Below are 55,192 nucleotides of genomic sequence, written 5' to 3'. Positions count from 1 at the left end.
AGCCGGATCCGACCGCGAGATCTTCTCCGGATTCAGTCCGAGTAGCCAGGCCATCACCCCGGCGTCAACCACATGCACCTTGGGCTGGCGCGCCACCCGGGAGCCCAAGGTCGTCCCCCAGGCAGGCAGGCGTTGAATCAGAAACACTGCCTCGAGGAGCCGCACGTAGTTCTCGGCGCTGCTCTTCTCCATCCCTAGCGCCTGCGCAGTCGCCGCGATGTTCAGTACCTGTCCCGAGCGCGCGGCGAGCTGATTCAACAGGCGAGGCAGCATCTCGCGCTGACGGACGCGACTGAGCTCGATCACGTCACGTTCGATCACGAGATCGAGATAATTGCTGTACCACCGCGAGCGCGATCTCCCGGGCGGCCGCCGCAACGCGACGGGCATGCCGCCGGACGTCACCCGCCGGGCGTACTCGTCTCGGCTCGTCGTCGAGCGGTCCGGCAAGGTCTCGGACCCGCGGCCGGCGAGTAGCCGATGCACAAACGGCTCCGCGCCGCTGCCATCAATCTCCATCTGAGCAAGCGGCAGAACATCGATGATGTCGACGCGCCCCGTCAACGACTGACCTGCCTGCGGCAGGGTCGAGTAGCGCGTCGATCCGGCGAGAACGAAGCGCCCTGGACTGAGATCTCGGTTGAGCTCGGCCTTGATCGCATCGAGGAGCTCCGGGACGTGCTGGAACTCGTCGATGAAGACCGGACCGGGTCCTTCCACGAACCGGCCCGGGTCACTTCGGACCGCAGCCCGAGTGGCCGGATCGTCGCAGTCGATCACTGCTTTGTTGAACCTCCGCGCGCACTCGTTGAGGAGAGTGCTCTTGCCGACCGTTCGCGGCCCGTTCAGGACGACCGTCGGCTCCTCACTCAGCCTGTCGACGAGTACGGCCGCCAAGCGGCGCTCAGCCAGACCCGTAAGCGCGCCATCCATAGCGCAACCATGCCCTACTTCCGCATTCCAACCAAATTTCTTCCGCATCTGCACGTCTGTTCTTCCGCATTCCCACCCAACTTGCCTTCGCCTTCAGCTCCACTTGACTTCTCGTTCTACGTTTTACTATTCTATCTCCTGTCAGTAGACGACCGGCCGGAGGCAGCATGACAACGATCACCGACGTGCCCATCGATGCCTACAACAAGGTGCATCTCCTCGCGATCGCCTGGGGCGTCACCGACGGCGTAGCAGTCGCCCGCCTGGTGGAGCACTTCGCCAAGACGCCCGGCTCCACCAAAGCCGATGCCGAACCACAGGTCGACGAGGTGGCGATCTACGCAATCTATGAAGGCACCAAGGTCGAAGCGGTCTACAACCGCAAGACGAAGTCCGTGACGATCATCAGCGGCAAACTCAAGGACAAGACGTACTCAACCCCGAGTGGCGCCGCAGTTGCAGTGGTCGCGGCCTACAACCCGACGGTTAACCCGAACCGCAATGGATGGTCGTTCTGGGTGCTTGCCGACAACGGCGAGATCTTGCAGACCATTCGGTGATCGCGCGTCGCAGTGGTCGTGCGTGTAGCCCCTCAAGCGCCTCAGGGATTCCCGGGCGGCGTGGGCAACACGCACGGCAACAAGGCCGACTTCGACTCCCTCTTCCACGACGTGACGACGAAGCTCCTCGAGCGCCTGCCGGACGAGGTGACGTTCTACCCGGGCCACGGCAAGAATTCCACGATCGCCGCCAGCGCCCGTCACTGCCGGAGTGGCGCGAACGCGGCTGGTGAGGCTATCTCCAGAGCATGTCGAGGGGCATGACATGCGTTCCGTTGCCGTGGGTGTAGGGCAACGCGCCCATGCACAAGACGAGTCCTGCGATCAAGCGGTCGCCGAGCCAGGCACGAAGCGCCCGCATCCCGCGCAGGTCCTCGTCATGGACGCGTGTTCCGGACTTGATTTCGAAGGCATCGGCGGCCGGGGTGCGGAAATGGCCGACGGCGACTGGCGCATCCCCCGACTGGCTGTATCCGTCAGCGCCAGGTCGGCCTGAACGGTTTTGACGACCGCGGAGCCCAGCAACCGCCCAACCGAAGACGACCCCTCCGGAGGCTGACGCACGTATCGCGGATGCCGACTCGACGATCAGCACCAATGCGGCCAGAAGACCACAAACCGAGCGGCCAGATGACCACAGGTGTGACGGCCGAATGACCACAGATGTGCCGGCTAGGTGCCCACTGATCACATGGGCATCTGCCCGATCACCGCTCGCACTGGTGCACTGCGGCCACGACTTCGACGTAGCCATCAAGGTAACCGCGCCGGGCTCCATCTCTTGATCCGGAATTCGGGCTTGCATGAACAGCATGAAATTGACCGCTCGGCTGATTCCGCTCGCGGAATCGCTGGTAAATGCGATCTAAATCTGCGGCCCTGTGACCCGAGGTTCACAACGGTGCCACTGGCGACCGGAATGTATGACCCGAAGTAGCCAACCATCGGTTATGATCTATTATCGGATCGCCAGGTTGTCTCCTAGGTTTTCGCAACGTGCCTTCATCGGATCACGAAATACTCATTGAGCTGTTCCGGGGCAGACCGACGCTGGCCGCCGAGCTCCTGAACGGCCCCCTGCACGGTGCCGTGCCGGACTTCCGGGTCGCCCGGCTGACCTCCAGCGAGTTCACGGACGTAACCCCGACGGAGTACCGGGCAGACGCGGTCGTCACGCTGGACGGCGCCGACGGACCGGTCCTCGCCGTTGTGGTCGAGGTGCAGCTGCGGGTCGATGCGCGGAAGCGGCGCAGCTGGCCGGTGTACATCACGACCCTGCACGCACGGCTCGGCTGCCCGGTCGCGCTGCTGGTGATGTGCCCCGACCAAGCCGTCGCCGACCGGTGTGCGGCCCCGATCGCGATCGGGCCGCCCGGCTCCGTGCTGACGCCCGTGGCGCTCGGCCCCGACCAGGTTCCCGTCGTCACCGACCTCGACACGGCCAAGCGCGCCCCCGAGCTCGCGGTGCTGTCAGCACTGGCGCACGGAGGCCGCCCGGACCCCACACCGGTGTTCGAAGCCCTGCTCACCGCGCTCGACGTAATCGATCCAGTCCATGCCAACCTGTACACTGACCTGGTATTCAAGGACCTGCCGGAGGCAGCCCGGGAATGCCTGGAGGAGCTCATGACCACCACGAGTCACCGCTACCAGAGCGACTTCGCCCGCCGCTACTTCGACGAGGGTGAGGCCAGCGGCGAGGCCCGCGGCCTGGCGGCCGGCGAGGCACGGGGCCTAGCCGTAGGCCAGGCCCGCGGCCTGGCCACCTCGGTTCTGGCGATCCTCAGCGACCGGGGCATCGACATTCCGGACGACATCCGTGCTCGAATCGCTGACTGCACCGACCTCGACAAGCTCAACGCCTGGCTCCACCGCGCCATCAAGGCCGACACGATCCAGGACCTCGACGACTAACCGCTCAGAACGGCAACGTCGCCGCCGGCCGTCGGCCGGCGGCGATGTCATCTGAGATCCTCACAGTTGCGGCGAGACAAGCGAAGAAGCCCCTTCGCCTCCGACCCGCCGCTACTTCGGGGGCGGACGCCAAGCGTCCAGGCGGCGTACGGGCTGGCCATGAACGCTACAAACTGGCCATGAACGCTACAAAGTCGACCTTGCGACCGCGAAACGGTGGTGGGCGCGAACCGCCACGACTGTCGACGCCACCGGTCGGCCTTCCGCACGTCGACCACGGTGGCGAGATTAGGCACACCGACTCGAAATGCCCACCGGGGCCAGGCCAGGTGGCCTCAGCGACCGGATGAGCTAGGCGCGGTCGCGGTCGCGCAGACGACGATTCGGTCGTCGGTCGGCCCGCCACGATTAGCGCGTGTCCCACGCCGGGGCAACATGGTTCACAATGCGTAACCCATGATTGGCAGATCGTGAGAGTCATGGTGAAGCACGCGGGATGGCCAGGGCGGTGCTTACCGTCCTCGACGCTCGGGAGGTCGAGATCCTCGACGAGATCCGCGCCAACATCGCCGACTGCACCGATCTTGACCAGCTCGGCATCTGGATCCGTCGAGCGGCCACCGTCGACAAGATCCAAGACCTGGACGATCCAGGCCACAGGTGAAGCGGGTTTCCGGTTCCACCGAGCTGGGCACCGCCGACTGAGGCCTGGGCAGGCGGCGCGGACCTCCTCGGACTCCCAGACCTCCAGGCTCGCGACGTCCATCGGAGACTGTCCACACAGGACGTACCGATGCGGAGTCATGGCGGCCGGGTAGCAGGGCCAGGCAGCAGTGGTGAGGCTCGACGGGGTCGTGCGGCCGTTGCGAAGACGCGGCTCACCGCCGGGGCGGCGCCCCTTCGACCAGCCGTTGCAGCAGGCGACAAAATGGGGCCACGTCCCCGGTATCACCCGGCGCGAGCAGTCGCGGTCGACACGCCGGGGAACCGGGGACGTGGCCGAAGGGTCAGTCGGTGCCGGACTCCAGAGCCGCGTGGTCGAGCAGCTCGGCGTCCTCCTGCACGGCGCCCCGCGCGGTGATCGCGGCGGCGCCGCCGGCCGGCATGGCGCCGAGCAGGTCGGCGGACGGGGTCTGGTTGGCGCCGAGCAGCATCGGGTGGGGGCTGCCGATCACGTTGAGCGTGACGTACTGCTCCAGCTTCGCCCGCGAGTCGGCGATGTCGAGGTTGCGCATGGTCAGCTGGCCGATGCGGTCGACCGGGCCGAACGCGGCGTCCTCGGTGCGCTCCATGGACAGCTTGTCCGGGTGGTACGACAGGGCCGGGCCCTGGGTGTCCAGGATCGAGTAGTCCTCGCCGCGGCGCAGGCGGATCGTCACCTCGCCCGTGACGGCCGTGCCGACCCAGCGCTGCAGGGCCTCACGCAGCATCAGGGCCTGCGGGTCGAGCCAGCGCCCCTCGTACAGCAGGCGGCCGAGCTTACGGCCCTCGTTGTGATACGCGGCGACCGTGTCCTCGTTGTGAATCGCGTTGACCAGGCGCTCGTACGCCATGTGCAGCAGCGCCATGCCCGGCGCCTCGTAGATGCCGCGGCTCTTGGCCTCGATGATGCGGTTCTCGATCTGGTCGGACATGCCCAGCCCGTGCCGGCCGCCGATGGCGTTGGCCTCCAGCACCAGGTCGACGGCGGTCGCGAACTCCTTGCCGTTGATGGTGACCGGGCGGCCCTGCGCGAAGCCGATCGTGACGTCCTCGGCCGGGATCTCCACGGCCGGGTCCCAGAAGCGCACGCCCATGATCGGGTCGACGATCTCGACGCCCGCGTCGAGGTGCTCCAGCGACTTGGCCTCGTGGGTGGCGCCCCAGATGTTCGCGTCGGTGGAATACGCCTTCTCGGTGCTGTCGCGGTAGGGCAGCCCATGGGCGAGCAGCCACTCCGACATCTCCTTGCGCCCGCCGAGCTCGCCGACGAACTCGGCGTCCAGCCACGGCTTGTAGATGCGCAGCGACGGGTTGGCGAGCAGGCCGTAGCGGTAGAACCGCTCGATGTCGTTGCCCTTGAAGGTGGAGCCGTCGCCCCAGATCTGCACGTCGTCCTCGAGCATCGCGCGCACCAGCAGGGTGCCGGCCACGGCGCGGCCGAGCGGCGTGGTGTTGAAATACGCGCGGCCGCCGGAGCGGATGTGGAACGCCCCGCAGGCCAGGGCCGCGAGGCCCTCCTCGACGAGGCTCGCCCGGCAGTCGACCAGGCGGGCGACCTCGGCGCCATACGCCGTGGCGCGCCCCGGAACCGAGGCGATGTCGGGCTCGTCGTACTGACCGATGTCGGCGGTGTAGGTGCACGGGATGGCGCCTTTTTCGCGCATCCACGCGACCGCCACCGAGGTGTCGAGGCCGCCGGAGAAGGCGATCCCGACGCGTTCGCCGACGGGCAGGGAGTTCAGGACCTTGGACACGCATGAAGCATATACGAGGTAGTGCATAATCATGCAATCCCGTGGTGGACGACACTCTGGGACTGCCAGGCCCCGCGACGAAGAGGGGCGCGCCGCGCGCCCCTCTTCTCGTCATCCGGTCGGGCTGCCGGGGCCGCCGACCCCCGTAATGCCGCCGATCCCGGAACCGCCACCGGTCCCCCCACCGACCGGACCGTACCTGCCGTACTCGCCCCGAAGCATTCCGCTGATCCGGGCGGTACCTCCGGCCGATCGTGGGCCATTCATGCCGTGAAGTACCGGCGATTCCGGGTGTGCCGGCCGTCGCGGGGCCTACGGTGTACGAACCGGGGCCGGTCGCGGTAGTGCGAGACTGCTGCTCATGACGACGCTGGGTACCGTGTTTCTGCCGCAGCTGCCGCCCGAGCGACTGCGCGACATCGTGCGCGCCGCCGACGAGGCCGGGCTCGAGGAGCTGTGGCTGTGGGAGGACTGCTTCCTGGAGGGCGGGCTGACCACCGCGGCCGCGGCCCTCGCGTGGTCGTCGCGGCTGCGGGTGGGCGTCGGGCTGCTGCCGGTGCCGCTGCGCAACGTGGCGCTGAGCGCGATGGAGATCTCGACGCTCTTGCGGATGTTCCCCGGCCGGGCGGTCATCGCCGCCGGGCACGGGGTGCAGGACTGGATGGGGCAGGTCGGGGCGCGGGCCGCGTCGCCGCTGACCCTGCTGCGGGAGTACACGGAGGCGCTGCGGGCGCTGCTGCGCGGCGAGCGGGTGTCCACCCAGGGGCGCTACGTGCGCCTCGACGACGTGGCCCTGGACTGGCCCCCGCCGGGTCCGGCGCCGATCCTGCTCGGCGCGACGGGCGACAAGACCCTTCGCCTGTCCGGCGAGGTCTCCGACGGCACGGTGCTCACCGGCGGCACGGATCCGGCGACGGTACGCCGGGCGCGTGGCCTGATCGACCAGGGGCGCTCGGCGGCCGGGCGGACCGGCGCGCACCCGGTCGTCGTCTACCTGCACGCGGCCACGGGCCCGGACGCGGCGGAGCGGATGGCGGCCGAGCGCGCCCGCTGGGGGCACACCGACCCCCACCTCGACATATCGGTGGCCGGTGACGAGCACGCGTTCGCCGAGGCGGTGACGCGCTGGGCCGAGGCCGGCGCGGACAGCGTGATCCTGCAGCCCACGCCCGACGACCCGGACCCGGAGGGCTTCGTACGGTTCGTCGCCGAGCGCGTCCGCCCGCTGGTGAAGTGACCGGCATGCCCGATCCCTCGGACTTCTCCGATAATCCGGCCGTCGCCGGGGTGGCGGCGAGCGGCATTGCCTTCCGGGTGGTCGAGCACGGCCCGGTGCGCAGCCTGGCCGAGGCGGCCGCGGCGCGCGGCGTGGCGGTGCCCGACGTGGTCAAGACCATCGTGGTCCGGCTGAGCGAGGGCGACTACCGTTTCGTGCTCGTGCCCGGCGACCGGGTGATCTCCTGGCCGAAGCTGCGAGCCCTGCTCGGCGTCACACGCATGTCGATGCCGGACGCGGCCACCGCGAAGGAGGCGACCGGCTTCGAGCGCGGCACGATCACTCCGTTCGGGTCGTCGACGGCGTGGCCGGTGATCGCCGACGAGCGGATCCTGGGCCGCGAGATCTCGCTCGGCGGCGGCCGGCACGGCGTCGCCCTGGCCGTGCCGGCGGACGCCGCCATCACGGCGCTGGACGCGACGGTCGCCGACGTTTCCGAGCCCGAGCCACCGTCGTCGAAGGGCTGATCGATTTATCCGATATCTGCCGGGTCGCTCGCCAGGCGGAAGTCGGCGAAGTCGAAGCCCGGCGCCACCACGCAGCTGACGAGGACCGGTTCGTCGCCGGCCGGGGCGGCGGCCTGCCATACGCCGCCGGGGACGAGTCCCTGCGGGCGCTGGCCGGCGGTCACATCGGCGCCCAGCAGGAACTGCGGACCCGGGCCGGGACGGTCGCCGGAGCCGCCGAGGCGCAGCGCGAGCGGGCCGCCGGAGTGCCAGAACCACAGCTCGTCGGAGCGCACCACGTGCCACGCGGACTCCTCGCCGGGGTGCAGCAGGAAGTAGATCGCGGTGGCGGCGCTGCGCGGGCCCGCGTAGCCGTCGGGGGCGAACGTCACAGGGGAACGCCAGGTCTCGCGGTACCAGCCGCCCTCGGGGTGCGGCTGCATGTCGAGCTGCTCGGCAAGGTGCGGTCTCATGGGGGTACCGTAACCGGCCCAACGCGCCGTCCCGCTCCTGTCACATGGCCGTGCGGGCTACCATCCCTCAATGCGACGACGGTTCGGGGTCATGCTGGTGGTGGCCGCGCTCGCGCTGGCGGCCTGCGGCGAGGAGCGCCTGCCGGCCGATCCCGGCGATCACCTGCCGAGCCCGGTCGACTCCGCGACCTCGGGGGCGGCGGACGCCTCGGGCGAACCGGGCGGAGAGGGCGGCATCGGCTCGGCGCCGTCGTCCTCGTCCTCGGGCGGCACGACCAAGGGCCAGTCGTACACGAACGGCAACCCCAACGGGCACGCCGCCGTGCCGCAGGAGGCGCAGGCGGTGGACACCTCGAATCCGACCTGGATCGTCGGCGACGGCAGCCCGGCCGGGTGCACCTCGGAGAAGTTCGTCGCGGCCGTCGCCGCGGGCGGGATCATCACGTTCGACTGCGGGCCGGACCCGGTGACGATCGTGGTGAAGGAGACCGCGAAGGTACGCAACCGGTCACCCAGAGTGGTCATCGACGGTGGCGGAAAGGTCACGCTCAGCGGCGAGGGGAAGCGCCGGATTCTGTACCAGAACACCTGCGACAAGGCACAGGAGTGGTCGACCAGCCACTGCCAGGACCAGGAGACCCCCGCGCTGACGGTGCAGAACATCGCGTTCACCGACGGCAACGCGACCGGCGACAAGACCGAGGGCGGTGGCGGTGGCGCGATCTTCGTGCGGGGCGGCCGGTTCAAGGCGGTCAACGCGCGGTTCGTGCGCAACCGCTGCGACGACACGGGCCCGGACGTGGGCGGCGCCGCGATCCGGGTGCTCAGCCAGTACCACAACCAGCCCGTCTACATCGTCGGCAGCACCTTCGGCGGCGCCTCCGGCCAGGGCGGCGTGTGCTCCAACGGCGGCGCGCTGAGCAGCATCCAGGTGTCGTGGGTGGTGCTCAACAGCGTGTTCTCGTACAACTCAGCGATCGGCAAAGGCGCCAACCCGGCGCGGTCGGGCACTGCGGGCGGCGGCAGCGGCGGCGCGATCTACTGCGACGGCGACGACTTCACCGTCCGCCTCGCGGGCACGCTGATCGAGCAGAACAAGGCGAACGAGGGCGGCGGCGCGGTGTTCTTCGTGAGCAACAACCGCACCGGCACCATGTCGATCGAGGGCTCGACGCTGCGCAAGAACCCGAGCGCCGGCTTCGAGACGGACGGCTTCCCCGGCATCTTCTTCCTGGGCGCGAAGCCGCCGTCCGTCTCCTCCTCAACCCTGACGAAATAAGACGCCCCGAACCGCAACCACTGCGCGAAGCGCCCGCAATAGTGCGAGCGAAGCGAGCATGGGGGGTGTGGGGTGGGAACCCCCACCGATGCTCGAGCGAAGCGAGAGCCAGGCTAGCTTTCTGCTTAGCTTTCAGCTCCTCAGGCAGGCGCAGAACGGGTGGCCGGCCGGGTCGAGCAGGACCGTGTACCGGTCCCCGCCCGGCTGGAACTCCGGCTTCGTGGCGCCGAGCTTGAGCGCGCGGGCCTCGGCGTCGGCCAGGTCGTCGACGTAGAAGTCGAGGTGGAACTGCTTCGGTGTGGGGCCCTCGGGCCAGGTCGGCGCCTCGTACGCGGGCACCTGCCCGAAGCCGATGGACGTGCTGCCGTCGCTGATCATCGCGTATTCGTCCTGGCTGTGGGTGACCTCCCAGCCAAGGACCTCGCTGTAGAAGCCGGCGAGCACGGGCGGCTCGGCGCAGTCGATGTTCACCATGATGAGGCTCGCGAATCCGGTCATGGCGCCATCTTCGCGCGCATTCCTGCCACCTCATGTCAGGAATGCCGGCCGAATCGTCCCGCCCGGACCGCCGCGTTCGAGCCCGGCGGTCAGGAGGCCGTCGGCGCGGACCAGTTGCGGCGAATGGCGACCATACGCAGTGCGAACGTGAGGGTGGCGGCCAGCGCGATGCCCAGCGGGCGCTGCAGGTGGATCGCGTCCAGGGTGGCGACCAAGGCGCAGCCCACCAGGCCCGCCACGGCGTAGATCTCGCGGCGCAGCACGGTCGGGATCTCGCCGGTGAGCAGGTCGCGGACCAGGCCGCCGCCGATCCCGGTGATCATGCCGATGATGCAGGCGCCGATCGGGGGCACACCGGCGTCGAGCGCCTTCAGCGTGCCGGTGACCACGAACAGGCCGAGGCCTGCGGCGTCCAGGACGAGCACCGTCCAGCGCAACCGGTTGACGGCGGGGTGCAGCCAGAACGTCGCGGCCGCGGTGAGGACGGCCACGACGGAGTACCGCCAGTCGACGAACGCGAACGGCTGGACGTTGACGAAGAGGTCACGCATGATCCCGCCGCCGAGCGCGGCGATGAAGCCGACGAAGATCACGCCGAAGAGGTCGAGGCGCTTGGCCACCGCGGCGGTCGCGCCCGAGGCGGCGAAGACGGTGATGCCGACGAGGTCGGCGACGAGCAGCGGGCCGAACGGTGCCATCGGGATCATGTATACCGGCTGCCCGGGACGGCTTGCCGGGCGGGCGCCGCCGGTCGCGGTGGCGCCCGCCCGTCTCGTCATGGCCGGGTTCAGAGTGGCCGGGGTCAGCGTGGCCGGGGGTCAGCGTGGGCTGAACTAAATGTTGTTGATGATCGACATTGAGGTCTCGTGCTGCATCGCCAGCATGTCGGAGATGGCGCCGGCGTCCGTGTAGCCGCCGCCACCGGCCCCTGCGGAGGAGATGTCGCCGTCGAGGTTGCCGCCGGAGCCGTCGTAGTCGGCGGTGCCGTAGTCGTCGGAGCCGTAGTCAGGGTCCGTGAGGTCGGTGGTGACGCCGGTGTTGATGTCGTACATCTGCTCGTAGACGCCGTCGCCGTTGCTGTCGAGGGCGACGATGTCGGCGTGGCCGTCGTGGTCGATGTCGCCGACGAGCACGTTGCTGCCGTCGTCGAGGGTGTAGATCGCCGCCTGGTCCTGCACCCCGTCGCCGTCGAGGTCGGTGCTGAAGGGCGTGTAGTCGTCGCTCATATCGGGCTGTGCTCCAAATCGCTGTCGGGTCGTCGCTGTCGGCCGCCCGCGGTGGTTCGCGGCCCGGAAATGACGGTATTGGGCCGCCAGCCGCGTTCACTCCCCCATTGCTGCCAAGCCGACTGCGAAAGCGACGCGCGTCACGGGCCCGCGTTCGCGGCGCGGGCGGGGTGGCGGTCGCGGGCCGCCGGAGCTCTCGAAGGAGCGCCCCATGCTGCTCCCGTGCGACGTTCAGGCAGCTCACAGGGTTTGGCGCTAACGTTCCGGGATGGACGAGTTCGAGGCGCGCAGGGTCGTCGACGCACTCCGTGAGCGCGGCGTGCCGGCGCACCTGGAGATGGCGAAGGCCGGGCTGTCGGAGTTCGGCGTGCGGGTGGCACTGTTCGACGGGCGGGTCGCCGTCTGGGACACCGACGGCACCGCGGGGCTCGAAGCGCAGGTGATGCGGGACGGGATCCTCGTCGGGTTCGTGCCGATGATCGAGGGGTCGGAGCAGTTCACCGAGGCGCAGGTCGTGGACGCGATCGCGCGGACGGACTACGACCGGCCGATCGCCCGGCAGCGGGCCACGGCGCCCCCGGCCGCACCGGCGCTGCCGCAGGAGGGCGGCTTCTTCCGCCGCTTCCGGGATGGCTTCCGCGGCGGCTACCGCTGACGGCGCCACCCGGCACATGACGGGGCCGGCGTCGCGGATCAGCCGTCGTGGACCTCGCCGCGCTGAATCTCGGCGAAGGCGCTCTCCAGGTACACCGAAAGGCTCCGGGTCTGCAGCAGGTCCGCGATGAGCAGCGGGGCGTGGGCCGCCAGCGCGCGCGGCGTGACGGGCGCCTCCTCGTCCTCCTCGTGGATGCCGAGCGCGCCCACCAGCAGCAGCACCATGACTTGCGGGTCGACGTCCTGCCAGGCACCGGCGGCGCGCACCGCGTGCTCGAGCGCGGCCCGGACGTCGTCGCCGTCCAGGCCGTCCGGGTGGAGCTCCTCCAGCAGGGCCCGCACGACGGCGCCGAGGACGCGGCCGGTCCGCTCCGGGTCGAGGGCGGCGAGGCGCTCGACGGCGTCCGGGTAGGCCTCCGCGTCGCGGGCGCGGGCGGCCTCGACGGCCTCGGCCGAGGCGACGGCGATCGCGCGGGCGGCGGGCGGCAGGTGGCGCCAGGTGGTGGAGGTCACCCATGCACCCTACGGCCGGCCGCTTCGACCAGCGTGTTTCGGCCGATGGTGGCGCAGCCCACACCGGCGGCTGTCACATCGCGGCCGCGGCTGCCCGTCGTGACCGTATGACTCACACCGCACAGCGCACCAGCATCAGTCAGATCAGCCCGGCCGCCTACCAGGCCGTGTCGGGGATGGAGAAGTACGTCCGCGCGAACGTCGACGGGCACCTGCTGCACCTGATCAAGCTGCGCGCGTCGATGCTCAACGGGTGCGCGTTCTGCGTCGACATGCACAGCACCGAGAGCCTCGCCGACGGGATGGACGGCCGCAAGCTGTTCGCGGTGTCGGCGTGGCGGGAGGCGCCGTTCTTCGACGAGCGGGAGCGGGCGGCGCTCGAGCTGACCGACGTGGTCACCCGGCTGGGCGAGCGAGGGGTGCCGGACGAGGTCTGGGACGCGGCGGTCGAGCACTACGGCGAGGAAGGGGTCGTGAACCTGCTCATGGCGATTGCGACCATCAACGTGTGGAACCGGATCGCCGTCTCGACGCGGACGCAGCCGCCGTCGGCATGACCGTCACCTCCGCCCGCAGCACTCAGGCGCACCAGGATTTTCAGGCGCACCGGGCGATGCTGTACGGGCTGGCGTACCGGATGCTGGGCAGCGTCCACGACGCCGACGACGTGCTGCAGGAGGCGTACCTGCGGTGGACGGCGGCGGACCGCTCCGGCGTGGCCGAGCCGCGCCGCTACCTCACGCGGGTGGTGGCGCGGCTCGCCGTGGACGCGCTGCGGGACCGGCAGGCGCGGCGCGAGGAGTACGTCGGCACCTGGCTGCCCGAGCCGGTGTCGACGGAGCCGTCGCCGTTCGGCGCGGTGGACACCTCCGACCTGTCGATCGCCGTACTGCACCTGATGGAGCGGCTCACCCCGCCCCAGCGGGCCGTGTACGTGCTGCACACGGCGTTCGGCCTGCCCTACGCCGAGATCGCCGGCACGCTGGAGCGCTCCCCCGGCGACTGCCGGCAGCTGCACCACCGGGCGAGCGAGGCCCTGGCCGGGCGGGCCCGCTTCAGCACCGACCCGGCGGAGCTGGCCCGGCTGATCGACGGCTTCGTGGCGGCGGCCCGGCTCGGCGACGTGGAGCGGCTGGAGCGGCTGTTGCACCACGACGTGGTGGCGTGGAGCGACGGCGGCGGCCGGGCGCGGGCGGCCCGCAACCCGGTCCGGGGCCGGGCGAAGGTGGTCCGGTTCTTCACCGCGATCCTGGGCCGGCCGTTCACCGCCGCGCCCGTGCACCTCAACGGCGCCCCGGCGCTGCTGGTGGAGGGCCGCAACCGGTACACCCTGGCGGTCTCGGCGGCCGGCGGTCGCATCGCGGGGATCTTCCTGGTGGCCAACCCGGACAAGCTGGCGACCCTCGACGGACGGTGACCGGGGCATCATCGGGTGGGCGGGTCACACCCTGATGACGGTGGCGCGGGAGCGGCGCAGCAGCAGGACCGTGACGAGAGGCCAGACCGCTTGGGCGCCGGCCGCGAGCCGCTCGGCCAGGCCGACCAGGACGCCGGTGCCGACTGCGGCGGCGAAGCCGAGCAGGAGCGCCGCCAGGACGAGCGTGGCGGGCACCATGACGGAGACCGGGGGCCGGGCGGTTCTGCCGCCGGCGTGGCGCCACAGGGCCGGCCACAGCGCCAGGCAGACGAACGCGACCGTGGCCGCGCTCTGGTGCGCGCCGGAGGCGCCGGAGGCCGGAAGCGGGAACGCGGCGGCGAGGATGGTGGCGGCGCCGCCGGCGCCGAGCATGACCCGGGCGGGCGTGGCGAAGGGCCGCAGCCCGCGGGCGGTGGCGAGGTGGCACACACCGACGCCGAGCAGGGCGAGGGTCATCACCCAGCGGTGGGCGGCGCCGTATCCGGCCAGGGCGCTGATCGTGTCGCGCAGCGAGTCGTAGCCCTCGTGCTGGACGGACGGCCCGGGCTGCAGCGCGGCGGCCAGCGTCCAGCCCCCGATCAGCAGCACGGGCGCGGCGGAGGAGGACCAGAGCGCATACCTCGCGACGACATCGGGGCGCATCCGACGAGTATGCCCGCCGGTATGCCCCCATGGGGTCCGCCCGCCGCCTGGCGAGCGCGCGGCTCGGATCGCGCACCGCTCAATCGCGCGCTACGGTGACGGGCATGGACTCGACCCTGGTGAACCGGGTCTGGTATCTCGCCGCCCGGCCGACCGGATTCCCGTCGGAGACCGACTTCGAGCTCCGGGAGGAGCCGGCCGCACAGCCGGGACCGGGCCAGGTGCTGGTCCGCAACGACGTCATGTCCGTCGACCCGGCGATGCGCGGCCGGATGAACGACGTGCCCTCCTACGTGCCGCCGTTCCAGCTCGGCGCGGCGCTGGACGGTGGCGCCGTCGGCACCGTCGTGGCCTCGCAGAGCCCGGCCGTGAAGGCCGGCGACACCGTTCTGCATGGCCTCGGGTGGCGGGAGTACGCGCTGCTGGACGCCGAGCGGGTGCGGGTCGTGGACACCGCGGCGGCGCCGGCCTCGGCATATCTGGGGGTGCTCGGCATGCCGGGGCTCACCGCGTATGCCGGGCTGCTCGACGTCGCCCGGATGCGCCCGGACGAGACGGTGTTCGTCTCCGGTGCGGCCGGCGCCGTGGGCGGCCTGGCGGGGCAGATCGCCCGGCTGCGCGGCGCCCGGCTGGTCATCGGGTCGGCCGGGTCGCCGGAGAAGGTGCGGTATCTCACCGAGGAGCTCGGCTTCGACGCCGCCTTCAACTACCGCGACGCGGACATCCGCGGCCAGCTCACGCGGCTCGCGCCCGACGGCATCGACGTCTACTTCGACAACGTGGGCGGCGAGCAGCTGGAGGCGGCGCTGTTCCGGATGAACGTGCACGGGCGGATCGCGGTGTGCGGGGCGATCTCGCAGTACAACACCCCGGACTCCACCGGTATCCGCAACCTGAGCCTGCTCATCAGCAAGCGGCTAACCATGCAGGGCTTCCTGGTCCTGGACCACGGGGCGCGGCGGGAGGCGTTCACCGAGGAGATGACCGGCTGGCTGCGGGAGGGCCGGATGCGGGTCACGGAGACGTTCGCCGACGGCATCGGCAACGCGGTGGAGGCGTTCCTGGGCATGCTGCGCGGCGCGAACCTGGGCAAGATGATCGTCCGGCTTACCGACGTCGTGTAGCGAGCGCCGATCCGCGGGTCAGCCGACCGGCAGGTGCAGCTGGAAGGCGACCTCGGTGTAGCGGATCGTCGGGGGTGCCAGCGCCTGCAGCTGCCGCTCCAGGACGACCTGCAGCTCGCGGGGCGGTGCCTCCGGGCGGGCCATGATGCGCACCGCGACGGGGCGATTCGGGGCCAGGCGGAACTCCACCATGAGCTCCTCCGTGTGGTGGCGCACGCCGGCGAAGAGCCGCTCGACGACGCGGCGGGTGCGGTCGAGGAAGTCGCTGAGCTCGGCCGGGGTGGTGGCCTGGCGCAACTGCTCCTCGCTGGTGAGCAGCACGATGCGGCCGCGGCCGGGGTCCTGGGCGCCGCCCTGCGCCGGGCGGGCGGTGCCGCGCAGGTCGCCGGCGGCCATCGTGGTGGCCGCCGGCACACCGTTGATCAGGTCCGGCGGCAGGGCGTTGACGGCGTCCGGGCCGGGCTCGGGCGGGGCCGCGGCGCCGCCGGCGGCGTCGGCGACCCGGAACGCGAGCGCGCGCACGGCGCCGCCGGGCAGGCCGATCTCCACGGGGCGGCCGCCCTCGACGGCCTGCAGCAGGCGGGCGTACATGGCGCCGGTCAGCAGTACCGCGAAACCGTCCTCGACCTGGCGGGCGGTCGGCGCCTGGCGGTCCGCGCCGGTGCCCGGCGGGCCCGCCGCGCCGCGCACGATGAGCAGGAAGTTGCAGGCGAGCCGGGTGGCCCGCTCGCCGCCCGGGGCGACGATCGCGGCGGGGCCGGACTGGCCGGGCGCCCACACGTAGGTCTTCGGGGTGCCGGCGAGCCCCGGCAGGTACGCGCACACGTCGGGCGCCTCCCGCATCGCGTCCCGCAGCGACGGCAGTTCCTCGGCGGGCACCGACAGCTCGAGCCGATCGCCGTCGTGGACGACGCTCAGGAACGGCAGGTTGTAGGCGGGCGCCCGGGACAGCATGGTGGCCTCGCGGAACTCGGCGTCGTCGAGGACCGGGGCGCGGCCGGGCCGGAACCACCACGGGTGCGGGTAGTAGCGCTCCTGCGCGCCGAGCAGCGCGAGGACCCGGGCGTGGCCGTAGCGCTGCACGACGGCCGTCTCGCCGCCCAGCAGCGGCAGGGCGATCAGCGGCGGGCGCGGCAGCTGGACCGTGGACGGCAGGGCGGCGGGCGGGTCGGCGTAGACGAAGCCGGTGACGCGCTCGTCGACGTCGACGCCGGGGCGGCCGAAGACGCTCACGTCGCCGGCGTCGACGAGGCGGCCTTCGGCGGCGAAGCGGTGCACGGTGCGGGCCATGGTGAGCGGGAACCCGGGCGCGGGTGCTCCGGTGCGGGCGACGGCGAAGACCATCTCGCGCTGGCCGTGCCGCTCAAGTCCTTCGGTGGTGTACAGCAGTGCGGGCAGCATGCCGCCGGCCGTGCGGATGCCACCCTCGTCGATGGCGACCGACAGCTCGCCGGGGATGAGGATCTCCCGGCCTACGGGTAAAGCAGAGCCCACGGGGCGATCCTAGGGTGTGGCCGGCCTGACCCTTGCCCCGCTCGATCATCGGTGGGGGGCGCCACTCCACACCCCGTGCTCGACCCCATGCTCGCTTCGCTCGCCCTACCGGGGCCGCGGCCGTTGTGACCCTGGCGTTACGGAGCGCGGGGAGCGACGATGTGGTCTATGCGTGTTGGTGTGATGCGGATGACGTCGGAGCCGCCGGCCGGGTACGTCGCCTTCGTCACCCAGCATCTGGAGCCGCTGCGGCGCGACTCGGTGCGGGTCGTGGGGGGCGAGGAGGACGCCGACCAGATCTACGTCGACGTGCTCACGGACGTGGCGACCCGCTGGCCGTGGCTGGAGTGGCGGCGCACCTGGCTCGGGCAGGCGCGGGCCGCCGACGACTTCCTCGGGCGGGTGTTCCGGCGGCGGTCGGAGCGCTTCTGGCTCGGCGAGCGCGACGACGATGAGCGGGACGACGACGACCTGCAGATCACCGTCACGGCGGAGCGGGACGAGGAGCCGCCGACGCGGCGGATCTACGTGAGCACGGCGGTGCGGCTGGCGCCGATGGTGGTGCCGCGGCGGGTCCGGGCCGGCCGGTTCGTGGCCGGGCCGGCGGCGGAGGCGACGATCGCGTGGTGGCACGCATACGAGAACATCCGGCGGCGCCGGCTCGTCTACGGCGGGTTCGTGTTCATCGTGCTGCTGATGGTGCTGGCGCAGTACGTCGCGCCGTCGGCCGACCTCTAGAACCAACATGTAGGCACGGCACGTGTAGCCATGCTACTCGTGAAACGCCGGAAAAGTTCCCGAAGGTGTTCAACGCCGCTTTCGGGCGCATCGGCGCGCGTGCCCGCCGGCGCCGGCGATAGAACAGCAGGCAGGTACACCACGCAGGCAATAGGGGGCGTTTCGTGGAAACCCTGCTGTCACCGTCCGTCACCTACCTCGCCGAGGCCGCGACGCCCGGCGACTTCGCCGCCGCCCGGGTCCAGATGGCACTGTCGCTCGGCTGGCACATCATCATCGCCAGCTTCGGCGTCGCCATGCCGGCCATCACGCTGTTCATGGAATGGCGCGGCCACCGCACGGGCGACGTGCACTACCGGCTCCTCGCCCGCCGCTGGGCCCGCGCGATGGGCGTGCTGTTCGCCGTCGGCGCCGTCTCCGGCACCATCCTCAGCTTCGAGATGGGGCTGCTGTGGCCCGGCCTGATGGGCACCTACGGCCAGGTCATCGGGCTGCCGTTCACCCTGGAGGGATTCGCGTTCTTCATCGAGGCCGTCTTCCTCGGCATCTACCTGTACGGCTGGGACCGCCTCCCCGCCCGCGCGCACATGTGGTCCGCGGTGCCGGTCCTGATCGCCGGGATCGTCGGGACGTTCTGCGTGGTCAGCGCCAACGCCTGGATGAACCAGCCGAGGGGCTTCGACCTCGTCGACGGCAGGATCACCGGCGTCGACCCGCTCGGCGCCATGTTCAACCCGGCCACCGGACCGCAGTCGGTGCACATGATGGTCGCCGCGTTCATGGTCACCGGCTTCTGCATGGCCTCCGTCTACGCGGTCGGCATGCTGCGCGGGCGCACCGACCGGTACCACCGCCTCGGCTTCCTCGTGCCGTTCACCGTCGCCGCCGTCATGGCACCCGTCCAGGTCGGCGTCGGCGACTGGGCCGCCCATCACGTCGCGACCCACCAGCCGGTCAAGCTCGCCGCCATGGAGGGCCTCTACGAGACACAGCGCGGCGCGCCGCTGCACCTCGGCGGCGTGGCCATCGACGGCGAGCTGCGCTACGCCATCGAGATCCCCAACGCGCTGTCGCTGCTGGCGCACTGGGACCCCAACGCCGAGATCGCCGGGCTCAACACCGTCCCCGCCGACGAGCGGCCGCCGGTCAACGTCGTGCACTGGTCGTTCCAGCTCATGGTCGGCGCCGGATTCGCGATGCTCGCCGTCGCCGCCGCGTTCGCGTTCATCTGGCGATGGCGGCGAGGCTGGCTCACCAACCGCTGGTTCCTGCGCGCCGCGGCGCTGTGCGGCCCGGCCGCCGTCCTCGCCCTCGAGGCCGGCTGGACCACCACCGAGGTCGGGCGCCAGCCGTGGGTCGTCTACGGCGTCCTGCGCACCCACGACGCCGTCAACACCGCACCCGGGCTGCGGACCGGGCTCGTCGTGGTGCTCATCGTGTACACGCTGCTCACCGTGGCCACCGTGTACGTGCTGCGCCGGCTCGCCCGGGACAAACCGGTGCCGGTCGCGCCGCAGGAGTCCGACGTCGAGACCTTCCCGGTGCCGTGATGACCTCCGCCGACGCGCTCCTCGGCGTGCTCTTCGCCGCCGTCACCGCATACGCCCTCTTCGGCGGCGCCGACTTCGGCGCCGGGTTCTGGGACCTCTTCGCCGGCGACGCCCGCACCGGCATGCGCCAGCGCAAGCTCATCGAGCACGCGATCGGGCCCGTGTGGGAGGCCAACCACGTGTGGCTCATCTTCGCGGTGGTGCTGCTGTGGACCGGCTTCCCGGCCGTGTTCGCCGGCGTCTCCGCGACCATGTACATCCCGCTGACCTGCGCGGCGCTGGGCATCATCGGCCGCGGCGCCGGGTTCGCCTTCCGCAAGACCAGCGACACCCTCGGCCGGCAGCGGATCTTCGGCGCCCTGTTCGCGTTCTCCTCCGTGGTCACGCCGTTCTTCTTCGGCGCCGTCGCCGGGGGCATCGCGTCCGGCCGGGTGCCGCCGTGGACCGCCGGCCGCGGAGACCTGCTCACCTCGTGGTGGAACCCGACCTCGGTGGCGACCGGGGCGCTCGCCGTGGCCGTGTGCGCCTACCTGGCCGCAGTGTTCCTGATCTTCGACGCGCGGCGCGAGGACCCGGATCTCGTACCGCGGCTGCGGCGCCGGGCGCTGTGGGCGGGGGCGGGCACCGGGGTGCTCGCGGCCGCCGGGCTCGTCGTCGTCGAGCTCGACGCCGGCTGGCTCGCCGACCGGCTGTGGCGGCCGGTGCCGGCGGCGCTCGTCGTCGTGTCGGCGCTGGCCGGGCTCGCCTCGATCGGGCTGCTCGCCGCCGGCCGGTACGCGGCGGTGCGGGTCACCGGAGGGCTCGCCGTCGCCACGGTGCTGTGGGGGTGGGCGGCGGCGCAGTACCCGTACCTGCTGCCGCCCGCGACCACGGTCTCCGGCGTGGCGGCGACCCCGGCCGTGATGCGTGCCACGCTGTGGGCCGTCCTCGCCGGTGCCGCGATCCTGGCGCCGTCGCTGTGGTGGCTGTTCCGCCTGTTTCAGATGCCTTTGCGCGATCCGTCCGACCGGACGACAGGCGGCGATCGTTGACGAATGCTGCTAGTGTCCGCCGAAGCATGGGTGAAATCCGGAGGCTGGGGCGCTGGGGCGCGGCGGTGGCGACCGTCGCGGCGGTCGGCGTGGGCTCGTTCGCCGGGATCGCTCTGGTGGCCACGCCCGCGTGGGCCGCCGACACGCTCGAGATCAAGGTCGACGGCAACGTCCAGGGCAAGGTCGGCGACAAGGTCCCGATCCGCTTCGTGGTGAAGAACGGGACGAAGGAGCCGGTCGCCGGCCTGACCGTCACCGTGCAGGCGCCCTCCAACGCGATCATCGACCCGGCCGACAACCAGAACTGCACCGTCGGCGCCGGTGGTCGCGCCGCCAGCTGCCACTCCAACGGCACGATCGCCCCCGACAAGACTGTCTCCGGGCAGATCGTGCTCACCGCGAAAACCGCGGGGCAGGGCAAGGGGCAGATGCGGGTCGAGAAGGGCAACGCCGACAACTTCACGCTGCGGACCACCGGCGGGCCGACGCCGAGCAGATCATCGACCAGGAGCTCGAACGCGGCGAGCCCGGCGGCCAACGAGTCCCCGTCCCTGTCCAACGAGACCATGGCGCCGCCGGAGGCCGGCAACGGGGTGGCCGTCCAGCCGACCACCGCCCCGGCGACCAACCGGGCGAGCGACAGCGACGGGAAGTCGGCCGGGTTCTGGATCGGCATCGTGGCCATCGTCGGCGCCGTGCTCGGGCTCGTCGGCAGCCTCTTCTACTTCCGGCGCAAGGACCGCCGGGACCCCGACACCGGCATGCACCCCGTGGTGACAGCCCCGGCCGGATTCCCGCCCAGCGTCCCTGGACAGCCGACCACGTATGGGTCGCCGGTCGCGGCCCCGCAGGTGGCTGACCCGGGCGGGTTCGGGCCACCGCCGTCCGGGCCGACGCAGGTGATCACCCCCGGCTTCGGCGGGCAACCGTCCGGGCCGACGCAGGTCATCGATCCGAACGGGCCGGGGCAGTCGCCGGGCGGCGGCGACCAGACCGTCATCTTCAAACGGCCCGAGCAGTACTGAGCCGGCTCCTCCCGTCCCGCTCCACCCCTGCGCTCCCGTCGTGATTCAGGACGGGAGCGCGTCCATCGCGCGGTAGATGCGCACGTCCGACACCGGGTAGGCGGTGCCGAGCGCCTGCGCGAACAGGCCCACCCGCAGCTCCTCGATCATCCAGCGGATCTCGCGCAGCTGCGGCGACATCGTCATCGTCGCCGCCAGCTGGTCGTACTCCCGCTGCACCTCCTGCACCGTCAGCATCCGATCCCGGTCCCGGGCCGTATCCGTGGGGACCTTCTCCAGGCGCCGCTCGATGCCGCGCAGGTACCGCTCCAGGTCCGGCAGGCGCTGCCAGCCCGTGTCGGTGACGAATCCGCGGTACACCAGGCGGCTCAGCTGCCCGCGCATGTCCGTCAGCGCCGGCAGCAGCAGCGGGTTCTTCGTCCGGGCCAGGCGCTGCTCCACATCGTGGGCGGCCGCCAGGATCTTCCGCACGCTGCCGACCACGTCCAGGGTCAGGTCCACCAGGTCCGCGCGGACCTTGTCCCGCAGCGCCACGAACCCGGCCTCGTCCCACGCCGGGCCGCCCGCGTCCGTCATCAGCTGGTCCACGGCGCACGCCGCGCAGTCGTCCAGCAGGTCCACGGCGTTGCGGTGCGGGTTGCGGCTCAGCGCCAGCTTCGCCTCGTTCGTCAGCCGGCCCTGCACGAAACGGGCCGGCGGTGGCAGCGTGAGCAGCAGCAGGCGGCGGGTGCCCGCCCACATCTCCAGCTGCTGGCGGACCGGCAGGTCGAACGCCTGCACCGCCACGGACGTGCCCTCGTCGACCAGCGCCGGGTACACGGTGAGGGTGTGGCCGGCGACGGTGCGCGACAGGGTGCGGGGCAGGGTGGCGAACTCCCAGCTCGTCGCGCCCTTGCGGGTCACGTCCACGGCCGCCTCCGCGACCGTCTCGCGCACCTTCGGGGCCAGCTGCTCCCGCAGCCGGGACAGGCTCTTGCCCTCGCCGAGCACCTTGCCGGCGTCGTCGACGACCCGGAACGTCATCCTCAGATGCTCCGGCACCCGCGACCAGTCCCACTCCTCGCGCGGCACCGACACGCCGGTCATCCGGCGCAGGTGCAGCTCCAGCGCGTCGAGCAGGTCGCCGTCGCGGGCCGGCATCGACGCCAGCGCGTCGCGCGCGGTGTCCGGGGCCGGCACGAAGTTGCGCCGCAGCGCCTTCGGCAGCGACTTGATCAGCGCGGTGACGAGATCCTCGCGCAGCCCGGGCACCTGCCACACGAAGTCGGCGTCGCGGGCCGTGCCCAGCAGGGGCAGGCCGATGTGCACCGTCACGCCGTCGGCGTCCGTGCCCGGCTCGAACTGGTACGTCAGCGCGAAGCGGCGGCCGTCCTGCTCCCAGGCGTCCGGATACTGCTCCTGGCGTACCGCATCCGCGGAGGCGTTGACGAGCATCGCCGGGTCGAACGTCAGCAGGTCCGGCTGCTCGCGGCGGGTCCGCTTCCACCAGCTGTCGAAGTGCCGGCCCGACACCACCTCCGGGGCGATCCGGCCGTCGTAGAACTCGAACAGCGTCTCGTCGTCGACGAGCAGGTCCCGGCGGCGGGCCCGGTTCTCCAGCTCCTCGACCTCGTCGAGCAGGCGCCGGTTCTCGGCGAAGAACGCGTGCGAGGTCTCCCAGTCGCCCTCCACCAGCGCGTGGCGGATGAACAGCTCGCGGGACAGCACCGGGTCGACCCGGCCGTAGTTGACCTTCCGGGCCGTCACGATCGGCACCCCGTACAGCGTCACCTTTTCCGAGGCCATCACCGCGGCCTGCTTGCGCTCCCAGTGCGGCTCGCTGTACTGCCGCTTCACCAGGTGCTGCGCCAGCGGCTCGATCCACTCCGGCTCGATGCGCGCCGCGACCCGCGCCCACAGCCGCGAGGTCTCCACCAGCTCCGCCGCCATCACCCAGCGCGGCGTCTTGCGGAACAGCGCCGAGCCCGGGAACACCGCGAACCGCGCGTTGCGCGCCCCCAGGTACTCGTTCTTCTCCGCGTCCTTCAGTCCGATGTGCGACAGCAGGCCCGCCAGCAGCGACACGTGGATCGCGTACGGCGCCGCCGGCTCCTCGTTCGGCGTCACGTCCATCGACTTCAGGACCTGCCGCAGCTGGCTGTAGATGTCCTGCCACTCGCGGACCCGCAGGTAGTTGAGGAACTCGGCCCGGCACAGCTTGCGGAACTGGTTGCTGGACAGCTCCTTCTGCTTCTCCTGCAGGTAGTTCCACAGGTTCAGGTATCCGGTGAAGTCCGAGTCCTTGTCGGCGAACCGCGCGTGCAGCTGCTGCGCCTGGGCCTGCTGGTCCGCCGGGCGCTCCCGCGGGTCCTGGATCGACAGCGCCGCCGTGATCACCATCACCTCGCGGACGCAGCCGTTGCGCTCGGCCTCCAGCACCATCCGCGCCAGCCGCGGGTCGACCGGCAGCTGCGCCAGGCGCCGGCCCAGGCCCGTCAGGGTTGGCCCTGGCTCGAGCGCGCCCAGCTCCTCCAGCAGCTGCACGCCGGCCGACACGTTGCGCCGGTCCGGCGGGTCGATGAACGGGAACGCGGCCAGGTCCCCCAGGCCGAGCGAGATCATCTGCAGGATCACCGACGCCAGGTTGGTGCGCAGGATCTCCGGATCGGTGAACTCCGGCCGGGCCGCGAAGTCCTCCTCGCTGTACAGCCGGATGCACACGCCGTCGGAGGTGCGCCCGCAGCGGCCCTTGCGCTGGTTCGCCGACGCCTGGGACACGGGCTCGATCGGCAGCCGCTGCACCTTCAGCCGGTGGCTGTACCGCGAGATCCGCGCCGTGCCCGGGTCGACGACGTACTTGATCCCCGGCACGGTCAGCGACGTCTCGGCCACGTTCGTCGCCAGCACGATCCGCCGGCCCGAGTGCGGTTGGAACACGCGGTGCTGCTCCGCGAACGACAGCCGTGCGAACAGCGGCAGGATCTCCGTGTTGGGCAGGTCCAGCCGGGTCAGCGCGTCCGCCGCGTCGCGGATCTCCCGCTCGCCGCTGAGGAACACCAGCACGTCGCCCGGCCCCTCGGCCTGCAGCTCCAGCACCGCGTTGCAGATCGCGTCGAACTGGTCGACCTCTTCGGCGCCCTCGTCCGCCGACTCGATCGGCCGATACCGCACCTCCACCGGATACGTGCGGCCCGACACCTCCACGATCGGGGCGTCACCGAAGTGCCGCGAGAACCGCTCCGGGTCGATCGTCGCCGAAGTGATGATCAGCTTCAGGTCGGGACGCCGCGGCAGCAGCTGTTTGAGATACCCGAGAATGAAGTCGATGTTGAGGCTGCGCTCGTGCGCCTCGTCGATGATCAGGGTGTCGTACTGCCGCAGCAGCCGATCCTGCTGGATCTCCGCCAGCAGGATGCCGTCCGTCATCACCTTGACCATCGTCTGATCGCCGGACTGGTCCGAGAAGCGCACCTTGAACCCGACCGTCGCGCCCAGCTCCGTGCCCAGCTCCTCGGCCACCCGCTCGGCGACCGTCCGCGCCGCGATCCGCCGCGGCTGCGTGTGCCCGATCTGGCCCGTCACGCCCCGGCCCAGCTCCAGGCAGATCTTCGGCAGCTGCGTCGTCTTGCCCGAGCCGGTCTCCCCCGCCACGATCACCACCTGGTGGTCGCGGATCTTCGCCAGGATCTCGTCCTTGCGCTGGCTGACCGGCAGCTGCTCGGGATAGCTGACCCGCGGCACGGCCGCCCGGCGGGCGGCGACCCGCCGCTCGGCCCGCTCCACGTCGGCCCGGATCGCCTCCGCGATCCCCTGCGCGTTGCGGGACCGCTTCGCACCGTCGATGCGCCGCCGCAGCCGATGCTGATCCTGCGGCATGAGCCCGGAAAGGCGCGCGCGCAGCTCACTCAGGCTGGTCGGCTGGGATACCTCAGACATGACGCTCGCAAGGATAGGCACACGTCGCCGCGATTGCCCGATGATTTTCCCCGGCCGCCTGGCGGGCGGTGCGGCGGACCGTCACAGCTGCCACTAACGTCACACCCATGCCCACCCAGTCGGTGCTGCCAACGGCGCACACCGCGCCCGCCCGGCCCCGGCCGCCGACCGCGCTCGTGCTCGCCACCCCGGACGAGGACGACCTGCGCGACGACGCGACGTACAAGGCACTCGGCTTCTACGACCTCGACCTCGCGGGGCGCACCGCCAAGGGCGCCGAGTTCGTCCAGTGCCGGTTCAAGCGCGCCGACCTCACCGGTACCGCCCTCGCCGGATCCATCCTCACCGACTGCCTCATCGAGGACACGAGCCTCGCCGAGGTCCGCGCCGACCAGTCGGTCATGCACCGCGTCACCGTCCGCGACTCGTGGCTGACCGGGCTGCAGTGGCTCGACGGGACCCTGCACGACGTCACCGTCCGCGACTGCCGGGCCGAGCGCAGCATCTTCCGGGGTGCGCACCTGCACGCCGTCACATTCACCGGCACCGACCTGACGGAGGCGGACTTCACCGGCGCCGACCTGTCCGGGGCGGCGTTCATCGACTGCGACCTCAGCGGCGCCCGGTTCGACTTCGCCATCTCCGCCGGGGCCCGCCTCGAGGGCTGCACGCTCGACGGCATCGGCGGCGCGGCCGGGCTGGCCGGGGCCACGATCGCCACCGACGACCCGGTCGGCCTGTCACGCGTCCTGGCCGTCGCGCTGGACATCACGCTCGAGAACGCCTGACCGCTCCTTCTCCCGTCCGTGCTCCCATCCGTGGCCCCCAACCGGGGCCTAACGGGGCCTAACGGGGCCTAACGGGGCCAGCCGAGCCCCGGGGCGACCCGGCTGCCCGCCCGCCGGGCCGTGACCTCGATCTCGATCCGCATCCGGGGATCCGACAGCCCGCACACCTGCATCGTCGCCGCCGGACGCACCCCGTCCATCCAGCGCCGCAGCACCGGCCAGCACGGCTCGAAGTCCGCCGCGTCCGGCAGCAGATACCGGACCCGGACCACGTCGGCGACCGAGGCGCCCGCCTCCCGCAGCGCCGCGTCGATGTTCCGCCAGCACTGCTCCGCCTGTTCGACGACGTCCGCCGAGATCGTCATCGCGGCGTAGTCGAACCCCGTAGTCCCCGACACGTGCACCCAGTCGCCGTCCACGACCGCCCGGGAATATCCGATCTCCTGCTCGAACGTGGAACCACTGGAAATCAACCGCCGCTCGCCCATGGCTCGAACGCTAGACGACGGCCGCCGCGCCCGCCCTGGCATGCTTGTCGGCATGGCGTCGACGGTGCACCGGAGCGGGCCGCCGCGCGTGCGGCCGAGCCGGGAGGACCTCCTCGCCGCCGCCGGCCGGTTGCTGCCCGACGTGATCGCGCCCGGGCTCGACGTCCTGCTGTGCGGCATCAACCCCGGTCTGTGGTCGGCGGCCACCGGGCACCACTTCGCCCGGCCCGGCAACCGGTTCTGGCCCGCGCTGCATCTCGGCGGGTTCACACCCCGGCAGCTGCGCCCCGACGAGCAGGATCTCCTTCCCGGGCATGGGCTCGGCATCACCAACCTGGCCGCCCGCGCCACGGCCCGCGCCGACGAGCTCACCCGCGAGGAGCTCACCGCCGGCGGCGCGATCCTGCGCGCCAAGGTCGCCCGCTACGCGCCGCGGTGGCTCGCCGTCCTCGGCGTGACGGCGTTCCGCACAGCATTCGGCGTGCAACACGCGAAGGTGGGTCCGCAGGACGCCGCGCTGCTCGGTCCCGGCACCGGGGCGACGCGAGTGTGGATCCTGCCCAACCCGAGCGGCCTCAACGCCCACTACCAGCTCGACCAGCTCGCCGAAGCATTCGCCCGGCTACGCGAGGCCGCGCGCCCCGCCTGACGGGGCTCTCGATCAGCCGGGCAGCTGCCCCGGCGGGCCCTCGTATCGGGCCGCCCGCTCGCGCAGCAGCTGGCCGAACAGGCCGCTGGGCCGGCCGCAGTCGGCGCACATGAAGTTGTCGTCCAGTCGCGGGCCGCCGCAGTGGTCGCAGGTGCCGCGATCGCGTGGGTCCTGGTATGCCCGCAACGCCTCGACGAGTGCCTTCACCACGGGTGCTCGTAGCGCTACCGCACGCTCGCCGACCCTGACCTCGACGACGGCCGCTCGCGGCGCGGTGTCGAACACGTCGATGCGCTCGGCGAACTCCCGCAGCGCGGCGGCGACCTCGTCCGACGGTGACAATGCCATCCCTGGACCATACCGACCGGGCTCTAGAGCGGCACGAGCTCCACCTGGTGCAGGGCCCGGCCGTGGTCGCCCACGGTCTGCCTGGTCAGGAAGCGGCGGGCGGCCAGGAGTGGGGCCACGCCCGGCACCGTGTCCGTCGAGGGGGTCAGGGCGGCGTCCGGGGCCGGGCGTGGCGGCAAGGTTGATCACTCCTCGGTGCTGATCGGCGTGCTGCCACACCGATGCGGCACATCAGGTGCCGCAGAACCCAGCCTCGTGCAGCCAAACCGGCGCGACATGTGCCGCGCGTCCCGTGCAGGCTGGGACCAAAGCCCCGCGACAGTGGTACTGCCGGGATGCGTGATCTAGTTGGGCAGCATTTCGGGCCCGAAGACCTCGTAGGCGATCCGTTCGCCCGGCACGCCCCGGCGCAACAGGCCGGCGCGCACGTGGTTCATGAACGGCAGCGGCCCGCACAGGTGCACGTCGGCGTCGGCCGGCACGGGGATGAGCGCGGGATCGACCCGGCCGGTGTCGACGCGGGTGGCCAGCGTCGCCAGCGCCGCGTCCGGGGCACCGTGCTCGTACCACAGGTGCATCCGCAGCCCCGGCAGGGCGCGGCGAAGCTCGGGCAGGTGCCGGCGCAGGGCATGGGTGTCACCGGTCCGGTCGGCGTGCACCAGCACGACCGGGCGTCCGGCGTCGCGCCGGGCCAGGTGGTGCAGCGCCGACATCGCCGGCGTGATGCCGATGCCCGCGCTGACCAGCACCAGCGGGCCGTCGCCGGGCACGCTGCTGACGTCACCGAACGGCGGGCTCAGGCGCAGCAGGTCACCCACGGCGACCCGCTCGTGCAGGAAGCTCGACACGGCCCCGTCGGGGCTGCCGGCCTGTCCGCGCACCCGCTTGACGGTGATCTGCCACGTGGGCAGCCCCGGCGCCCCGGACAGGCTGTACTGGCGGATCTGCCGGCCCGCGCCGTCGCCGAGGTCGACGGCGACCGAGACGTACTGCCCCGGGACGAACTCACCGGCCGGCGCGCCGTCGGCGGGTACGACCGTGAAGGAGACGACGTCGTCGGTCTCGACGGTGCGCTCGACGACGCGCCAGGCGCGCCAGACCGCGGCGGGCTCGTCCAGACCGGCGGCGTGGTACAGCCGGGCCTCGCGGGCGACCAGCTCGCAGGCGAACAGCCAGTAGACCTCGTCCCAGGCACGGGCCACCTCGTCGGTGACCGCGTCGCCGAGCACCTGCCCGACGGCGGCCATCAGGTGCCGGCCGACGATCGGATACTGCGCTGGCGCGATGCCCAGCGACGCGTGCTTGTGGGCGATGCGCTCAACGACCGGCCCCCACGGCACCGTGTCCTCGCCGAGCAGGTGCCCGGCGTAGGCCACGACGGCCGCGGCCAGGGCCTGGCGCTGCCGGCCGGTGGCCTGGTTGCCCCGGTTGAACAGGTCCAGCAGGTCGGGGTGGGCGGCGAACATCCGCGAGTAGAAGGCGCCGGTGATCGCTTCGCCGTGCTCGCGCACGACCGGCAGGGTCGCACGGACGACAGTGGCGGACGAGGGGCTGAGCATGATGCTCCTTGTCTTTGCTGGGAGGGGTTCGTCGCTGGGAGGGGTTGGTTGCTGGGCGGCGGCCGAAGGATCAGCCGCCGGTGAACAGGGGCGTGCTGAGGTACCGTTCACCGCCGTCGGGCAGCACGACCACCACGGTGTGGCCGGCCGGGTGCGCCACGGTCGTGGCGGCGTGCAGGGCGGCGCCGCTGGAGACGCCGGCGAGCAGCCCTTCAGTGCGCGCCAGCCGCCGGGCGGCCGCGCGGGCCTGCTCGACGTCGACGCGCACGATCTCGTCGTAGACGCCCGGGTCGAGCACCTCGGGCACGAACCCGGCGCCGATGCCCTGGATCCCGTGCGGGCCGGGCGTCCCGCCGGACAGCACGGGGGACTCGGCGGGCTCGACGGCGATGACCCGCAGCGCCGGGTTCTTCTCCTTGAGGACCTGACCGACGCCGGTGATGGTGCCGCCGGTGCCGACGCCCGCGACGAGCACGTCGACGTCTCCGCCGGTGTCGTCCCAGATCTCCAGGGCGGTGCTACGGCGGTGCGCCTCGGGATTGGCCGGGTTGTCGAACTGCCGCGGCACGAAGGCGCCCCGTTCGCCGGCGATCTCCAGGGCTCGGCGGACTGCCCCGGCCATCCCCTCCGCAGCGGGTGTGAGCACGAGGTCCGCCCCGTACGCGGCCAGCAGGGCACGGCGCTCGACGCTCATGCTCTCCGGCATCGTCAGCGTCAGCCGGTAGCCGCGTGCGGCGGTGACCAGGGCCAGGCCGATGCCCGTGTTGCCGCTGGTCGCCTCCACGATGGCGGCGCCGGGCGCGAGCTCGCCGCTGCGTTCGGCGGCGTCGATCATGGCGGCGGCGATGCGGTCCTTGACGCTGCCGCCGGGGTTCATGGACTCCAGCTTCGCCAGCAGCCGCACCGGCAGGCCGGGCGCGAAGCGGGACAACCGGACCATGGGTGTGCGGCCGATCAGGTCGGTGGCGTCGTGGTGAATCACGTCAGCGCTCCTGGACGTGTGCCGGCGTGACGCCGGCGAGGGACGGGATATGGGACACGGGCACGGCGACCGGCGCCCGCAGCCGGGCCCCGGCGGGTACGTCGGCCACCACCAAACAGTGCGCACCCACCTCGGCGTCGTCGCCGACGTGGACCGGGCCGAGGACGGTGGCACCGACGCCGAGAACGACCCGGTTTCCCACGGTGGGGTGGCGCCGGGTGGCCTTGCCGTCGCGCCACCAGCCGCGACCGCCGAGGGTGACACGGTGGTACATGGTCACGTCGTCGCCGATGCGCGCGGTCTCGCCGATGACCACGCCGGCGCCGTGGTCGATGAACAGCCGCCTGCCGATGACGGCGCCGGGGTGTATCTCGACGCCGGTCACCAGCCTGGCCAGTTGCGACAGCGCACGCGGCAGGAACGGCAGTCCGGCGCGGTGCAGGCGATGGGCCACCCGATGGCACCACAGCGCCCACAGCCCGGGGTAGAGCAGGACCTCGACGACCCGCGCGCCGTACAGGGCGGGGTCGCGCCGGCACGCGGCACGAAGGTCTTCCAGCACCTCGTTCCTCCACAGGAGACACCTACGGGAGCAAGGGAATGACGGCGCGGGGCGGTCATCACGGCGGGAACGGTACGGCCGCCAAAAGCGGCCGGACAGGGTCAAAAGACCCTGCCGCGAGGGGAACCGGCGGTGACATAAGACCCCTCCATGGTTTAAAGGTCGTTTGGCGTTATAACGTTATCCACCATGGAAACATCGCGGACAGGTCCCACCGGGGAGACGAACGACACCCCCGCCACCGGGCGCTGGGCTCGGTGAGCCGGGTGACGATCATGCGGCTGGTCCGCGACGCGGCCGGCGGGCTCACCGCCGCCGACGTGGCCGCCACCACTGGGCAGCACCTGTCCACCACCCGCGCCCACCTGGACCGGCTGGTCGAGGCCGGGCTGCTGGTGAAGGCCCGGCCCAGCGGCGGCGCGCCGGGCCGCCCGGCCTGGCGCTACCGGGCCGGCGGCGCCGATCCTGCCCCCGCGCCGTACCGGGCGCTGGCGACGGCCCTGCTCGAGCACCTGGCCCCATCCGCGGCGACATCCGCCAGGCGGCCGCCCGCGTGAGACGGGACTGGGGGCGGCAACTGGCCGCGGCCGCCCCACCGCACGCCGACCCGGTCGACGCCGTCACCACGGTGCTGCGCGGCCTAGGCTTCGACCCGAGCCGGCACAGCGAGCCGGCCGGCGACGCCGGCGCCGAGGTGCATCTGCGCACCTGCCCCTTCCTGGACCTGGTCGCACAGAACCCGGACGCGATGTGCGGCCTGCACGCCGGTGTGGTGCGCGGCGTGCTGGAGCCCTTCGGCACCCCCGACGCGTGCGTCGTACGCCTGTCCCCGGCCCGCCGCCGCGACTAGAGAGCGATCACGCGGCGTCCGGACCGCACCCGGGCCGCCGCGCTGAACCGCCCGGGTCACGCTGCCGGCGCGCCGCTCCCGGACGAGGCGGCCCGCAGCTGGGCGAGCACCAGCGGATCGATCGCCCCGTCCACGAGCCGCTCCTCGAGGTTCTCCACGCCGGCCCAGCCGGCCAGGCCGGTGTGGCCGAGGGCGGCCAGCCGGTCGCGGACCTCGTCGGCGAGCGCCCCCTCCAGGGGCAGCAGCGTGGCCGGGTCGGGCTTGCCGAGGTACAACTCCCAGAGGCCGATGAGGCCCCCCATCCGGGTCACCGGATCCGGGTCGTCGTCGACGCGCAGGTCGACCTCGACGTCGCTCAGCCCGCCGTAGCCGGCGCCGCGGCGCACGACGAACAGGGCGGCGCTCTGCCGGCCGCGGCTGTCGCCACCGGCGGCGTCCCCGGCGGCGAGGGCGGCGTGCAGCCGCCGGGCCAGCGGCAGGCCGGGGGCGGCGAGCCAGGCCCGCTCCATCTCGGCGACGACGGCGGGGCCGGCGAGGATGTTGCCCTGGATGGCGTACCCGTCGCCGGCGACGCCGCCGGCCCAGGCGAAGCACTCGTCGCCGGTGTAGGTGGCGCCGTCTCCGGCCGGGCCGACGACGCCGAGCTGGCGGGTGGCGCGGCCGGGGTCGGCGGCGGTGAGTCCGGCGACCACGTCGGCGGCGGCGGTGCCGGTGCGCAGCATGGCGAGGCCCTGGGCGCGGTAGGCGAGGTTCGCGAACGCCTGGGTGGCGAGGGCGCCGACATCGGCCTCGGCGGCCGGGACGGCGGCACCGACGGCGAGGAACTTGCTGGCGACGGCGACACCGATGGACTGGCCGTCAGCGGAGCGCCCGACGATCGAGAACGTCATGGCCCCACCGTAGTGCGATGCTTCAGTCCGGAAGCAGTCCCGGTGGCTGGGACAAGCAGACGAACGGGCCGCGTACGCCGGCGCTGAAGCGTTCGGCGGCGCGCAGGGCGATCTCGACGCGCCGCTGCGGGGCCATGCGGGACTGGGCGGTGGCGAAGAGGGCGCCGAGGGCGATCTCGTCGCCGACCCCGACGGCGGCATACCCGTCGGCGGCCTCGGCGACCTGGTAGTCGTCGTGGACGGTGAAGAGCCGGCCCTTGACGCCGACGAGGAACGTGCCACCCTCCTCGCGCTCGCTGTCGCGGCGAGCCCAGCCGCCGGCCTTGAGGCACTCGCGGACGGCGTCGATGAACCGGGTGGCCATGAAGCGGTCGATGTCGCCGACGGGCTTCGGGGGTTTGAGCGAGTACCGGATGAGCTGCCCCATCCGGAACGACGTGGTGAAGCCGAACAGATACCCGTTGTTGTGGAAGACCTTGGTGTCGGCCCGGACGGTGAGGCTCCACCCCGACGCGCCAGCACTGTCGCCGCCGATGTACACGGTGCCCTGATGCACGAGTCCCACGATGGCGGTCACCGCCCGTCACCGCCGCGGGCGTATCGAGCGAGGCCGCCGAGCATGAGGTCGATGGCGAACGCGAACCGCTCGTCGCCGCTGCCCTCGACCATGCTGGACGCCATGGCGACGAGGTTGGGGAACTCGTCGGCGGGCAGGTTGGCGAGGTAGTCGCGCACCTGCGCGAAGTAGGGCTCGGCGTCGGCCTCGGTGCGCCGGCCGTGCTCGGCGTGGATCGCGGCCTCGACGGCGTCGGCGACGATGACGAGCGACAGCTGGTCCAAGCTCCAGGCAGCGATGCGGTCGGGGATGCCGGCGCCGCGCAGGACGGCGAGCATCGCCTCGGTGTACCGCAGCGAGTTGGGGCCCACGGGGATGTTGGCCCGGGCGACCTTGACGAGGTCGCGGTGAGAGCAGAAGACCGCGCGGCTGGCGTAGCAGCTGCGCTTGACCTCGGCGACCCAGTCGGGCGCGGCCGGTGACGGCAGCGGGACCTCGCCGATGACCCGGTCGAGCAGCTGCTCGAGCAGCTCCTCCTTGTTGGCGAAATACGCGTAGAGCGACGCCGCGCCGGTGCCGAGCTCCTGCGCGACGCGCCGCATGCTGAGCGCGTCGAGGCCGTCCCGGTCGACAAGGCGCAGGGCCGTGCTCAGCACCGCCTCCGCGCTCAGGGGCTGGCGGGCGGCCGGTGGCTTCTTCGGCGCCCGCCATGGTGGGGCGGGGATCGCGGCTGCGGACACCGGGCAATATTACTTGACACGAACAGTGTTCGAAACTAAAACAGTGTTCGTGATTAACGAACACCGTTCGCATCCCGATCCCTACCGCTGGAAATGGGCCGTCCTCGCCGTCGTGCTGGCCGCCGAGGTGATGGACCTCCTCGACGCCACGATCATCACCATCGCCGGCCCGTCCATCCGCGCCGATCTCGGCGGCGGCACCGGGTTTCTGCAGTGGCTCGCCGCCGGCTACACCCTCGCGTTCGCCATCGGCCTCGTCACCGGTGGCCGCCTCGGCGACATCTTCGGCCGCCGCCGCATGTTCATGGCCGGGGCCGCCGGGTTCACCCTCATGTCGCTGCTGTGCGCGCTCGCCCCCGGCCCGGCCTGGCTGGTCGCGTTCCGCGTGCTGCAGGGCCTGACCGGCGCCGTGCTCATCCCGCAGGGTCTAGGCCTGATCAAGGCGGCGTTCCCGCCCGAGCGGATCGGCGCGGCGTTCGGCGCGTTCGGCCCCGTCATGGGCCTGTCCGCGGTCTGCGGGCCGATCCTCGCCGGACTGCTCGTCGGCGCCGACCTGTTCGGCACCGGCTGGCGGATGATCTTCCTGATCAACCTGCCGGTGGGGCTGGCCGCGCTCGCCGGAGCCGCGCTGGTGCTCCCCCGCGCCGCCACCGAGCGCGATCCCGCGCTGCGCCTGGACCTGCCCGGCACCGCACTGCTTGGCGCGGCGCTGCTCCTGCTCGTCTTCCCCCTCGTGCAGGGGCGCGAGCTCGGCTGGCCCTGGTGGTGCTGGGCGGCGATGATCGCGTCCCTGCCGGCCTTCGCGATGTTCCAGCGCTACGAGCGCCGCCGCGTGCGGGCCGGGCACAGCCCGCTGGTGGAGCCGTCCCTGCTGGCCAAGCGCCGCTTCAACGCGGGTCTCCTGGTCGGGCTGATCTTCTTCGCCGGGCTCATGGGCCTGACCCTCATCCTCAGCGTGTACCTCCAGCTCGGCCTCGGCTACTCCCCGCTGCGCGCCGGCCTCGCCCAGTCGCCGTGGGCGTTCGGCACCGCAGCGGGCGCCGTCGCCGCGCAGGCCCTCGGCGCCCGGTTCGGCGGCCGGCGGCTACTCGTCGGCGGTACCGCGGTCGTCGGCCTCGGCGCCGCCGCGCTGCTGGCCACCCTCGCCGCCACCGGCGGGACCGGGCTCGCCACGCCGTGGCCCCTGGTGCCCGCCCTGTTCGTCCTGGGTGCCGGCATGGGCGCGTCGATGGCGCCGTACTTCGACATCGTCCTCGCCGCCGTCGACGAGCACGAGGTCGGCTCCGCGTCCGGCACCCTCACCGCCGCGCAGCAGATCGGCGGCGCGGTCGGCGTCGCCGTGCTCGGCACCGCGTTCTTCTCCTGGCTCGGTGCTGGCGGCGGGTTCACCGGCTCGCTGGAGCGCGTGCTGTGGCTCGAGCTCGGCCTGCTCGCCCTCGCCGGGGGACTCGCGTTCCTGCTGCCGGCCCGGGCCCGGGAGGAGCCGGAGCCGGCGCGCGGGACGCCCGGGGCCAGTGGGGCGCCCGCGGCCACAGTTGCGGGTTAGGTCCTGGCCCGGGCGGGGAATCAGGCAGGTACGGCCGAGAGGAGAAGCCATGACGTACACCCTGAACGACCGCCCGGCCGCACCGCCGCGCGTAGAGAACCCGGTCGCCGGCCCCGCGACGCCGGTCGGCGACCGGTCCACGGCAGAGCTCGTCAGGCTCGCCGCCGAGCAGATGTCCACGCTGGTGCGCGACGAGTTGAAGCTTGCCCAGATCGAGCTCACCCAGAAGGGCAAGCGGGCCGGCGTCGGGGCCGGCATGTTCGGCGGCGCCGGCGTCGTCGCGTTCTACGGCGTCGGCGCGCTGCTGGCGGCCGCCGTCATCGGCCTGGCCGCGGCCGTGCCGGCGTGGCTGTCGGCCCTGATCATCGGCGCGGTACTGCTGGTCATCGCCGGCGTGCTGGCGCTGCTCGGACGCGGCCAGATGCGAAAGGCGGGATCGCCGATGCCGCAGGGCGCGGTCGCCGGCGTCCGCGCCGACATCGACGTCATCGCCGCCTCGGTCAAGCACGGGGGGCAACGATGACCGCAGCCGAGCCCAGATACGACCGCTCCGGCCGCGGCGGCGACCGGTACAGCCACAACGGGCACAACGCGGCCGCCGACGCGGCCGCGCTGCGCGAGGAGATCGCCCGGACCCGCGCCGGCCTCGGCGCGACCGTCGAGGCACTCGCCGCGAAGGCGGACGTGAAGGCCCGCGCTCAGGAGGCGATGCACTCCTCGGTCACGGCCGCGAGGCTGCGCATGCGCGAGGGCGTCGAGCAGGTGGCGGTCAACGCCGCCTACGCGGGCCGCGAGCTGCGCACCAACCCGCGGCGCAGCGTCGAGACGGGGCTGCGCCGGATGGTCCGCTCGGCGCGGGACCGCCCGGCGCCGTGGGTCGTCGGCTCCGCGCTGCTGATCCTGGCCGCGCTCATCCGTTACCGCAACCCACGGCCGTGACGCCACCCGACGGATGGAGCCCAGGTGAGCAAGCTGCTGTACAAGCCGTTGAGCATCGCGTCCGGCATCGCCGGCGGGGTGGCGGCGGGCTTCGTGTTCAAGCAGGTTTGGAAGCGCCTGGCCGGCGAGGAGGACGCGCCCGAGCCGACGTCGGGCGAGTACGGCTGGGCCGAGGTCCTTGCCGCCGCCGCGCTCCAGGGCGCGATCTTCGCGGTGGTGAAGGCGGCCATCGACCGCGGCGGCGCCGCCGGCGTGCGCCGGCTCACCGGCAACTGGCCGGCCTGACGCGCCCGGGCGGGACGACGCGCCGTGGGCGCGTCGCGCCGCGAACGCGGTGCGGGCCAGGGTTCGAACCGGCGCGAACCGGCTCGAACCCTGGCCTGACACAAAGCGCTCTCGTCATCCGCGCAGCCGTGTCAGCGCGGTGGTCCGGTCACCGCAGCAGGGCCTGCGCACGGTCGCGCACCTCGGCGTACACCTTGCGGATCCCCTCGGCGGGGACGGCGGTGACCTCGGCCGCGGACACCGGCCACGCCGGCGCCTCGGCCGTGCCGCGCAGCGCCCACGCCGCCTGACGGGCCGCGCCGAGCGCCACGTACTCCCCCGGCTCCGGCACGCTCACCGGCACCCCGAGCAGCGCCGGCGCGATCGCCCGGACCGCCGCCGAGGCCGCGGCGCCGCCGATGAGCAGCACCCGCTGCACCGGCACGCCGACCGCGCGGACCGCGTCGAGGCCGTCGGCCAGGCCGCACAGCGTGCCCTCGTACGCGGCGCGGGCCAGGTTCGCCGGCCCGGCGTTGGCGCGGGTGAGGCCGTTGAGCAGACCGCGGGCGGCGGGCAGGTTGGGGGTGCGCTCGCCGTCGAGATAGGGCAGCAGCGTCAGCCCGCCCGCGCCCGGCTCCGCCGACAGCGCCAGTTCGTCCAGCTTGGACAGCGGCACGCCGAGCAGGTCCGCGGCCGCGGTGAGCACCCGGGCCGCGTTCAGCGTCGCGACCAGCGGCAGGTGCCGGCCGCTGGCGTCGGCGAATCCGGCGACCGTGCCGCCGGGGTCGGCCACCGGCGTCGCACAGACCCCGAACACGGTGCCGGACGTGCCCAGCGACACCACCACGTCTCCGGGGCGCAGGCCGAGGCCGAGCGCCGCGGCCATGTTGTCGCCGGTGCCGGGGGCGAGCAGCGCGCCGCCATCGGTCTCGCCGACGACCTCGGCCGGCCCGGCGACGCGGGGCAGCGCGAGGTCCCGCCCGAACGCCAGGCGCACCAGGTCGGTGCGATACCGCCCGGTCGACGGCGACCAGTACCCGGTCCCGGAGGCGTCGCCACGGTCCGTGGTCGGCTCCGCACCGCCGCCGGCCCGCAGCCGGTGCGTGATCCAGTCGTGCGGCAGCATGACGGCCGCCGCGCGGGCCGCGACGTCCGGCTCGTTGCGGGCCACCCAGCGCAGCTTCGTGACGGTGAAGCTCGCCACCGGCACCAGCCCGACGGCCTCGGCCCAGCCGGCGGCGCCGCCGGGCAGCTCGCCGATCAGGTCCTCGGCGGCGCCGGCGGAGCGGGTGTCGTTCCACAGCAGCGCGTCGCGGACGACCTCGCCGGCCTCGTCGACCAGGACCATCCCGTGCTGCTGCCCGCCGACGCCGATGGCGGCGACCCCGTCGAGCAGCCCACCGGCGGTCGCCTCCTGCAACGCGCGCCACCAGTGCTCGGGCGCGACCTCGGTCCCGTCCGGGTGCCCGGCCCGGCCCTCCCGCAGGACCGCGCCGGTGTCCGCGTCACACACGAGCACCTTCGTCGACTGGGTGGACGTGTCCACCCCGGCGACAAGGGTCATGCCGAAACCTCCGCCCAGCTGAACCTAGGATGACCGGCCCCTACGCCGCGCTCCGGGCCGGTCATGAGCGCACCCCGAGCAGGTGCTCCATCGCCAGCTGGTCGAGGACCTCGAAGGCGCCGCCGCGCGCGGCGAGCTTGTCCACGTCGAACTCCTCGGCCCGCAGCGAGTCGATCGTCTCGCCCTCGGCCAGCGTCGGCTCGTAGAGCTCCTCGACCCGGGCCGCCGCCAGCGCCGCGGCCACCTCGGGGTCGGCGCGGAACGCGCGCACCCGCTCGCGCAGGATCAGGTAGTTGCGCATGCAGGCGCGGGCCGTCTCCCACACCCCGTCGTAGTCCTCGGTGCGCGGCGGCTTGTAGTCGAAGTGGCGGTAGCCGGTGTACCCACCGTTCTCGAGCACGTCGACGGTCCAGAACGCGCCGCGGAGGTTTCCGGCGCCGAAGCGCAGGTCCTGGTCGAAGCGCGGCCCGTGCTGGCCGTTGAGGTCGATGTGGAACAGCTTGCCGTGCCACAGGGCCTGGGCGATGCCGTGGGCGAAGTTCAGCCCCGCCATCTCCTCGTGGCCGACCTCCGGGTTGAGCCCCACCCGCGCGGGCTCCTCGAGCGTCGCGATGAGCGCGAGGGCGTGGCCGATGGTGGGCAGCAGGATGTCGCCACGGGGCTCGTTGGGCTTGGGTTCAAGCGCGAACCGGATGTCGTACCCCTGGTCGCGCACGTAGGCGCACAGCAGGTTGAGCCCTTCGCGGTAGCGGTCCAGCGCCGCGGCGACGTCCTTCGCCCCGCCGGACTCGGCCCCCTCGCGCCCACCCCACAGCACATACGTCTCGGCCCCGAGCTCGGCGGCGAGGTCGATGTTGCGCAACACCTTCTTCAGCGCGAAGCGCCGGACCGCGCGGTCGTTCGAGGTAAACCCGCCGTCCTTGAAGATGGGGTGGCTGAACAGGTTGGTGGTGACCATCTCCACCCGCAGGCCCGTGTCCCGCAGCGCCTCCTTGAAGCGCCCGATGAGCTTGTCGCGAGTCGCGTCGTCGCTGCCGAACGGGAACAGGTCGTCATCGTGGAACGTCACCGCGGCGGCGCCGAGGTCCGACAGCCGGTGCACGGCCTCGACCGAGTCCAGCGGCGCGCGCGTCGGCCCGCCGAACACATCCTGGGCCTGCCAGCCGACGGTCCACAGCCCGAAGGAGAACTTGTCCTCGCGGCTGGGCTGGTAATCGTTCATGAGCTACCTCTTCGCGGGCGGGAATTGGCGGATGTGGGCCCCAGGCTACGCCGCGAGCCGGGGTTAGTTCAAGAAAAGAACTAACCCCGAGCCGGACCGACCCGCCGCCCGTGCCCGCCCGGCGGAACAGAGCGTTGCGTTCTGGAGGGAGCCCTGCGTTCGGAGGTCAGGCCCGGAAGACCACGCGGTAGTACGTCTCCGAGTGCTGCAAGGCGAGCAGCACCGCGCCGCGGACCTCGGCGTCCGGGCCCAGGACCGAGGCGCGGATCTCCACGCCCCGCAGCGCGGGCGCCAGGGCGTGCCGGGCCGCGGCGGCGCGCAGCGGGTCGAGCAGCAGGTCACCGATCGCGGCGAGGCCGCCACCGACCACGACGAGCGCCGGGTTGTACGCGTTGATCAGCCACGACGCGGCCAGGCCGAGGTGCTCACCGACCGTGGCGATGACCCGCCCGGCCACGGCGTCGCCGGCCTGCGCGGCCGCCGCCACGTCGCGCGCGTCGAACCCGTCCACCTCCGCCAGCGCCGACGCCTCCCCCTCCGCCAGCGCGCGCCGCGCGGCCCGCACGATCGCCGGCCCCGACGCCACCGTCTCCAGGCAGCCGACGTTGCCGCAGTTGCACGGCTCGTCGATGCCCGGCACCGCGTTGTGCCCGATCTCCCCGGCGGTGCCGCCGACGCCGTGGAACACCCGGCCGTCGGAGAGGATCCCGGCGGACAGGCCGGTGCCGGCGTACAGCAGCGCCAGGTCCCCCACCCGCCCCCCGGCCCCCTCAAGGTTTTCCGCGACGGCCGCGGCCTGCCCGGCGTTGTGGACGTAGACGGGTGCGCCGAGCTCGGCGGCGAGGATGTCGCGGACCGATACGTCGCGCCAGCCCAGGTTGGGCGCCAACAGGCACACGCCGGTGTGGAAGTCGGTGAGCCCCGGCAGCACGGCGCCGACCGCGGCGATCTTTGCACCCGGCAGCCCGGCCCCGGCGATCGCGGCGCGCACCTCGCTCGCCACGAGCCGTAACACCACCCCGGGATCGGCGGGCGCGAGTCCGTCCCGGAACGCGCCCGCCGGCTCACCCACCAGCCCGGCACCCGGCCCGGCCCCATCCGGCCCGACCCTGTCCAGAGCGGCGTCACTCACCCCCGCCAGACCCGGAGCAGCCCCATCCAGCCCGCCCTCGTCCAGAGCGACACCACCCGGACCCGCCCCACGCGAAGCGGCATCACGCACACCCGCCAGACCCGCAGCAGCCCCATCCAGCCCGCCCTCGTCCAGAGCGACACCACCACCACCCGGCCCGACCTCAGCCGGAGCAACACCACTCGGACTCGCTGAACCGGACCCGGCTCCACCCGGAGCGACCTCGCCAGGCCCGACCCCGTCCGAAGCGACACCACCCGGACCCGCAGAACCCGGCCCGAACCCACCCGGAGCGGCCCAACCCGGCGTAGCCCCAGCCGGAGCGGCCTCACCTGGACCGGCGTCGACCGGCCGGGGCGCCGCGGCGCTCGGCGGATCGGCGGCGATCACGGGGGGTGCGGCGGCGGTCGGGGTCGCGCCGGGGCGCGGGGTCGGGAACTCGCGGCGGACGATCTCCTCGCCGGCGGCGTCGCCGATCGCGATCGCGGTGCGGCGGGCGCCGATGTGCACGCCCACCACCAGCTGGGAGCGTGCGTTGAACTCCAGCAGGATCGGGGGGCGCCCGCCGCTGACGGCGGTGGAGCCGGGGCCGATCTCGCGGACCAGGCCGTCGGCGATGAGCTCGTCGACGATCGCGGACACCGTGGGCTTGGCCAGGGTCGTCGATCGTGCGATGCTCGCCCGCGAGACCGGACCGCCCTCCTTGACCAGGGCAAGCACCAGTGAGCGGTTAACCTCCCGCATCACGTTATGGTCGGCACCACGGCGTGGCTCATCGGATCGCATAATCCGACAACGCTACCCCGGGGATCGCCCGCGAGCGGGCACCCTACATTGGTATAGGAAAAACCTGTACCACAAACCCGGCCGGAAAGGCAGTCTTTCGATGCACATCTCGGCGCGCGGGGATTACGCGGTGCGGGCCTCCCTTGGGCTCGCCGCCGCCTATCCGGCGGTGGTCTCGGCCGCCGGCCTCGCCGACGAACAGGACATGCCCCGTAAATTCCTCGAGGCGGTGCTCGGCGACCTGCGCCGGGCCGGCCTGGTCCGGGGGCAGCGGGGCGTCGACGGGGGGTACGTGCTCACCCGCCAACCGTCAGAGATCATGGTCGGCGACGTGCTACGCGCCGTCGACGGGCCGCTCGCGGAGGTCCGCGGGGTGCGGCCAGAGGAGGCGTTGTACTCCGGGACCGCCGAGCACCTGCAGCAGCTGTGGGTCGCCGTGCGGGCCGCGGTGCGCAACGTGCTCGACGAGGTCAGCCTCGCCGACGTGGTGCGCGGGCGGATGCCGGCCCACGTGCGCCGGCTGACCACCCCGCCGGCGGCCTGGCAACCCCGATAGCCCGGTAGCCCCGACAACCCAATAGCCCCACGGCCCGGCCGCCCTGGCGACACGGCGGACACGGGCGCAGACCAGATCGACGCCGCGGGCGCCGGTCTGGGCGAACCGTGCCCAGGAACGCGGGGCCGCGACCTACGCTCGGGTCATGCCGAAAGCGCACGACCCGTATCTGCAGGCCGCCGAGGGCTTCCTGCGCAGCATTCGCGCCGAGCTGGACATGGCCGACGATCTCGAGATGGACCGGACGCTGCGGGTGACGCAGACCTATGCGCTGGTGAGCATCGCCCGGTCGCTCAACGAGTTGGTCGAGCACGGCGCCGGCGGCACGGCGGCGCCGATGATGGTCGCCTCGCTGCCCAACTGACGTCGGCGCCGGGTGGGCCGGCTCCCGCGTGGGCAGCGGCGCCGGTCAGGGCGCGTCGGCGGCGGTGAAGGAGTCGCCGATGCGCGCCACGTACTCGGCGGCGGCGGTGCCGGCGTTGGCCAGCTCCGACTCCACCACGGCCAGGCCGGGCAGCACGGGCACGGCGCCGAGCTCGGTGAGCAGCTCCTGCAGGTAACGCTCGGTCGCATCGGCCTGGGGACGGACGCCGGCGGTGACGACCGTGACGGCGGCGACATCGCGCAGGCCGTCGGCGGGCAGCTGGTCGAGCAGGACCTTCAGGACGCCGGTGTACGTCCCCTTGTACGTCGGGGTCGCCACCACCAGCAGGCTCGCACGGCGCAGCCGGCCGATCGCGTCGAGGACCACGCCGTCGCCGGGCTGCAGCAGGCGGGTGCCGAGGGCCGCGACGTCGATGGTGTGCGGTACCGGCTGGGACAGCCGCTCGGCGAGCGCGGCGCCGACCTCCTCGGCCAGGTGCAACGTGCGCGAGTGAGGGCGTGGATTCCCGGAGAGCACGACGATCATGCGCCGATCCTATCTCCTATTAACCCGATCGAAAATAGCGAGTACTGCTCTTGGCACCGCGGACCCGGTGTCTCGCGGGAGGGACGGTCCGCGAGTGAAGCGGACCCGAGTCCCGGAAATGCGAAGGCCCCTCAGACCCAGGCGCGCGGGTCGGCGACCAGATTGCGCACCCGCTCCGGCAGCTCGCCCGTCACCACGTCCTCGATCGTGACCGTCTCCAGGATCAGCCGCTCGTTGGCGCGCAGCGCGATCCACACGTCTTGCAGGGCCGACGCGGCGCCGTGGTAGCCGAGCTCCTCGGGGCGCTGGCCGCGGACGTTGGCGAGGGGGCCGTCGATCACGCGGATGATCTCCGCCAGGGAGATGTCACCGGCCGGGCGGGCCAGGCGGTAGCCGCCCTCAGGGCCACGCTGCGCCACGACGATGCCGCCTCGGCGCAGCTGCAGCAGGATGCTCTCCAGGAACTTCGGCGGGATCTCCTGGGCCGAGGCGAGGCGATCCGCGGTCACCAGCCTGCCGTCCGCGGAGGTGGCCGCCAGCTCGCTCACCGCACGCAGCGCGTAGTCAACTCGGGCTGAAAGGCGCATGCTCTCATCCTCCCACGCGCCGCAACAGGCCTTCCTGCACGGCCGTCGCGATGTGACGTCCGTCGAGGCTGAACATGCGGCCGGTGGCCAGGCCGCGCGCGCCGGACGCGGATGGGCTCACGCAGTCATAGAGGAACCACTCGTCGGCGCGGAACGGGCGGTGGAACCACATCGCGTGGTCGAGGCTCGCACCGACGAAGCCGCCGGGTCCCCAGACGGCGCCGTGCGCGGACAGGACCGAGTCGAGCAGCGTCATGTCGGAGGCGAACGTGAGCACGCAGGTGTGCAGGACCGGGTCGTCAGGCAGCTTGCCGTCCAAGCGCATCCAGACCCGCTGGCGGGCCTCGGCCGGGCGGTCACCCGGGCGGACCCAGCCGGGCTCGCCGACGTAGCGCATGTCGATCGGGCGCGGGACGACCGCCCAGATGCCGGCCCGCTCCTCGTACTTCGCCATACGCTCCGCCATTGTCGGCAACTCGTCAGGCGGGGGCACGTCCGCGGGGGCGGGCTCGTGGTGGTCCAGGCCCTCCTCGTGGCGGTGGAACGAGGCGGACATGAAGAAGATCACCTTGCCGTGCTGCTCGGCGACGGAGCGGCGCACCGAGAACGACCGGCCGTCGCGGATGTTCTCCACGGTGTACGTGATCGGCACGCTCGGATCGCCCGGGCGCACGAAGTAGCCGTGCAGCGAGTGGACCCGCCGCTGCGGGTCGACGGTGCGCCCGGCGGCGACCAGCGCCTGGCCGGCCACCTGCCCGCCATAGACACGCTGGGGGCCGACCGGCGGGCTGATGCCCAGGAACCGGTCGTCCCCCAGTGCCTCAAGATCCAGGAGCCGGACGAGGTCGTCCACCGCGGCCTGCCCGCCAACCAGTTCGGTCACACGGACAATCTACGCAAGGGCCGACCCACCGGGTCCACTCAGTCGTGTGACAGTGCTCCCAGCTGGTGCACCCGCAGCGTGTTCGTCGAGCCCGGGGTGCCGGGCGGCGAGCCGGCGACGATGACCACGTCGTCGCCGGGCGCGAGCCACGGCAGCCCGACGAGGATCATGTCGACCTGCTTGAACATCTCGTCCGTGTGCGCCACGAACGGCACGTCGAAGGTCTGCACGCCCCAGCTGAGGGTGAGCTGGTTGCGGACTCCTGGCTCCGGGGTGAACGCCAGCAGCGGCAGTTCGCAGTGCAGCCGGGCGAGGCGGCGCACCGTGTCGCCCGTCTGGGAGAACGCGACCAGCGCCTTCGCGCCGATGTTGCGCGCGATGTTGGAAGCCGCCGAGGTGAGCGCACCGCCCTTGGTGCGCGGGTCGTGCTGCAGCCGGGGCACGGACAGCGAGCCGGCCTCGGTGGTCGCGACGATGCGAGCCATCGTGGAGACGGTCAGGATGGGGTACTTCCCGACGCTAGTCTCCCCGGAGAGCATGACGGCGTCGGCGCCGTCGAGCACCGCGTTGGCCACGTCGGAGGCCTCGGCCCGGGTCGGCCGCGCGTTCTCGATCATCGAGTCGAGCATCTGGGTCGCGACGATGACCGGCTTGGCCTGCTCGCGGCACAGCTGCACGGCGCGCTTCTGCACCAGCGGCACCTGCTCGAGCGGCATCTCCACGCCGAGGTCACCGCGCGCGACCATGACGCCGTCGAACGCGTTGACGATGGCTTCGAGGGAGGCGACCGCCTCGGGCTTCTCGACCTTGGCGATGACCGGGCGACGGATGCCCTCCTCCGCCATGATCTCGTGGACGAGCTTGATGTCCTCGGGCGAGCGCACGAAGGACAGCGCGATCCAGTCCGCGCCGAGGCGCAGCGCGAAGCGCAGGTCCTCGGCGTCCTTCTCAGACAGTGCCGGCACGCTCACGGCCACGTTCGGCAGCGAGACGCCCTTGTTGTTGGAGACCGGGCCGCCCTCGGTGACGAGGACGGAGATGTCGTTGCCGTTGACGGCGATCACCTCGACGGCGACCTTGCCGTCGTCGATGAGCAGTCGGTCGCCGGGCTTGACCTCTTGCGGAAGCTTCTTGTACGTGCACGAGACCCGGTCGGCAGTGCCGAGAATGTCGTCACTGGTGATGACGACGGTGTCCCCATTCCGCCACTCGTGCGGTCCGTCTGCGAAGCGGCCGAGACGGATCTTGGGACCCTGGAGGTCTGCGAGAATTCCAACGGGGCGGCCGGCGGCGATGGCGGCCTCCCGAACGAGGTTGTACACCGAGGCATGATCCTCGTGGCTACCGTGGCTGAAGTTGAGCCGCGCGACGTCCATCCCGGCGTCGACTAGGCCACGGAGCCGCTCGGCCGACGATGTGGCCGGGCCGAGCGTACAGACGATTTTGGCGCGTCGAGTCACATCTCGAGGCTAGCCCCTTCGCCACCGCGCGTTTCGGCTGCCCCGGTCACAAGCCATCAGTTGAGACGCCGTCCACTGGGGGTTTCCCCGATACTGGTCCGATGGCCACCATCCCCCAATGGCGCTGGCCCATGCGCGCCCGCGACACCCGCGAGACGCACCGGGTGGCGACCCCGCTCGAGCTGCTGTTCGACCTGTGCTTCGTGGTCGCCATCGCAGTTCGCCTCGGCGTACGACACCGATGACGTCCCCTATCGGCTGACGGCCCTACTGCAGATCGCCGGGGTCCTGGCACTGGCGGCCGGCATGCCCGGCGCGTTCGAGGAGCGGCTCGGAATCGTCACGCTCGGTTACGCGATCATGCGGATCGCGCTCGCCGCACAGTGGCTGCGTGCCGCGCGCGCGAGCACCGAGGGCCGGCGCACCGCGCTGCGCATGGCCGCCGGCGTCACCGCGTGCATGAGCGGGACCGGTCCACGCCGTGGCACCCGCACCACATCGCCGAGCGGTACGGCCTGCTGTTCATCATCGTGCTCGGCGAGATCATCCTGTCGACCACCGTGGCGGTGCAGGGCGGCTTCGACACGGCCCGGCTGTGGTGGGTGATCGTGTTCGCATTCTGGTGGCTGTACTTCGAGGAGCCAGCTGGTCTACTTGTCGGCCTTCGTCGTGGGTGTGTGCGGCGTTCACGGGCCCGGCGCTGCCGATCGTGGCGGGCGTGCTGGCCACACTGGTCGCGGCCCGGATCATCACTCGCGCCCGGTGAACGCCTCCGCGCGGGCCCGGCCGTCGACGCTGTGGCTGAACACCCGCGAGTCCCCGTCGGTGGTGACGGTCTGACCGGTGAGCGTCGCGTGCAGCGGCATCGCCGAGTTCATCTCGGCCCGCATGCGCGGCAGCGCCGACGGGTGCGCGTCGCGCAGCCAGGTCACGAGGTGCTCGCGCACGAAGCAGCGCAGGTCCCACAGCTTCGGCGCGTCCGGGGCGCTGACCAAGGCCCGCAGCCGCATCGCGTGGCCGGTGGCCTCGACCACCTGCAGCACCGACACCCGCCCGTCCCACAGGTCCGTCGACTCCAGCGCCCGGCGCAGTTCCTCGCGCATCTCCGGCACCGGCAGCCACCAGTCCACGTCGAACATGACCGCGCCGAGCAGCGCCGACTCGGTGCGGGTCCAGTTCTCGAACGGCTTCTCGGTGAAGTACGAGGTCGGCAGGATCAGCCGCCGGTCGTCCCACACGTGCACGACCACGTGCGACAGGGTGATCTCCTGTATCCGCCCCCACTCGTTCTCGACGATGACCACGTCGCCGAGGCGTACCGCGTCGGAGAAGGCCAGCTGCAGCCCCGCGAACATGTTGCGCAGCACGCTCTGCGCCGCGAGACCGGCGATGATGCCCGCGAACCCGGCACTGGCGAGCACGCTCGTGCCCACGAGCCGCGCCTGGGGGATCGTCATGAGCATCACCGCGCCGGCCAGCACCGCCACGACCGCCACCGTGACCCGCCGCAACATCACCACCTGCGTGTGCACGCGCCGGGCCGTACGGTTGTCCGGAACGTCGGTGCGGACCCGCGACAGCGCGGTGTCCTCGACCACCACGAGCAGCGACACCAGCAGCCAGGCGGCCGCCGCGATGATGACCAGCTGATCGGCGTGCAGGAACGCGTGCCGCCAGGGCGCCCCGTCGGCGGTGGCGCGCACCGCGAAGTACACCGCGCAGAGCACGACGACCCATTGCATCGGCCGGTGGATCCGGTTGGCGAGCTCGCAGAAGAACTTCGACTGCCGCCCGACCCGCAGGATCACCTTGTGCAGGACTTGCACCGCGAGCAGCCCCAGCAATGCGGCCCCGAGCGCAACCCCCAGCGGCGCGAGCGTGTCAACGACCGTGTTCCCCATTCTGCGCGCCTTACCCGCCAGGGGTGATCGCCACACACTAACCTGGAGGTGATCAATCTCGCGGCAGCCGCCACCGCCACACCGCGATCACCAGCCCCCCGACGAGCACCACCACCCCACCGACGAGCAAGGCGACCCTGACCGCCCCACCATCCCCCACAGGCTGTGTGCCGGCAAGGGGTGGTGACCCACCCGTCGACGGCGAGGCCGCCGCGGACGGCACATCGGCGGTGAGCGCAGCCACGGGGTTCACGATCCCGAAGCCGTATTCGTCGTCCCGCCCAGGCTTACCCTTGTCGGTAGCGGTGGCCGTGATCCGGTGGACGACCTCGACCCCGGAGAGCCCCGGAAACCTGGCCCGAACCAACGCCACCACCCCAGCCACGATCGCGGTAGCGTCACTGGTGCCCGTCCCAAGGGCGTACTTGCCAAACGGTCTTGTCGAGACAACATCCACCGCGGGTGCGGCGACCAGCATCTCGGGCCCGGTCGCCGAGATCGACGCATGGTCGCCGTTGCGGTCTGTGCCACCCACCGCCAGTACCCCCGGCAGCTTCGCGGGGAATCCGACCGTGGTCGCATCCGGCGTGTTGCCGACTCCTGCGACCACAACGACGTCCGATCGCAGGGCATGGTCGACAGCGGCCTGGACCTGGGAATCCTCGCCAGTAACCGCAGCCACGCAGATGACCTTCGCACCGTGGTCGACAGCCCAGTTGATGCCTTCCGCGAGAAGCGCCGCCACCCCATGTCCGTCGTCGTTACGCAAGGTCTGCAGCGGCAGAATCATGGCCTTCGGCGCTACGCCGAGCACACCACCGCCGTTCGGAAGGCCGCGCCCGGCGATCAGGCCGGCCATCGCCGTGCCGTGGCCGAGGAAGTCAACCATCCCGTCAGTGTCGTTGCCCTCCCCGAACCCCTTCCCGGGTAACACCGCCTCGGTCAACTCCGCGTGCTTGACGTCGACTCCAGTGTCCGGAAGGCCGACCATCACTCCCTCGCCCTGGCTGATCTTCTGCGCCTCCGGAATGGACAGTGCGGCAAGGTGCCACTGCAGATCACGGATGTTGTCAGCGGCCGCTGGGCATGCAGCCGCCATCACCGCCAGAACGATCGCCAGCGCTGTGGCGCTCACGCGCCGGAGCGAAACAATCAACGGTCGATCCCCAACACGCCCGGACCCGGATCATGGCTCTGCGGTCTGGTTGCGTCGAGCACCGGAGACACCCCCTCGTCTACCGACCACAGCTCGTCGCTGTCGGTGCGCTTCGACCGGCGGCGCTCGGCATACCGCTCGAAGGAGTCGTCTCTGTACCCGCCAGCAGTGCCGCCGGTTCTTCCTGATTCGAGCGGCTCGCGCGACACAGCCGGCCTCCCGGTCATCTGACGCTGCGCCGGTTGCGCGGACCCCGTCCGCGAACCAGCGCCGGCCATCGGCGTCGTGGTGAACTGGCCGTTTGGGGAATCGGACGGCCTGGGTGCGCCGATCACACCGCCCGGCCCGATTCCGCCGGGCCGGAAAGCGACGGCGCTGATCGCGGCCGGCGCCGAGCGGCCAGGGCCGACGCCGCCAATGAGTCCCGCCTGGCCCGGCACGGGATAGCCGGCCCCTCCACCGCCGGCAGTGCTCGGTTGGCCAGCGACACCGCCGGCCAGTGCGGGCGCATCGTCAGCGCCGGACGATTCGGCACCAGAACCACTACCGGGAAATGCGCCGCCTACTGACGCGGGCAGCGGCGGACGGAATACGGGCGCCGGCAGCACCGATTGGCCACCTCCGGACGCTCGGACGCTGGCAGAGGAGCCCGGACCGCCTTCCGAACCCGCCGTGCTCGGGGTGATGGATTCGCCGGGGTTGTCAATGCGTCGATAGGGCGGCAGGCTGGAGCTGAGCATCCCGGATGCCTTGGCCGCCTTGGTGTCGGCTGCGATCAAGACGTTTCGGCCGCGCTGGTCCAACTCGGCGTGGTCCTTGTTCGCGACCGACAGGCCCTGGCCGGGGATGCGGCTGGCGTACTCGTCCAGCAATGGCTCCAGTTGGCGCCTCGCCTCGCGGATCGCGGCGAACACCTCGTCGACGCCCGTGCAGATGCGGCCGGCGGCGGCCGCGGTGTACGTCATCACATCGATCATGTCGTTGATTCGCCCGACGAACGCCGTCGCGGCCTCACTACGCTCCGGGGGCCAGCCCTCGATCAGGCGGTCCCGCTGCGTCCTCAGGTTGTCGCGTTGCTGCTCCAGGGCGGCGCGCATCCGATTCAGGGCGTTGACGTGCGTGAAGCCGGTCTCGGGATCCTCGTCCTTGACCATCTCCCAGAGCTTGGCCAGCGTGTAGTCATCGTAGGTCTGAGCCATCAGATCGGCCTGCCCGTGGTCGGATCGACGGCGTTGACGTCAGCGTTCGCCGTCTGCCTCGCGCCCTTGAGAGCAGCGGTCACGTCCTCGCCGGAGAGGGTGTCGGCGGTGGCGTATGCGTCGGCGATGGTGTGGGCCGCGCGTGCCATCACCTCGCCGTTGTAGAGCAGGGCGTCCATCACCTCATACAGCTCCAGCAGGCGCGCGTGGTAGTCCCGCGCGGCCTGCTGGACGACCGGGCTTGCGGTCCGGGTGCCGAACGTCGGGAGTCCGGCGAAGATGTGCAGGGTCTGGATCTTCTCCGACGACAGGTGCACGTCCAGGTCGTGCCGGAGCTCGGTGCCGAATCCGTCTACCGCGTGCAGGTCCACCGTGAAACCCGGCTCGCCCATCGCACCCTCCCCCGCCACGATGCGCATCGAACACCGTGACGGTACCGGAGGCTCCGCGACGCCGGCGACCCCGCGCGTACGTTCCCGCAGAACGCGCAAACCGGGCGCGGGTAAGGGTCTCCTCTCAGGCGGACAGGGACACTGCGGCCGGGTCGACCGGCGAGGGCAGGTGGCCGTCGCCGCCCAGGTAGTCGTGGATCGACGCGGCGACGGCGCGGCCCTCGGCGATCGCCCACACGATGAGCGACGCGCCTCGGTGCATGTCGCCGGCGACGAAGACGCCGGGGGCGCTGGTCTGCCAGTCGGCGCCGCTGTCGATGCCGCCGCGGCGGTTGCGGGTCAGGCCCAGCGTGGTCAGCAGCGGGCCCTCCTCCGTGCCCTCGAAGCCGATGGCGAGCAGGACGAGGTCGGCCGGGTACTCCCGCTCGGTCCCCTCCACGACGGTGACGACTCGCCGTCCGTCCACCCTGGAGACCTGGACCTCGGCGATGCGCACCGCGGTGAGGTTGCCGTCCGCGTCGCCCTCGAACGAGGTGACGGCGACGGCGAAGGCGCGCTCCCCGCCCTCCTCGTGGGCGGGGTAGTTGCGCAGGATCCACGGCCAGGTCGGCCACGGGTCGCGGGACTCGTCGCGCTCCTGCGGAGGCAGCGGGTACTGGTCGAGCTGCAGCACCGAGCGCGCGCCCTGCCGGTGCGCGACGCCGAGGCAGTCGGCGGCCGTGTCGCCGCCGCCGATGATGACGACGTTCTTGCCGGCGGCGGTGATCGACGCGGACGGCTGCTTGCCGGCGACGACGCGGTTGGCCTCGATGAGGTGGTCCATCGCGAGGTGGATGCCGCGCAGCTGCCGGCCCGGCGTCTCGGGCGTGTCCCGGCTGGCGAGGGCGCCGCAGGCCAGCAGCAGGGCGTCGTGCGACGCCCGCAGCTCCTCGACGGAGACGGTCACGCCGACGTTGACGCCGGTGCGGAACTTCACGCCCTCGGCGCGCAGCTGCTCCAGGCGCCGGTCGATGTGCTCCTTCTCGAGCTTGAAGTCCGGGATGCCGTATCGCAGCAGGCCGCCGAGCGCGTCGTCGCGCTCGTAGACGGTGACGTCGTGCCCGGCCCGGGCCAGCTGCTGCGCGGCGGCGAGCCCGGCGGGGCCGGAGCCGACGACGCCGACGCTCTTCCCGGTGCGCTCCGGGGCGAGGCGCGGGGTGACCCGCCCGGACGCCACGGCCCGGTTGATGATCTCGACCTCGACCTGCTTGATGGTGACCGCCTGGCCGCCGGCGATGGACAGCACGCAGGCGGCCTCGCACGGCGCCGGGCACAGCCGGCCGGTGAACTCCGGGAAGTTGTTCGTGGCGTGCAGCGCCTCGATCGCGAAGTCCCAGTCGCCGGTGCGGACCAGGTCGTTCCAGTCCGGGATGCGGTTGCCCAGCGGGCAGCCGTCGTGGCAGAACGGGATGCCGCAGTCCATGCAGCGACCGGCCTGCTCCCGGATCAGCTCGTCGGAGGCGGACGGGTACACCTCGCGCCAGTCCCGCAGCCGGACCGGGACCGGCCGGCGGGCCGGCAGCCGCCGCTCGGCGCGCAGGAAACCGTTCGGGTCAGGCACGTGCCACCTCCATGACAGCCGCATCCACGTCGCGGCCGGCAGCCTCGGCGGCCCGAATCGCCTCCATCGCGCGCTCGAAGTCGCGCGGCATGACCTCGGTGAACTCCGCGACCGCGGAGTCCCAGTCGGCCAGCAGCCGCTCGGCCACGGCCGAGCCGGTCTCGGCGAGGTGCTCGCGCACGTGGGCGCGCAGCGCCTCCGGGTCGGACACCGGACGCAGGTCGACCAGCTCCTGGTTGACCAGGGCGCGATCGAGCCGCCAGACGAAGGCGACCCCGCCGGACATGCCCGCGGCGAAGTTGCGGCCGGTGGGGCCGAGCACGACGACGGTACCGCCGGTCATGTACTCGCACCCGTGGTCGCCCACGCCCTCGACGACCGCGACGGCGCCGGAGTTGCGCACCGCGAAGCGCTCGCCGGCCCGGCCGCGCATGAACAGCCGGCCGGCGGTCGCGCCGTACAGCACGGTGTTGCCGCCGATGATCTGCTCCTCGGCGACGAACGGCGCGCGCTCGTCGGGCCGCACGATCAGCCGCCCGCCGGACAGGCCCTTGCCCACGTAGTCGTTGGCGTCGCCGACCAGCCGGAGGGTGACGCCCCCGGGGACCCACGCGCCGAACGACTGCCCGGCGGTGCCGCGCAACGTGATGTCCACGGTGTCGTCGGGCAGGCCCGCGCCGCCGACCCGCCGCACGATCTCGCCGCCCAGCATGGCACCCACGGAGCGGTGCTCGTTGCGCACCGCGACCTCGAGCCGGATCGACTCGCCGGCGTCCAGGGCCGGTGACACCGCCGCGATGAGCTGGTTGTCCAGCGCCCGCTCCAGGCGGTGATCCTGCTTGGTGGTCTGCCGCCGCGCCGCGTCGTCGGCGAGCGGGGGAACGTGCAGCAGCGGCGTCAGGTCCAGCCCACCGGCCTTCCAGTGGTCGACCGCCGGGCGCACGTCGAGCAGCTCGGTGTGCCCGATCGCCTCGTCGAGCGTGCGGAAGCCGAGCTCGGCCAGGTAGCCGCGGACCTCCTCGGCCATGAACCAGAAGAAGTTCTCGACGAACTCCGGCGAGCCGTTGAACCGCTTGCGCAGCACCGGGTTCTGCGTGGCGATGCCGACCGGACAGGTGTCGAGGTGACAGACCCGCATCATGATGCAGCCGGAGACGATCAGCGGCGAGGTCGCGAAGCCGAACTCCTCGGCGCCCAGCAGCGCCGCCACGACCACGTCCCGGCCGGTCTTGAGCTGCCCGTCGACCTGGACGCAGACCCGGTCGCGCAGGCCCGACAGCAGCAGCGTCTGCTGCGTCTCGGCCAGGCCCAGCTCCCACGGCGTGCCCGCGTGCTTGAGCGAGTTGAGCGGCGAGGCGCCGGTGCCGCCGTCGTGCCCGGAGATCAGGATGACGTCGGCCTTGGTCTTGGCCACGCCGGCGGCGACGGTGCCCACGCCGACCTCGGAGACGAGCTTGACGTGCACGCGCGCCGCGGGGTTGACGTTCTTGAGGTCGAAGACGAGCTGCGCCAGGTCCTCGATGGAGTAGATGTCGTGGTGCGGCGGCGGGGAGATGAGCCCGACGCCGGGGGTGGCGTGGCGGGTCTTGGCGATCCACGGCCACACCTTGTTGCCGGGCAGCTGCCCGCCCTCGCCGGGCTTGGCGCCCTGGGCCATCTTGATCTGCAGGTCGTCGGCGTTGACCAGGTATTCGGTGGTCACGCCGAAGCGTCCGCTGGCGACCTGCTTGACCGCGGAGCGGCGGCGCGGGTCGTGCAGCCGGTCCGGGTCCTCGCCGCCTTCGCCGGTGTTGGACCTGCCGCCGATGTTGTTCATCGCGATCGCGAGCGTCTCGTGGGCCTCGGCCGAGATGGAGCCGTAGGACATGGCGCCGGTCGCGAACCGCTTGACGATCTCCGCGGCCGGCTCGACCTCGTCGAGCGGCACCGCGGGCCGCGTGCCGATGCGCAGCTCGAACAGCCCGCGCAGGGAGCCGGCCCGCCCGGCGAGCTCGTCGACCTTGGCGGTGTAGCGGCGGAAGACGTCGTACTGCCGGGACCGGGTCGCGTGCTGCAGCAGGAACACGGTCTCCGGGTTGAACAGGTGCAGCTCGCCCTCGCGGCGCCACTGGTACTCGCCGCCGACCTCGAGCCGCCGGTGCGCCCGCTCGGCCTCGTTGGCCGGGTAGGCCCGGGCGTGCCGGGCGGCGATCTCGGCGTGCACCTCGGCCAGGCCGATGCCGCCGATCTTGCTGGGCGTGCCGGTGAAATACCGCTCGACGAGCTGCGGGTCGAGGCCGACGGCCTCGAAGACCTGAGCGCCGCAGTACGACGAGACGGTGGAGATGCCCATCTTGGACATGATCTTCAAGACGCCCTTGCCGAGCCCCTTGACGTAGTTGTGGATCGCCTTGTCCGGGTCGATGTCCGTCAGCGTCCCGGTGGCGATGAGGTCCTCGACGCTCTCGAAGGCCAGGTAGGGGTTGACCGCCGACGCGCCGAAGCCGGACAGCAGCGCCACGTGGTGCACCTCGCGGCAGTCGCCGGACTCGACGACGAGCGACACCTGGGTGCGGGTCTGTTCGCGCACCAGGTGCTGGTGGACCGCGGCGGTGAGCAGCAGCGACGGGATCGGGGCCAGGTCGGCGGTGGAGTCGCGGTCGGACAGCACCAGGATCCGCACGCCGTCCTCGATGGCCTCGGACACGCCGCGCATGATCTCGACGAGGCGGCGCTTGAGGCCGGTCGCGCCGTCGCGGACCGGGTAGAGGCCCGACACCCGCACGGCCTTGAAGCCGGGCAGGTCGCCGTCGTCGTCGATGTCCAGGATCTTGGCCAGGTCGTCGTTGTCGATGACGGGGTACGGCAGGGCGATCTGGCGGCAGGACGCCGGCCCGGGCCGCAGGAGGTTGCCCTCCGGGCCGATGGTGGCGGCGACGCTGGTCACCAGCTCCTCGCGGATCGCGTCCAGCGGCGGGTTGGTGACCTGCGCGAACAGCTGGGTGAAGTAGTCATACATGAGCCGCGGCCGGGTGGAGAGCACCGCGACCGGGGTGTCGGTGCCCATGGAGCCGAGCGGCTCGGCGCCGGCCTTGGCCATCGGGCCGATGAGGATCTTGAGCTCCTCCTCGGTGTACCCGAACGTCTGCTGCCGGCGCTGCACGGAGTCGTGCGTGTACACGATGTGCTCGCGCTCAGGCAGCTGGTCGAGGTCCATGAGCCCGGCGTGCAGCCACTCCTGGTACGGCTCGGCCGAGGCGAGCTCTGCCTTGATCTCGTCGTCGGTGCGGATGCGCCCGGCGGCGGTGTCGACGAGCAGCATCTTGCCCGGCGCCGAGCGGCCCTTGGCCACGATCGTGGCCGGGTCGAGGTCGAGCACACCGGCCTCGCTGGCCAGCACGACGAGCCCGTCGCTCGTCTGCCACCAGCGGCCGGGGCGCAGGCCGTTGCGGTCCAGCACGGCGCCGACGATGGTGCCGTCGGTGAACGCGACGCTGGCCGGGCCGTCCCAGGGCTCCATGAGACAGGCGTGGAAGCGGT

General features: G+C 72.2%; 57 protein-coding genes and 3 pseudogenes (2 of these 60 only partly in view). 28 read left to right on the top strand and 32 right to left on the bottom strand.

What is annotated here, in order from left to right; translation table 11 throughout:
* Positions 1-933: the 5' portion of an ATP-binding protein gene (locus tag AB0367_RS09265; protein ID WP_366225723.1), read on the bottom strand. The gene continues 336 nt to the left of window position 1, outside the view; only the first 933 of its 1,269 coding nucleotides appear in the window; it begins with the start codon at positions 931-933; its stop codon lies beyond the left edge, outside the window.
* A 167-nt stretch (positions 934-1,100) separates the two neighbouring features.
* On the opposite strand from AB0367_RS09265, the gene AB0367_RS09260 reads away from it, so the two are divergent.
* The 5 genes from AB0367_RS09260 (at position 1,101) to AB0367_RS09240 (ending at position 4,071) form a co-directional block, all read left to right on the top strand.
* Positions 1,101-1,493, top strand: a complete 393-nt coding sequence (locus tag AB0367_RS09260; RefSeq protein ID WP_366225722.1) for a hypothetical protein — start codon at positions 1,101-1,103, stop codon at positions 1,491-1,493.
* Between the two features lie 60 nt (positions 1,494-1,553).
* On the top strand, positions 1,554-1,757 hold the full coding sequence (locus AB0367_RS09255) for a hypothetical protein (protein WP_366225721.1): 204 nt from the start codon (positions 1,554-1,556) through the stop codon (positions 1,755-1,757).
* Between the two features lies 1 nt (position 1,758).
* Complete coding sequence (locus AB0367_RS09250; protein WP_366225720.1) at positions 1,759-1,989, top strand: hypothetical protein; 231 nt, start codon at positions 1,759-1,761, stop codon at positions 1,987-1,989.
* 500 nt (positions 1,990-2,489) lie between these two features.
* Positions 2,490-3,407, top strand: a complete 918-nt coding sequence (locus AB0367_RS09245) for a hypothetical protein (protein WP_366225719.1) — start codon at positions 2,490-2,492, stop codon at positions 3,405-3,407.
* A 496-nt stretch (positions 3,408-3,903) separates the two neighbouring features.
* Positions 3,904-4,071, top strand: coding sequence for a hypothetical protein (locus AB0367_RS09240; protein WP_366225718.1), 168 nt, complete (start codon positions 3,904-3,906; stop codon positions 4,069-4,071).
* Positions 4,072-4,414: 343 nt separating this feature from the next.
* Here AB0367_RS09240 and argG read toward each other — a convergent pair whose 3' ends face one another.
* Positions 4,415-5,863, bottom strand: coding sequence for an argininosuccinate synthase (gene argG, locus AB0367_RS09235; protein WP_366225717.1), 1,449 nt, complete (start codon positions 5,861-5,863; stop codon positions 4,415-4,417).
* A gap of 361 nt (positions 5,864-6,224) precedes the next feature.
* Between argG and AB0367_RS09230 the strand changes: the two genes are divergently transcribed.
* Complete coding sequence (locus AB0367_RS09230; RefSeq protein WP_366225716.1) at positions 6,225-7,100, top strand: LLM class flavin-dependent oxidoreductase; 876 nt, start codon at positions 6,225-6,227, stop codon at positions 7,098-7,100.
* Between the two features lie 5 nt (positions 7,101-7,105).
* Positions 7,106-7,606 carry a YbaK/EbsC family protein gene (locus AB0367_RS09225; RefSeq protein ID WP_366225715.1) on the top strand — a complete coding sequence of 167 codons (501 nt, stop codon included), beginning with the start codon at positions 7,106-7,108 and terminating at the stop codon, positions 7,604-7,606.
* 5 nt (positions 7,607-7,611) lie between these two features.
* Here the strand turns inward: AB0367_RS09225 and AB0367_RS09220 are convergent, their stop codons facing one another.
* Positions 7,612-8,058 (bottom strand): cupin domain-containing protein, encoded by a 447-nt coding sequence (locus AB0367_RS09220; RefSeq protein WP_366225714.1) that lies wholly within the window; start codon positions 8,056-8,058, stop codon positions 7,612-7,614.
* Positions 8,059-8,128: 70 nt separating this feature from the next.
* Between AB0367_RS09220 and AB0367_RS09215 the strand changes: the two genes are divergently transcribed.
* A complete protein-coding gene (locus AB0367_RS09215; protein WP_366225713.1) occupies positions 8,129-9,337 on the top strand; it encodes a hypothetical protein in 1,209 nt (402 codons plus the stop codon).
* Between the two features lie 132 nt (positions 9,338-9,469).
* On the opposite strand, the gene AB0367_RS09210 is transcribed toward AB0367_RS09215, so the two are convergent.
* From AB0367_RS09210 to AB0367_RS09200, 3 genes are all read right to left on the bottom strand, one after another.
* On the bottom strand, positions 9,470-9,835 hold the full coding sequence (locus tag AB0367_RS09210) for a VOC family protein (protein ID WP_366225712.1): 366 nt from the start codon (positions 9,833-9,835) through the stop codon (positions 9,470-9,472).
* Positions 9,836-9,924: 89 nt separating this feature from the next.
* Positions 9,925-10,533, bottom strand: a complete 609-nt coding sequence (locus AB0367_RS09205; RefSeq protein WP_366226034.1) for a TRIC cation channel family protein — start codon at positions 10,531-10,533, stop codon at positions 9,925-9,927.
* A gap of 135 nt (positions 10,534-10,668) precedes the next feature.
* Complete coding sequence (locus AB0367_RS09200) at positions 10,669-11,061, bottom strand: hypothetical protein (RefSeq protein WP_366225711.1); 393 nt, start codon at positions 11,059-11,061, stop codon at positions 10,669-10,671.
* Positions 11,062-11,329: 268 nt separating this feature from the next.
* On the opposite strand from AB0367_RS09200, the gene AB0367_RS09195 reads away from it, so the two are divergent.
* A complete protein-coding gene (locus tag AB0367_RS09195) occupies positions 11,330-11,716 on the top strand; it encodes a hypothetical protein (RefSeq protein WP_366225710.1) in 387 nt (128 codons plus the stop codon).
* 38 nt (positions 11,717-11,754) lie between these two features.
* Here the strand turns inward: AB0367_RS09195 and AB0367_RS09190 are convergent, their stop codons facing one another.
* Entirely contained in the window at positions 11,755-12,228 is a 474-nt protein-coding gene (locus AB0367_RS09190; protein ID WP_366225709.1) for a hypothetical protein, read from the bottom strand.
* 107 nt (positions 12,229-12,335) lie between these two features.
* Here AB0367_RS09190 and AB0367_RS09185 point away from each other — a divergent pair, with 107 nt between their 5' ends.
* Entirely contained in the window at positions 12,336-12,785 is a 450-nt protein-coding gene (locus AB0367_RS09185; RefSeq protein ID WP_366225708.1) for a carboxymuconolactone decarboxylase family protein, read from the top strand.
* Positions 12,737-13,645, top strand: a complete 909-nt coding sequence (sigJ, locus tag AB0367_RS09180) for an RNA polymerase sigma factor SigJ (protein ID WP_366225707.1) — start codon at positions 12,737-12,739, stop codon at positions 13,643-13,645. The genes AB0367_RS09185 and sigJ overlap by 49 nt, the downstream gene beginning before the upstream one ends.
* Before the next feature lie 24 nt (positions 13,646-13,669).
* On the opposite strand, the gene AB0367_RS09175 is transcribed toward sigJ, so the two are convergent.
* Positions 13,670-14,287, bottom strand: coding sequence for a DUF998 domain-containing protein (locus tag AB0367_RS09175; protein ID WP_366225706.1), 618 nt, complete (start codon positions 14,285-14,287; stop codon positions 13,670-13,672).
* 104 nt (positions 14,288-14,391) lie between these two features.
* On the opposite strand from AB0367_RS09175, the gene AB0367_RS09170 reads away from it, so the two are divergent.
* On the top strand, positions 14,392-15,411 hold the full coding sequence (locus AB0367_RS09170; RefSeq protein ID WP_366225705.1) for an NADP-dependent oxidoreductase: 1,020 nt from the start codon (positions 14,392-14,394) through the stop codon (positions 15,409-15,411).
* A gap of 18 nt (positions 15,412-15,429) precedes the next feature.
* On the opposite strand, the gene AB0367_RS09165 is transcribed toward AB0367_RS09170, so the two are convergent.
* On the bottom strand, positions 15,430-16,905 hold the full coding sequence (locus AB0367_RS09165; RefSeq protein WP_366225704.1) for a hypothetical protein: 1,476 nt from the start codon (positions 16,903-16,905) through the stop codon (positions 15,430-15,432).
* 168 nt (positions 16,906-17,073) lie between these two features.
* On the opposite strand from AB0367_RS09165, the gene AB0367_RS09160 reads away from it, so the two are divergent.
* From AB0367_RS09160 to AB0367_RS09145, 4 genes are all read left to right on the top strand, one after another.
* Complete coding sequence (locus AB0367_RS09160) at positions 17,074-17,643, top strand: hypothetical protein (protein WP_366225703.1); 570 nt, start codon at positions 17,074-17,076, stop codon at positions 17,641-17,643.
* Positions 17,644-17,807: 164 nt separating this feature from the next.
* Positions 17,808-19,193 carry a cytochrome ubiquinol oxidase subunit I gene (locus AB0367_RS09155; protein ID WP_366225702.1) on the top strand — a complete coding sequence of 462 codons (1,386 nt, stop codon included), beginning with the start codon at positions 17,808-17,810 and terminating at the stop codon, positions 19,191-19,193.
* Positions 19,193-20,224 (top strand): cytochrome d ubiquinol oxidase subunit II, encoded by a 1,032-nt coding sequence (locus AB0367_RS09150; RefSeq protein ID WP_366225701.1) that lies wholly within the window; start codon positions 19,193-19,195, stop codon positions 20,222-20,224. Before AB0367_RS09155 ends, AB0367_RS09150 begins: the two co-directional genes overlap by 1 nt.
* A 26-nt stretch (positions 20,225-20,250) precedes the next feature.
* The gene (locus tag AB0367_RS09145; protein WP_366225700.1) at positions 20,251-21,249 is read left to right on the top strand and encodes a hypothetical protein; all 999 of its coding nucleotides are present in this window, start codon (positions 20,251-20,253) and stop codon (positions 21,247-21,249) included.
* A 45-nt stretch (positions 21,250-21,294) separates the two neighbouring features.
* On the opposite strand, the gene hrpA is transcribed toward AB0367_RS09145, so the two are convergent.
* Positions 21,295-25,164: an ATP-dependent RNA helicase HrpA gene (gene hrpA, locus AB0367_RS09140; protein WP_366225699.1), complete on the bottom strand. Its 3,870-nt coding sequence runs from the start codon at positions 25,162-25,164 to the stop codon at positions 21,295-21,297.
* Positions 25,165-25,271: 107 nt separating this feature from the next.
* Here hrpA and AB0367_RS09135 point away from each other — a divergent pair, with 107 nt between their 5' ends.
* Positions 25,272-25,952: a pentapeptide repeat-containing protein gene (locus AB0367_RS09135; protein ID WP_366225698.1), complete on the top strand. Its 681-nt coding sequence runs from the start codon at positions 25,272-25,274 to the stop codon at positions 25,950-25,952.
* 68 nt (positions 25,953-26,020) lie between these two features.
* On the opposite strand, the gene AB0367_RS09130 is transcribed toward AB0367_RS09135, so the two are convergent.
* Positions 26,021-26,440, bottom strand: a complete 420-nt coding sequence (locus tag AB0367_RS09130) for a RidA family protein (RefSeq protein WP_366225697.1) — start codon at positions 26,438-26,440, stop codon at positions 26,021-26,023.
* A gap of 52 nt (positions 26,441-26,492) precedes the next feature.
* Here AB0367_RS09130 and mug point away from each other — a divergent pair, with 52 nt between their 5' ends.
* A complete protein-coding gene (gene mug / locus AB0367_RS09125) occupies positions 26,493-27,089 on the top strand; it encodes a G/U mismatch-specific DNA glycosylase (RefSeq protein WP_366225696.1) in 597 nt (198 codons plus the stop codon).
* A 12-nt stretch (positions 27,090-27,101) separates the two neighbouring features.
* Here mug and AB0367_RS09120 read toward each other — a convergent pair whose 3' ends face one another.
* The 5 genes from AB0367_RS09120 to epsC form a co-directional block, all read right to left on the bottom strand.
* The gene (locus AB0367_RS09120) at positions 27,102-27,437 is read right to left on the bottom strand and encodes a hypothetical protein (protein ID WP_366225695.1); all 336 of its coding nucleotides are present in this window, start codon (positions 27,435-27,437) and stop codon (positions 27,102-27,104) included.
* A 23-nt stretch (positions 27,438-27,460) separates the two neighbouring features.
* Positions 27,461-27,616, bottom strand: coding sequence for a hypothetical protein (locus AB0367_RS09115; RefSeq protein ID WP_366225694.1), 156 nt, complete (start codon positions 27,614-27,616; stop codon positions 27,461-27,463).
* 165 nt (positions 27,617-27,781) lie between these two features.
* On the bottom strand, positions 27,782-28,996 hold the full coding sequence (locus AB0367_RS09110) for a globin domain-containing protein (protein WP_366225693.1): 1,215 nt from the start codon (positions 28,994-28,996) through the stop codon (positions 27,782-27,784).
* Between the two features lie 70 nt (positions 28,997-29,066).
* Positions 29,067-29,978: a cysteine synthase A gene (gene cysK / locus AB0367_RS09105; RefSeq protein WP_366225692.1), complete on the bottom strand. Its 912-nt coding sequence runs from the start codon at positions 29,976-29,978 to the stop codon at positions 29,067-29,069.
* A gap of 1 nt (position 29,979) precedes the next feature.
* Positions 29,980-30,540 (bottom strand): serine O-acetyltransferase EpsC, encoded by a 561-nt coding sequence (gene epsC / locus AB0367_RS09100; RefSeq protein ID WP_366225691.1) that lies wholly within the window; start codon positions 30,538-30,540, stop codon positions 29,980-29,982.
* Between the two features lie 189 nt (positions 30,541-30,729).
* Between epsC and AB0367_RS09095 the strand changes: the two are divergent.
* A pseudogene (locus AB0367_RS09095) lies at positions 30,730-31,390 on the top strand (helix-turn-helix domain-containing protein).
* Positions 31,391-31,446: 56 nt separating this feature from the next.
* On the opposite strand, the gene AB0367_RS09090 reads toward AB0367_RS09095, so the two are convergent.
* The 3 genes from AB0367_RS09090 to AB0367_RS09080 are packed head-to-tail and all read right to left on the bottom strand — an operon-like array spanning position 31,447 to position 33,576.
* On the bottom strand, positions 31,447-32,280 hold the full coding sequence (locus tag AB0367_RS09090; protein WP_366225690.1) for a DUF1028 domain-containing protein: 834 nt from the start codon (positions 32,278-32,280) through the stop codon (positions 31,447-31,449).
* A gap of 22 nt (positions 32,281-32,302) precedes the next feature.
* Positions 32,303-32,857: a hypothetical protein gene (locus tag AB0367_RS09085; RefSeq protein WP_366225689.1), complete on the bottom strand. Its 555-nt coding sequence runs from the start codon at positions 32,855-32,857 to the stop codon at positions 32,303-32,305.
* On the bottom strand, positions 32,854-33,576 hold the full coding sequence (locus AB0367_RS09080) for a TetR/AcrR family transcriptional regulator (protein WP_366225688.1): 723 nt from the start codon (positions 33,574-33,576) through the stop codon (positions 32,854-32,856). The genes AB0367_RS09085 and AB0367_RS09080 overlap by 4 nt, the downstream gene beginning before the upstream one ends.
* A gap of 49 nt (positions 33,577-33,625) precedes the next feature.
* Between AB0367_RS09080 and AB0367_RS09075 the strand changes: the two genes are divergently transcribed.
* From AB0367_RS09075 to AB0367_RS09060, 4 genes are read left to right on the top strand one after another with little or no spacing between them, the layout of a single operon-like run.
* The gene (locus AB0367_RS09075; protein ID WP_366225687.1) at positions 33,626-35,122 is read left to right on the top strand and encodes an MFS transporter; all 1,497 of its coding nucleotides are present in this window, start codon (positions 33,626-33,628) and stop codon (positions 35,120-35,122) included.
* 49 nt (positions 35,123-35,171) lie between these two features.
* Positions 35,172-35,645 carry a phage holin family protein gene (locus AB0367_RS09070; protein ID WP_366225686.1) on the top strand — a complete coding sequence of 158 codons (474 nt, stop codon included), beginning with the start codon at positions 35,172-35,174 and terminating at the stop codon, positions 35,643-35,645.
* Positions 35,642-36,061 (top strand): DUF3618 domain-containing protein, encoded by a 420-nt coding sequence (locus tag AB0367_RS09065; protein WP_366225685.1) that lies wholly within the window; start codon positions 35,642-35,644, stop codon positions 36,059-36,061. Before AB0367_RS09070 ends, AB0367_RS09065 begins: the two co-directional genes overlap by 4 nt.
* 24 nt (positions 36,062-36,085) lie before the next feature.
* Positions 36,086-36,346: a DUF4235 domain-containing protein gene (locus AB0367_RS09060; RefSeq protein WP_366225684.1), complete on the top strand. Its 261-nt coding sequence runs from the start codon at positions 36,086-36,088 to the stop codon at positions 36,344-36,346.
* 148 nt (positions 36,347-36,494) lie between these two features.
* Here AB0367_RS09060 and xylB read toward each other — a convergent pair whose 3' ends face one another.
* From xylB to AB0367_RS09045, 3 genes are all read right to left on the bottom strand, one after another.
* Positions 36,495-37,889 carry a xylulokinase gene (gene xylB / locus AB0367_RS09055; protein ID WP_366225683.1) on the bottom strand — a complete coding sequence of 465 codons (1,395 nt, stop codon included), beginning with the start codon at positions 37,887-37,889 and terminating at the stop codon, positions 36,495-36,497.
* Positions 37,890-37,950: 61 nt separating this feature from the next.
* Positions 37,951-39,111, bottom strand: coding sequence for a xylose isomerase (gene xylA / locus AB0367_RS09050; protein WP_366225681.1), 1,161 nt, complete (start codon positions 39,109-39,111; stop codon positions 37,951-37,953).
* Between the two features lie 166 nt (positions 39,112-39,277).
* Positions 39,278-40,987, bottom strand: coding sequence for an ROK family protein (locus AB0367_RS09045; RefSeq protein WP_366225680.1), 1,710 nt, complete (start codon positions 40,985-40,987; stop codon positions 39,278-39,280).
* A 142-nt stretch (positions 40,988-41,129) separates the two neighbouring features.
* Between AB0367_RS09045 and AB0367_RS09040 the strand changes: the two genes are divergently transcribed.
* Positions 41,130-41,585, top strand: a complete 456-nt coding sequence (locus AB0367_RS09040) for an Rrf2 family transcriptional regulator (RefSeq protein WP_366225679.1) — start codon at positions 41,130-41,132, stop codon at positions 41,583-41,585.
* A gap of 145 nt (positions 41,586-41,730) precedes the next feature.
* The gene (locus tag AB0367_RS09035; protein WP_366225678.1) at positions 41,731-41,949 is read left to right on the top strand and encodes a hypothetical protein; all 219 of its coding nucleotides are present in this window, start codon (positions 41,731-41,733) and stop codon (positions 41,947-41,949) included.
* A gap of 45 nt (positions 41,950-41,994) precedes the next feature.
* Here the strand turns inward: AB0367_RS09035 and AB0367_RS09030 are convergent, their stop codons facing one another.
* The 4 genes from AB0367_RS09030 to pyk all read right to left on the bottom strand — a co-directional run bounded on the left by AB0367_RS09030 (position 41,995) and on the right by pyk (position 45,425).
* Positions 41,995-42,495 (bottom strand): NAD(P)H-dependent oxidoreductase, encoded by a 501-nt coding sequence (locus tag AB0367_RS09030; protein WP_366225677.1) that lies wholly within the window; start codon positions 42,493-42,495, stop codon positions 41,995-41,997.
* A gap of 131 nt (positions 42,496-42,626) precedes the next feature.
* On the bottom strand, positions 42,627-43,082 hold the full coding sequence (locus tag AB0367_RS09025) for an Rrf2 family transcriptional regulator (RefSeq protein WP_366225676.1): 456 nt from the start codon (positions 43,080-43,082) through the stop codon (positions 42,627-42,629).
* A gap of 4 nt (positions 43,083-43,086) precedes the next feature.
* Positions 43,087-43,956, bottom strand: coding sequence for an acyl-CoA thioesterase II (locus tag AB0367_RS09020; RefSeq protein ID WP_366226033.1), 870 nt, complete (start codon positions 43,954-43,956; stop codon positions 43,087-43,089).
* A gap of 47 nt (positions 43,957-44,003) precedes the next feature.
* Entirely contained in the window at positions 44,004-45,425 is a 1,422-nt protein-coding gene (gene pyk, locus AB0367_RS09015) for a pyruvate kinase (RefSeq protein WP_366225675.1), read from the bottom strand.
* 101 nt (positions 45,426-45,526) lie between these two features.
* Between pyk and AB0367_RS09010 the strand changes: the two genes are divergently transcribed.
* The 3 genes and pseudogenes from AB0367_RS09010 to AB0367_RS09000 form a co-directional block, all read left to right on the top strand.
* Positions 45,527-45,670, top strand: a complete 144-nt coding sequence (locus AB0367_RS09010) for a hypothetical protein (RefSeq protein ID WP_366226051.1) — start codon at positions 45,527-45,529, stop codon at positions 45,668-45,670.
* 13 nt (positions 45,671-45,683) lie between these two features.
* A pseudogene (locus tag AB0367_RS09005) lies at positions 45,684-45,824 on the top strand (low temperature requirement protein A); the annotation flags it as partial.
* A pseudogene (locus tag AB0367_RS09000) lies at positions 45,809-46,012 on the top strand (low temperature requirement protein A); the annotation flags it as partial. The pseudogenes AB0367_RS09005 and AB0367_RS09000, both read left to right, overlap by 16 nt.
* A 162-nt stretch (positions 46,013-46,174) precedes the next feature.
* On the opposite strand, the gene AB0367_RS08995 reads toward AB0367_RS09000, so the two are convergent.
* The 6 genes from AB0367_RS08995 to gltB all read right to left on the bottom strand — a co-directional run.
* Positions 46,175-47,326, bottom strand: a complete 1,152-nt coding sequence (locus AB0367_RS08995; protein ID WP_366225674.1) for a mechanosensitive ion channel domain-containing protein — start codon at positions 47,324-47,326, stop codon at positions 46,175-46,177.
* 52 nt (positions 47,327-47,378) lie between these two features.
* A complete protein-coding gene (locus AB0367_RS08990; RefSeq protein WP_366225673.1) occupies positions 47,379-48,461 on the bottom strand; it encodes a S8 family serine peptidase in 1,083 nt (360 codons plus the stop codon).
* A 17-nt stretch (positions 48,462-48,478) separates the two neighbouring features.
* Positions 48,479-49,681, bottom strand: coding sequence for a hypothetical protein (locus AB0367_RS08985; protein ID WP_366225672.1), 1,203 nt, complete (start codon positions 49,679-49,681; stop codon positions 48,479-48,481).
* Positions 49,681-50,100, bottom strand: coding sequence for a hypothetical protein (locus AB0367_RS08980; protein ID WP_366225671.1), 420 nt, complete (start codon positions 50,098-50,100; stop codon positions 49,681-49,683). Before AB0367_RS08980 ends, AB0367_RS08985 begins: the two co-directional genes overlap by 1 nt.
* Positions 50,101-50,197: 97 nt before the next feature.
* Positions 50,198-51,673 carry a glutamate synthase subunit beta gene (locus AB0367_RS08975; RefSeq protein ID WP_366225670.1) on the bottom strand — a complete coding sequence of 492 codons (1,476 nt, stop codon included), beginning with the start codon at positions 51,671-51,673 and terminating at the stop codon, positions 50,198-50,200.
* Positions 51,666-55,192: the 3' portion of a glutamate synthase large subunit gene (gltB, locus tag AB0367_RS08970; RefSeq protein WP_366225669.1), read on the bottom strand. Its footprint extends 1,015 nt past the window's final position; only the last 3,527 of its 4,542 coding nucleotides appear in the window; its start codon lies beyond the right edge, outside the window; its stop codon occupies positions 51,666-51,668. The genes AB0367_RS08975 and gltB overlap by 8 nt, the downstream gene beginning before the upstream one ends.

The organism is Dactylosporangium sp. NPDC051484 (assembly GCF_040689395.1).
Classification (GTDB): domain Bacteria; phylum Actinomycetota; class Actinomycetes; order Mycobacteriales; family Micromonosporaceae; genus Dactylosporangium.
This window is presented reverse-complemented; position numbering and strand designations above follow the sequence as displayed.

Bases quoted from the DNA above. Each gene is read 5' to 3' on its own strand.
- AB0367_RS09120 (WP_366225695.1), bottom strand. From the start codon at position 27,437: ATGGCATTGTCACCGTCGGACGAGGTCGCCGCCGCGCTGCGGGAGTTC.
- AB0367_RS09030 (WP_366225677.1), bottom strand. From the start codon at position 42,495: ATGATCGTCGTGCTCTCCGGGAATCCACGCCCTCACTCGCGCACGTTG.
- AB0367_RS08995 (WP_366225674.1), bottom strand. From the start codon at position 47,326: ATGGGGAACACGGTCGTTGACACGCTCGCGCCGCTGGGGGTTGCGCTC.
- AB0367_RS09090 (WP_366225690.1), bottom strand. From the start codon at position 32,280: ATGACGTTCTCGATCGTCGGGCGCTCCGCTGACGGCCAGTCCATCGGT.
- AB0367_RS09110 (WP_366225693.1), bottom strand. From the start codon at position 28,996: ATGCTCAGCCCCTCGTCCGCCACTGTCGTCCGTGCGACCCTGCCGGTC.
- xylB (WP_366225683.1), bottom strand. From the start codon at position 37,889: ATGACCCTTGTCGCCGGGGTGGACACGTCCACCCAGTCGACGAAGGTG.
- AB0367_RS09035 (WP_366225678.1), top strand. From the start codon at position 41,731: ATGCCGAAAGCGCACGACCCGTATCTGCAGGCCGCCGAGGGCTTCCTG.
- AB0367_RS09070 (WP_366225686.1), top strand. From the start codon at position 35,172: ATGACGTACACCCTGAACGACCGCCCGGCCGCACCGCCGCGCGTAGAG.
- AB0367_RS09025 (WP_366225676.1), bottom strand. From the start codon at position 43,082: ATGCGCCTTTCAGCCCGAGTTGACTACGCGCTGCGTGCGGTGAGCGAG.
- AB0367_RS09170 (WP_366225705.1), top strand. From the start codon at position 14,392: ATGGACTCGACCCTGGTGAACCGGGTCTGGTATCTCGCCGCCCGGCCG.
- hrpA (WP_366225699.1), bottom strand. From the start codon at position 25,164: ATGTCTGAGGTATCCCAGCCGACCAGCCTGAGTGAGCTGCGCGCGCGC.
- AB0367_RS09230 (WP_366225716.1), top strand. From the start codon at position 6,225: ATGACGACGCTGGGTACCGTGTTTCTGCCGCAGCTGCCGCCCGAGCGA.
- AB0367_RS09210 (WP_366225712.1), bottom strand. From the start codon at position 9,835: ATGACCGGATTCGCGAGCCTCATCATGGTGAACATCGACTGCGCCGAG.
- AB0367_RS09195 (WP_366225710.1), top strand. From the start codon at position 11,330: ATGGACGAGTTCGAGGCGCGCAGGGTCGTCGACGCACTCCGTGAGCGC.
- AB0367_RS09250 (WP_366225720.1), top strand. From the start codon at position 1,759: ATGCGTTCCGTTGCCGTGGGTGTAGGGCAACGCGCCCATGCACAAGAC.
- AB0367_RS09145 (WP_366225700.1), top strand. From the start codon at position 20,251: ATGGGTGAAATCCGGAGGCTGGGGCGCTGGGGCGCGGCGGTGGCGACC.
- AB0367_RS09205 (WP_366226034.1), bottom strand. From the start codon at position 10,533: ATGGCACCGTTCGGCCCGCTGCTCGTCGCCGACCTCGTCGGCATCACC.
- AB0367_RS09225 (WP_366225715.1), top strand. From the start codon at position 7,106: ATGCCCGATCCCTCGGACTTCTCCGATAATCCGGCCGTCGCCGGGGTG.
- AB0367_RS09175 (WP_366225706.1), bottom strand. From the start codon at position 14,287: ATGCGCCCCGATGTCGTCGCGAGGTATGCGCTCTGGTCCTCCTCCGCC.
- AB0367_RS08985 (WP_366225672.1), bottom strand. From the start codon at position 49,681: ATGGCTCAGACCTACGATGACTACACGCTGGCCAAGCTCTGGGAGATG.
- xylA (WP_366225681.1), bottom strand. From the start codon at position 39,111: ATGAACGATTACCAGCCCAGCCGCGAGGACAAGTTCTCCTTCGGGCTG.
- AB0367_RS09040 (WP_366225679.1), top strand. From the start codon at position 41,130: ATGCACATCTCGGCGCGCGGGGATTACGCGGTGCGGGCCTCCCTTGGG.
- mug (WP_366225696.1), top strand. From the start codon at position 26,493: ATGGCGTCGACGGTGCACCGGAGCGGGCCGCCGCGCGTGCGGCCGAGC.
- AB0367_RS09045 (WP_366225680.1), bottom strand. From the start codon at position 40,987: ATGCGGGAGGTTAACCGCTCACTGGTGCTTGCCCTGGTCAAGGAGGGC.
- AB0367_RS09185 (WP_366225708.1), top strand. From the start codon at position 12,336: ATGACTCACACCGCACAGCGCACCAGCATCAGTCAGATCAGCCCGGCC.
- AB0367_RS09010 (WP_366226051.1), top strand. From the start codon at position 45,527: ATGGCCACCATCCCCCAATGGCGCTGGCCCATGCGCGCCCGCGACACC.
- AB0367_RS09240 (WP_366225718.1), top strand. From the start codon at position 3,904: ATGGCCAGGGCGGTGCTTACCGTCCTCGACGCTCGGGAGGTCGAGATC.
- AB0367_RS09160 (WP_366225703.1), top strand. From the start codon at position 17,074: ATGCGTGTTGGTGTGATGCGGATGACGTCGGAGCCGCCGGCCGGGTAC.
- AB0367_RS09200 (WP_366225711.1), bottom strand. From the start codon at position 11,061: ATGAGCGACGACTACACGCCCTTCAGCACCGACCTCGACGGCGACGGG.
- AB0367_RS09150 (WP_366225701.1), top strand. From the start codon at position 19,193: ATGACCTCCGCCGACGCGCTCCTCGGCGTGCTCTTCGCCGCCGTCACC.
- AB0367_RS09220 (WP_366225714.1), bottom strand. From the start codon at position 8,058: ATGAGACCGCACCTTGCCGAGCAGCTCGACATGCAGCCGCACCCCGAG.
- AB0367_RS09135 (WP_366225698.1), top strand. From the start codon at position 25,272: ATGCCCACCCAGTCGGTGCTGCCAACGGCGCACACCGCGCCCGCCCGG.
- AB0367_RS09215 (WP_366225713.1), top strand. From the start codon at position 8,129: ATGCGACGACGGTTCGGGGTCATGCTGGTGGTGGCCGCGCTCGCGCTG.
- AB0367_RS09065 (WP_366225685.1), top strand. From the start codon at position 35,642: ATGACCGCAGCCGAGCCCAGATACGACCGCTCCGGCCGCGGCGGCGAC.
- AB0367_RS09130 (WP_366225697.1), bottom strand. From the start codon at position 26,440: ATGGGCGAGCGGCGGTTGATTTCCAGTGGTTCCACGTTCGAGCAGGAG.
- AB0367_RS08980 (WP_366225671.1), bottom strand. From the start codon at position 50,100: ATGCGCATCGTGGCGGGGGAGGGTGCGATGGGCGAGCCGGGTTTCACG.
- AB0367_RS09260 (WP_366225722.1), top strand. From the start codon at position 1,101: ATGACAACGATCACCGACGTGCCCATCGATGCCTACAACAAGGTGCAT.